A 57,296-nucleotide genomic window follows, 5' to 3' on the forward strand; every position below is an offset into this window, starting at 1 on the left:
TCTTATCCACAGGTTGTTCCGTCGCGAACCCACAAGCCGGGGGCCTACGATGCCCGATCAGTCCCGCAGATTGATGCCACTCACCGCTTTCGTTGCGCAGGAGCACGACCACACGATGTCCGCACGCCCCCGGTTTGGCAACGAGTCCCGCAGCGACAGCCGGATCGAACAACTGCGCGTGCCGCCGCAGTCGGTGGAAGCCGAACAGGCCGTGCTCGGCGGCCTGATGCTGGCGCCGGATGCCTACGACCGCATCGCCGACCACCTGGTCGACGCCGACTTCTACCGCCGCGACCACCAGCTGATCTACCGCGCGATCCGCGAACTGGCGGAGAAGAACCGGCCCTACGACGCGGTGACGCTGGGCGAATGGTTCGAGTCGCAGGGCCTGGCCGAACAGGTTGCCGGCGGCGCCTACCTGGTTGAGCTGGCCAGCACCACGCCGTCGGCGGCCAACATCGCCGCCTACGCCGAGATCGTGCGCGACAAGGCGGTGCTGCGGCAGCTGATCGAGGTCGGCACCGGCATCGTCAACGACGGCTTCCAGCCCGACGGCCGCGAGAGCAGCGAGATCCTCGCCAGCGCCGAGCAGCAGGTGTTCGCGATCGCCGAGGCCGGCGCACGCGGGCGCAGCGACTTCGTGGCGATCAACAAGGCAATGGGCGAGGCCTTCGACGTCCTCCAGACCCGCTATGCCAACGGCGGCGGCATCACCGGCATGCCGACCGGCTACACCGAGTTCGACGAGATGACCGCGGGCCTGCAGCCCACCGACCTGCTGATCCTCGCCGCGCGCCCGGCGATGGGCAAGACCACCTTCGCGCTCAACATCGCCGAGTACGCCGCGATCAAGACAAAGAAGGCAGTGGCGGTGTTCTCGATGGAAATGTCGGCCAGCCAGCTTGCGCTGCGCCTGATCTCGTCCAACGGCCGCGTCAACGCCACCCGCCTGCGCACCGGCCAGCTCGAGGACGAGGACTGGAGCCGGGTGAGCAGCGCGATCCGGATGCTGAAGGAATCGAAGATCTTCATCGACGACACCCCCGCGCTGTCGCCGGAAGTGCTGCGCGCCAAGGCGCGGCGCCTCAAGCGCGAACACGACCTGGGCCTGATCGTCATCGACTACCTGCAGCTGATGGCCGTGCCGGGCAACAGCGAGAACCGCGCCACGGAAATCTCGGAGATCTCGCGTTCGCTCAAGGCGCTGGCCAAGGAACTCAACGTGCCGGTGATCGCGCTGTCGCAGCTCAACCGCTCGCTGGAAACGCGTACCGACAAGCGCCCGGTGATGGCCGACCTGCGCGAGTCCGGCGCCATCGAGCAGGATGCGGACGTGATCATCTTCATTTACCGCGACGAGTACTACAACAAGGAAAGTTCGCCGGACAAGGGACTGGCCGAGATCATCATCGGCAAGCAGCGAAACGGCCCGACCGGTTCGATCAAGCTCAAGTTCTTCGGCGAGTACACGCGCTTCGACAACCTCTCGCACGATTCGGTGGGGAGTTTTGAATGAGGCAGGCGCGAGGCGCCAGTGCGACCGTTCCCGGCGCCTGATCCCTGGAACCTGATCCGGCCATGTCCCGTCCCGTCACCGCCACCATTCACGCCGATGCCCTGCGACACAACCTGGCATCGGTGCGCACGCACGCGCCGTCGAGCCGGGTCATGGCGATGGTCAAGGCCGACGGCTACGGCCACGGGCTGGAAACCGTGGCGTCCGCCCTGCGCACGGCCGACGCATTCGGCGTGGCCGCGATCGCGGACGTGCGGCGTATCCGCGCGATCGGACTGGAACAGCCGGTTCTGGTCTTGTCGGGTTTCGATTCGCCCGAAGACCTCGAACAGCTGCGCGCGCTGCGCGCGGACAGCATCGTCCATCACCCGGCGCAGCTGGACATGCTGGAGCAGGCGGACGGCGAGCCGATCGGCTGCTGGCTGAAGGTCGATACCGGCATGCATCGCCTCGGATTCGCGCCCGCGCAGGTGCGCCAGGCGCATGCGCGGCTGTCGGCGGCGCGCGGCGCGGCCGGCGACATCGTGCTGATGAGCCACTTCGCGAGTTCCGACGAGTTCGAGGGCGCGTCGGCCAACAGCCGGCAGACGCGCGACCAGCTGCAGGTGTTCGCCGAAGCCACCGCCGGCCTGCCGGGGCCGCGGTCGCTGGCCAATTCGGCCGCGGTGCTGGGCTGGCCCGGTTCGCATGGGGACTGGGTCCGGCCGGGCGGGGCGCTGTACGGCATGTCGGTCGTGGCCGGGAAAACCGGCGCCGACTTCGGCCTGCGGCCGGCGATGACCTTCGCCACCCGACTGCTCGCGGTCAATCGCATCCGCCGCGGCGAGCGCGTCGGCTATTCGGCGACCTGGGAAACGCCGGAGGACATGGCCATCGGCGTCGCCGCGGTCGGCTACGGCGACGGCTATCCGCGCCTGGCGCCGGCAGGCACGCCGGTGCTGGTGAACGGCGCGCCGGCGCAGGTGGTCGGGCGCGTATCGATGGACCTTGTGACCATCGACCTGCGCGGCCACCCCGATGCGCGTGCGGGCGATCCGGTGCTGCTGTGGGGCGAAGGACTGCCGGTCGAACGGGTGGCCGCCGCCGCCGGCACCATCGGCTACGACCTGACCTGTTCGATCACCCGGCGCGTGGATTTCCTCCAGGGCTGAGCCGCGCGGCCGAAGCGGCGCGCAGCGCAAATTGACGCTGCCGATGGCCGCGTGATTCACTCGACCGATTCTTCGGGAGGTCCGGATGGCCAACAGCAAGCCGCGCGCACGCTTGCGCCGCGAACCGATGTCGCGCGTGGATACCGCGTGGTTGCGCATGGAGCGGCCGACCAACCCGATGATGATCACCGGCGTGCTGATGTTCGCCGAACCGATGTCGCTCGACCGGCTCAAGCGCGTGGTCGCGAAACGCTTCCTGGCCTATTCGCGCTTCCGGCAGAAGGCCGTCGATAGTCCCACCGGCGCGGTCTGGCAGGACGACGCCCACTTCGACATCGACTGGCACGTGCAGCTCGCCGCGCTGCCGGGCCGCGGCGACGGGCGCCGCCCGGCGCGGGAGGGCGCGGAGAAGCGCGCGCTCGAGCGATTCGTCAGCCAGCTCTCGTCCAGCCCGCTCGACAAGCACCGCCCGCTCTGGCAGTTCCACCTTGTCGAGCGTTACCAGGGCGGCTCGGCGCTGGTCGCGCGCCTGCATCACAGCTATGCCGATGGCATCGCGCTGGTGCAGGTGCTGCTGTCACTCACCGATACCGAGCGCAACGCCGGCAGGGGCAAGGATCTCGCCAAGGCCTGGCTCAAGCAGGACGGAGCGGACGTGGCACGCCGCGTCGGCGCGGTCGAGCGCTACGCGCGGCTGGGCGGCAGGGTCTTCGGCAAGGGCATGGAGATGATGCAGGACCCGACCCTGGCCGGCGTGCTGGCGAAGGAGGGCGGGGAAATCGCGCGCGAACTGGTGCATGCGCTCGCGCTGCCGGACGATCCGCCGTCGATGCTGCGCGGGCGCCTCGGCGTGAGCAAGCGCGTGGCCTGGGCCGACCCGATCGACCTGGAGGAAGTGAAGGCTGTCGGCCGTGCCTGCGACTGCACCGTCAACGACGTGCTGATGGCGGCCGCCGCCGGTGCGCTGCGCAGCTACATGATCGAGCGCGGCGACGACGTCGACGGCATGACCCTGCGCGCGACCGTGCCGGTGAACCTGCGGCCACTGGAGCACGCGCGCAAGCTCGGCAACCACTTCGGGCTGGTGTTCCTTGACCTGCCGGTGGGCGAGGGCAACCCGGTACGCCGGCTGGAGCGCGTCGCCGAGTGCATGAATAACTTGAAGAGTTCTCGGCAAGCCATTGTTGCATATGGACTTCTTGCCGCGCTCGGAATAGCGCCGCAGCCGCTGCAGGAGCTGGCCCTGGAGCTGTTCAGCCGCAAGGCGAGCGCGGTGGCGACCAACGTGCCGGGGCCGCAGCAGCCGCTGTACCTGGCCGGCTGCCGGCTGCGCGAGATGATGTTCTGGGTGCCGCAGACCGGCTCGATCGGCGTCGGCATCTCGATCATGAGCTACAACGGGCGCGTCCACTTCGGCCTGATCGCCGATGCGAGGCTGGTGCCCGATCCCGACGCGGTGATCCGCCGCTTCGGCACCGAGTTCGAAAAGCTCCTGTACCTCGCACTGATGGGCAACTGGGACCACGCGCTGGATCCGGCATCGGCCGAACTCCTGTCCGGTGGGGCCGGCAGCGTTAACGGCGCCTGATCGCCTGAACCCGAAAGCCCCATTCATCACCCCCCGGCCACGGCCGCCTGTTTAGCGTTTGCGTCCCGGGAACGACGCGAACCGCCGTGCCCGCCCCCACGCCAGAATCCCGAAAGAAAGTCTGAGGAGACGTCCCATGCGAACCGCCACCAACGCCACCATCGCCGCCGCGCTTGCCGGCAGCCTGCTGCTGGCAAGCTGCGCCACGTACACCGGCCAGACCAATGCCCCGGACGATCCCAACCGCACCGGCCGCGGCGCCCTGATCGGCGCTGCCATCGGCGCGGCCGCAGGCCTGCTCAGCGGCGACAGCGCGGTCGAGCGCCGCCAGCGCGCGCTGGTGGGTGCGGGCGTCGGTGGCCTGGCCGGTGGCGCCGTGGGCGCCTACCAGGACCGCCAGGAAGCCCAGCTGCGCCAGCAGATGGAAGGCACCGGCGTCGACGTCGTCCGCGAAGGCGACAACATCACCCTCAACATGCCGGGCAACGTGACTTTCGCCTTCGACAAGGCCGAGGTGCAGCCGCAGTTCTACCCGGTGCTCGACAACGTCGCCAACACGCTGCAGCAGTACAACCAGACCATCATCGAGGTCGCCGGCCACACCGACAGCGTCGGCACGGATGCCTACAACCAGCAGCTGTCGCAGCAGCGCGCCGAAGCGGTCGCCAACTACCTGGGTTCGCGCGGGGTCGTGCGTGACCGCATGATCACCGTCGGCGCCGGCGAGACCCATCCGGTCGCCAGCAACGACACCGAGGAAGGCCGCGCCGCCAACCGCCGCGTCGAGATCACCCTGGTGCCGGTGCGTTCGTAAGCGGACCGCCTGTTGCACATTGCAGGCAAAAAAAGGGCCACCCGGGAGGGTGGCCCTTTGCATTGGTGGAGGTGGCGGGAATCGAACCCGCGTCCGAAGGCACTCCATCCCCGGCACTACATGCTTAGCCCGCCGTTGGATCTCGTTCCCCGGCAGCACGGCGTGCAAAGCGCACCGGGGAACCAGCCTGTGAGTTCAACCACGGCAGACAGGCGGCCGCCGCGGCTGGTTCCCGTGATGATGACCCTACATCCACGAGCACGGGCACAAGTGGGTTCAGGGCTTACGCCTTAAGCGGCGAGAGCGTAGTTGTCGTCGTTGGCAACTATGAGTTTGCCGCTGGATTTACGAGGAAAGCTGCCCCCTCGGCATGCGCCAGGCGATTTCGCGACCCCCGTCGAAGCCAGTGCACCCCCGGGATGTCGTTCACGCTGACCACCGCAGTATAGGGGCGGCCATACCCCATGCAAGCGCCGGGTCGCGGGATGGACGGCAGGCGTTCACGCCCGCTGTGGCGCGTGTCCGGGCTATGCTCGGGGCGATGGGATTCCTGTACGGGGCGAAGAAGCTGGATCTGCCGGGCGCGCCGCCTCGGGTGCCGCTGCGCGGCTACGTGCTCGCGCTGCTGGCGCTGGTGGCCTCGCTGCTGCTGGTGCTGGCGTACTGGCACAACGCCGAGCAGCGCGAGATGAAGACGGTCCAGGCCGAGTTCACGGCCGAAACCGACGCCATCGCCGAGCTGCTGCGGCAGCGCCTGGCGTACTTCGAACTGGTGGCGCGGGGCGGCGTGTCGCTGTTCGCCACGGTCGACCGGCCCAGTGCCGGGCAGTGGCAGGGCTACGTGGACGGGCTCAACATCGCCGCGCGCTACCCGGACATGCTTGGACTCGGGTTCGCGCCGTACATGGACCGGACCGAGCTGCAGGACCTGCAGCTGGACATGCGCGACGCCGGCCAGGGCTTCTACGTCGTGCGGCCCGGGGGCGTGCGCGGCCGCTACGGCCCGATCCTCTACCTGGAGCCGCGCACCGCGGCGAACCGCGAAGCGATCGGCTACGACATGCTCACCGATCCGGCGCGGCAGGCCGCGATGATCGCCGCGCGCGATACCGGCACCATGCGCATCAGCGGCCCCGTCCGGCTGCTGCAGGACGGGAGCGGGCAGGGCACGGGCGTGGTCCTGTATGCACCGATCTACCGCTTCGGCACGCCGGGCACGATGCAGGCGCGGCGCGCGGCGCTGCAGGGCTGGATCCATGCACCGCTGGACGTGCACAAGTTCGTCGACATCGCGCTGCGTACCACCCAGCGGCACACGGCGCTGACCATCCGCGACCGCGGCGCCGACGGCAATGCGGCGCCGCTGTACGCCGACCACGAGGAGCTCGCCGGCGCCGATGGCGACAGCCGCCTGGACCGGACCATGGCGCTGGATCTGTACGGGCGCACCTGGGAGCTGGAGTTCCGCTCGGATGCGCGTGCATCGCTGGCGGCTCGCGCGCCGGAGCTGCGCACCACGCTCGGCACCGGCGTGCTGGCATCGCTGCTGCTGTTCGGCATCGCGCTGGTGCTGGCGCGGACCGAGGCGCTGACCGAGCGCAAGGCCGAGCTGCTCGCCGATTCCTACCAGCGCAGCGAGCTGCGCTTCCGCAACGCGATGCGGTTCTCGGCCATCGGCCAGGCGCTGCTCGACCGCAGCGGCGTGATCGTCGACGCCAACCCGGCGCTGGCGGCGATCTTCGATACAACGACCGACGAGCTGGCCGGTTCGAGGTTCGGTTCCCACTTCATCGATGCGCACGACCAGGCCCGGAATACCCGCGAGTTCGCGGCGGTGGCCGAGGGCGTGTTCCGCACCACGCGGCAGTGGCGCTCGGCCGCCGGCGAGCTGCGCCATGCCCAGCTCACCTATGCGCCGGTGCCCGGCGAGATCGGCCAGGACGTGGCGAGCCTGGTGCAGGTCGAGGACATCACCGAGCGCGTGCTCGCGCACGCCAGGGAGCAGGCGCTGAACCGCACGCTCGAAGCCCGCGTCGCCCTGCGCACGCGCGAGCTCACCCACGCCAACCAGGAGCTGGAGTCGTTCGCGTACAGCGTCTCGCACGACCTGCGGGCGCCGCTGCGCACGATCGAGGGCTTCAGCCGGCTGCTGGGCGAACGCTACGCGGACCGGGTGGACGAGACCGGGCGCGACTACCTGGCGCGCGTGCGCGCCGCGGCGGGCCGCATGGACGACCTGATCGACGCGCTGCTGAAGATGTCGCGTGTCAGCCGGGGCCCGCTGAAGCTGGAGCCGCTGGACCTGGTGCCGATCGCCCGCGACGTGGTGGCCGAGCTGCGCGCCGGCCAGCCGGAGCGCACGGTGGAGGTCGACATCGAACCGGGCCTGCACGCGGTCGGCGACGCGGCGCTGGTGCGCAACCTGCTGCAGAACCTGATAGGCAACGCATGGAAGTTCACCGCCGACACCGACGGCGCGCGCATCGTCGTCGGCAGGGAGGCGGACGCGGACGGACTGGCCGCGTTCTTCGTCCGCGACAACGGTGCGGGCTTCTCGCAGGAATACGTCGGCAAGCTGTTCCGGCCGTTCCAGCGGCTGCACAACCCGGAGGAGTTCGAAGGCAACGGCATCGGCCTGGCATCGGTCAAGCGCATCGTCGAACGGCACGGCGGCACGGTCAGCGCCGAGGGCCAGCCGGGCGGTGGCGCTACGTTCCGGTTCACGCTGCCGCGCGAGGCGCCGGCGGCGTAGGGACGCGAAAACCGGGGGGCTCCCGTGGGAAATTCCTGTAGGAGCGGCTTCAGCCGCGAGCTTTCGATCTGCGGGCCATGAAACAAAAAGCTCGCGGCTGAAGCCGCTCCTACCGGCATCGTGGGGACCAGGTGCTTCCTCAGGCGTCCTTGTTGTGCTGGCGCATCACGCGCTGCTTCTCGCGGGCCCAGTCGCGATCCTTGCTGGCCGCGCGCTTGTCGTGCGCCTGCTTGCCCTTGGCCAGCGCCAGTTCGGCCTTGACCTTGTTGCCCTTCCAGTACAGCGCGGTGGGAATGAGGGTGTAGCCGTCGCGCTCGACGCGGCCGACGAGGGTGTCGATCTCGCGGCGATGCAGCAGCAGCTTGCGGGTGCGGCGATCGTCGGCGACGACATGGGTGGAGGCCGAGATCAGGGGCGTGATCTGGGCGCCGAACAGGAACAGTTCGCCGCCGCGGATCACCGCGTAGCTTTCGGTGATGTTGGCGCGGCCGGCGCGGATCGACTTCAGCTCCCAGCCCTGGAGGGCCAGGCCGGCCTCGAAGCGCTCTTCCAGGTGGTATTCATGGCGCGCGCGCTTGTTCAGCGCGACGGTGCCGCCGCCCTTTGCCTTATCCTTGTCGCCATTCTTCTTGCCCATGGCGGCATTGTCGCAGTTTGCCGCGTGCCGTGGCGCTGCCCGAGGCCGCGAACCAACGCCCGAACCGGACCCGAATGCCGACCATTCAGCGCAGCGCCCTCGTCGAACATTCCGCCGCGCGGATGTTCGCCCTGGTCAACGACATCGCCGCCTATCCGCGCCGCTTCGACTGGTGCGAGGCGGCACAGGTGCTCGAATCCGACGAGGGCCGCGTGGTCGCGCGCCTGGACCTGGGCTTCGGCGCGCTGCGCACCTGGTTCACGACGGAGAACACGCTGACGCCGCCGCACCACATCGCGATGGCGCTGCGCGCAGGGCCGTTCAAGCGGCTGGACGGGCGCTGGGAATTCCACGCGCTGGACGAGTCGGCCTGCAAGGTGACGCTGACGCTGGATTTCGAGCCGCAGAGCCGGCTGCTGGCGCCGGCCATGACGCTCGGCTTCCAGGGGCTGGCCGACCGCATGGTCGACGACTTCGTGCGCGTGGCCGACCGCGGGGGCGAGTGATGCCGTCCTCGCTGCGCGTGCAGGTCGTGCAGGGCTGGCCGCGGCGCTTCGAGGAGGTCGTGCTGGAACTGCCGGCCGGCGCGACGCTGGGCGATGCCGTGGCGGCCAGCGGGCTGGAAACGGGTGGAATCAGCGGCTACGCGATCCACGGCGAGCGCGCGATTGCCGCGACGCCGCTGCGCGACGGCGACCGCGTCGAACTGCTGCGGCCGCTGCAGGTGGATCCGAAGGATGCGCGGCGACGGCGGGCCGCTGCACAAAAGGACTGAGGAAAACGCGCGCCCGGCGCGAAACACGCCGACGCGAAACACCTTGGCCGCAACCGGCGCCGGAGACGTGGCTCAGCGGCCGCCCTTCTTCTTGTCCTTGGCCAGGTTGGGACCGAACGACTTGCGCAGGTCCTTGGCCAGCTGCTCGTCCTGCTCGGGGAAATAATCGCCATCCCAGCGCACGAGGTTGTCGTTTTCGAAATGCAGGACCAGGTTCTTGCGCTCGACCGGGCCGGTGCGGCCGGTGCGCTGCGTGCTGGTGTAGTCCCAGCGCTGGTTGTGGAACGGATCGGCGATCGAGGGCGACCCGAGCAATCCGATGACCTGCTGCTTGCTCATGCCGGCCTGCAGCTGGTCGACCGCGGACTTGTCGAGCAGGTTGCCCTGGTAGATCGGCTGCCGATAGATGATGCCGCAACCGGAAACCATGAGGGCGACGACGGCGAGGACAAGGAATTTGCGCATGGGGAACCGCGGGTTGGAGACCGCGCCGATGATACACTCCAGACTCCCGCCGCGGTGGCCTGCGGGCCCGGTATCGCGGTGGCTTCACGGCAATGCGGCGGCGGGGATCCAGGGCGTTCCGGCACGCGGCGATGCACGCCGGGCGACCGCTTCGTACCGCGTCACCGGCATCCGGGCGATGGCGCGGGCGACCAGGCCATAAACCGCCAGTAAACGGAGGCGCCATGGAATCGCAGGATTTGCGCAAGGCCGGGCTGAAGGTGACGCATCCGCGGATGCGCATCCTGCAGTTGCTGGAGCAGAAGAGCGCGCAGCATCACATGACGGCCGAGGACATCTACCGCCAGCTGCTCGAGGGCGGCGACGAGATCGGGCTGGCCACCGTCTACCGCGTGCTGACCCAGTTCGAGGCAGCCGGGCTGGTGCTCAAGCACAACTTCGAGGGCGGCACGGCGGTGTACGAGATCGACCGCGGCGGCCACCACGACCACATGGTCGACGTCGACACCGGCCGGATCATCGAGTTCGAAAGCGCCGAAATCGAAAGGCTGCAGCAGCAGATCGCCGAGCAGCACGGATACCACCTCGAGGAGCACTCGCTGGTGCTGTACGTGCGGAAGAAGAGGAGCTAGGCGCGGGGCGCCGGGGAAAGGCCGGGAGCAGGCGGCGTTGACGCCATTCCTGCTGGCGCCATTCCCGATGCCTGGCCCCTAGCTTCCGGCTTCCGCGCCTTCCAGCAGCCGCTTCGCGGCGGCGCGAGCTTCGGTGCTGACTTCCACGCCGCCGAGCATGCGTGCCAGTTCCTCCTGGCGCTCGCCGGCATCCAGCAACTGGACCGCGCTGCGCGTCACCCCCGCGTCCTGCGCCTTGCTGACCCGGTAGTGGCGATGGCCCTGCGCCGCGACCTGCGGCAGGTGGGTCACGCACAGGACCTGGCGGGTGGCGCCCAGCGCGCGCAGTTTCTGGCCGACGATCTCGGCGGTGGCGCCGCCGATGCCGGAGTCGACCTCGTCGAACACCATCGTCGGCACCGCGTCGTGGCCGAGCGCGGCGACCTCGATCGCCAACGAGATGCGCGACAGCTCGCCGCCCGAGGCCACCTTGCGCAGCGGTCGCGGCGGCTGGCCGGCGTTGGCGGACACGAGGAACTCGACGCGCTCGCCGCCCTGCGGGTCGGGGCGGTCGCCTTCGACCGGCTCGATGGCCACCTCGAACCGCCCGCCGCCCATGCCCAGTTCGGCGATCAGCGCGGTGGTGGCCTTCGACAGCGCCTTGCCGGCCTTCGCGCGGGCCTTGCCCAGCGCGTCCGCGGCCGTGCGCCATGCGGCGGCGGCGGCGGTGATTTCGCCGTCCAGCGCCTCCAGGCGCACGGCGGCGTTGCGTAGCGCGTCGAGTTCGGCCGCCAGTGCGTCGCGCTGCGCGGCCAGTCCGTCCGGGCTGACGCGGTGCTTGCGCGAAAGCTCGTGCAGGCGGGCGATGCGGCGTTCGAGTTCGTCGAACTGCGCCGGGTCGACGTCGAGGTCGGCGCGGATGCGTTCGAGCAGCACGCCGGCCTCGTCGATCTGGATGGCGGCGGCATCGAGCATCGCGTCCACCTCGGCCAGCCGCGGCTCGTGTTCCTGCACGCCGGCCAGCGTGCCCTGCAACTGCCGGAGCTGGCGCGGCACGGCGGCGTGGACATCGCCGTCGAGCTGGGCCAGGGCGGCGTCGCAGGCGGCGATCAGGGCGGACGAATGGGCCTGGCGGCGGTGGGCGGCGTCGAGGTCGGCGATCGCGGCCGGGTCGATCGGTTCGCGGTCCAGCTCGGCCAGCTGGTGCTCCAGCCATTCGCCGCGCTCGGCCACGTCGCCCGGACGGCCCTCGCGGGCCCGTGCGAGGGCATCGCGCTCGCGCAGCAGGGCGTTCCAGTGCGCGGCGGCGGCGGCGACCGCCTCCAGCCGCGCGCCGTGGCCGCCGAAGGCGTCGAGCAGGGCAAGCTGGCTGGCGCGCGAGAGCAGCGCCTGGTGTTCGTGCTGGCCGTGGATTTCCACCAGCAGCCCGGCCAGCGTGGCCAGCTGCGACAGCGGGGCGGGACGGCCGTTGATCCATGCGCGCGAACCGCCGTCGGCGCGCAGCGTGCGGCGCAGCTGGCAGGCGTCGCCGTCGTCGAGTTCCTGCTCGAGCAGCCACTGGCGGGCCGCGTCGGAGGCGGCCAGGTCGAATTCGGCGTGCAGCTCCGCGCGCTCGGCGCCGTGGCGGACCATGCCGCTGTCGGCGCGCTGCCCGGACAGGAAGCCCAGCGCATCGACCAGCAGCGACTTGCCGGCACCGGTTTCGCCGGAAATGACGGTCAGGCCGGCGTCGAACTCGAGTTCGGCCGCGGTGACGACGGCGAAATCACGGATGGCGAGGTGGGTGAGCATGCGCGCGGATTGTGCAGGCGGGTGGGGTGGATGGCCAAGGGGCAAACGGCCGCCGGCGCATGGAAAACCGCCGTCGTCTCGCCGGATGCGACCGCCGGCGGGCGTGGCGGCGTTCATTGGCGTGGCTTGCGCCGGCCCTCGGCCGGGCTTATATCCAAGGCCATGGCAAACAGGATCGACCAGCACGAAGCCCTCGACCCGCGCACGCGGCAGCTGCTGCGCACGCTGATCGCGCGCTACATCCGCGACGGCCAGCCGGTGGGTTCGCAGACCCTGGCGCGCCACGCCGGGCTGGACGTGAGCTCGGCGACCATCCGCAACATCCTCGCCGACCTCGAGGAAAGCGGCCTGCTGGCCGCGCCGCACACCTCGGCCGGGCGCGTGCCCACCGCGCGCGGGCTGCGGGTATTCGTCGACAGCCTGATCGAGTGGCGCTCGCCCGGCGAGCGCCAGATCCAGCTGATCCAGGACGGCCTGGCGGCCCACGCCTCGACCCAGGAGGTCCTGCGCGAGGCCTCCTCGCGGCTGTCGGACATCTCGCATTTCGTCGGCCTGGTGACGGTGCCGCGGCGTGACCGCTTCGCCTTCCGCCATATCGACTTCGTGCGCCTGGACGAGCGCCGGGTGCTGGCGATCCTGGTGTTCACCGACGGCGAGGTCCAGAACCGCGCGGTGGAGGTGTCGCGGCCGCTGTCGGCCAGCGAACTGGAGTGGATTGCCAACTACCTCAACCAGAACTACGCCGGCCTCGGCCTGGAGGAGATCCGCGAGCGGCTGGTGGCCGAGCTCGACGATGAGCGCCGCGAGGTGGACAAGCGCATGGCGGCCACCGTGGCGCTGGCGCAGGCCACGCTGCAGATCGACGATGGCGAGGACGTGCTGGTCAGCGGCCAGACCAAGCTGATGGGGGGCGCCCAGGGGCTGGCCGACATCGAACGCCTGCGCGAACTGTTCGAGGCCTTCCAGCGCAAGAGCGAGCTGCTGCAGGTGCTGGAGGGCTGCCTGCGCGCCGACGGCGTGCGCCTGTTCATCGGCGAGGAGTCGGGGGTGACCTCGATGGAGCAGTGCAGCCTGATCGCAGCGCCGTACGCCAGCGGCGGACGGGTGCTGGGCGTGCTGGGCGTGATCGGGCCGACCCGCATGGATTACGACCGCGTCATCACCACGGTGCAGGCCACGGCCCAGGCGCTGTCGAGGACGATGGCCGACAGGGTGGGGTGAGCAGCCGGCCAATGCCCGGTCGGCGTTGGCTGCGGCGGCGAACATCCGGCCATGGACCCGCGTCACCGGGGGTTGGGTTTCCCGCCCCGGCCCCTACATCATCGCCAGTGCCGGCACCCGCAGGGGCCGCCGGGCGTCATTGACCCGAGAATCCATTCCGACCGGACGACCATGCACCCAGACCAAGACGAAGCCCCCCAGCAGGACGCAGGCATTGCCGAAGGCAGCGACGCGGCTTTCGAATCCGCCCACGAATCCGCCCAGCTGGTCGAACAGCTCCGGGGCGAGCTTGAACAGCTCCGTGCCCAGTCACTGATCGAGCGCGCCGAGCTGGAGAACCAGCGCAAGCGCCTCGAGCGCGATGTGCGCAACGCCTGCCGGTTCGCCAACAAGCAGCTGCTCGGCGACCTGCTGCCCGTGTTCGACAGCCTCGAGGCCGCCCTGGCCAACGCCCCCGACGCCGATCCCATGCGCGACGGCGTGGTGCTGATCCTGCGCGAACTGTCGCGGGTGGCCGAAAACAACGGTCTGGTCGAGATCGCCCCCGCGGCGGGCGAGACCTTCGACCCCGAGCACCACCAGGCCATGAGCGTGATCGAAGCCGAAGGGATCGCCCCGCACGCGGTCGCCCAGGTCTTCCAGAAGGGCTTCATGCTCCACGAGCACCTGCTGCGCCCGGCGCTGGTGGCCGTGGCCAAGGGCGACGACTGACCGGCGCCCCGTGGACGCCGGGCCCGGCGCTTGAACCGCCGCCCCGCGTCCCCAGATAGCGTTCATCGGTGGCCTGCGGGCCACCACGCAGACAACGATCCAGACAAGCAATTCCGAGAGGGAACCACACAATGGCAAAGATCATCGGCATCGACCTGGGCACGACCAACTCGTGCGTGGCGATCATGGATGGCGGCAAGACCAAGGTCATCGAGAACAGCGAGGGCGACCGCACCACGCCGTCGATCGTCGCCTACACCAAGGACGGCGAAGTGCTGGTCGGCGCGTCCGCCAAGCGCCAGGCCGTCACCAATTCCAAGAACACCTTCTACGCGGTCAAGCGCCTGATCGGCCGCAAGTTCACCGATGCCGAGGTCCAGAAGGACCTTGACCTGGTGCCGTACTCGATCATCGAGCACGACAACGGCGACGCCTGGGTCGCGACCAGCGACGGGAAGAAGCTCTCCGCGCAGGAGGTCTCCGCGCGCATTCTGGAGAAGATGAAGAAGACCGCCGAGGATTACCTGGGCGAGAAGGTCACCGAAGCGGTGATCACCGTCCCGGCCTACTTCAACGACTCCCAGCGCCAGGCGACCAAGGACGCCGGCAAGATCGCCGGCCTGGACGTCAAGCGCATCATCAACGAGCCGACCGCGGCCGCGCTGGCCTACGGCCTGGACAAGGCCGGCGGTGACCGCAAGATCGCCGTGTACGACCTGGGCGGCGGCACCTTCGACGTGTCGATCATCGAGATCGCCGAGGTCGACGGCGAGAAGCAGTTCGAGGTGCTGGCCACCAACGGCGACACCTTCCTGGGCGGCGAGGACTTCGACAAGCGCGTCATCGACTACCTGGTCGAGGAGTTCCAGAAGGACTCCGGCCTGGACCTGCGCAAGGACCCGCTGGCCCTGCAGCGCCTGAAGGACGCGGCCGAACGCGCGAAGATCGAGCTGTCCAGCGCGCAGCAGACCGAGGTCAACCTGCCGTACGTCACGGCCGACGCCTCCGGTCCCAAGCACCTGAACATCAAGCTGACCCGGGCCAAGCTCGAGGCGCTGGTCGAGGACCTGGTCAAGAAGACCATCGAGCCCTGCCGCACCGCGCTCAACGACGCCGGCCTGCGCGCCAGCGACGTCAACGAGGTGATCCTGGTCGGCGGCCAGACCCGCATGCCGAAGGTGCAGCAGGCGGTGGCCGAGTTCTTCGGCAAGGAGCCGCGCAAGGACGTCAACCCCGACGAAGCCGTTGCCATCGGCGCTGCGGTGCAGGGCGGCGTGCTGGCCGGTGACGTCAAGGACGTGCTGCTGCTCGACGTGACCCCGCTGAGCCTGGGCATCGAGACCCTGGGCGGCGTGTTCACCAAGATCATCGAGAAGAACACCACCATCCCGACCAAGGCCTCGCAGACCTTCAGTACCGCCGAGGACAACCAGTCCGCGGTGACGGTGCACGTGCTGCAGGGCGAGCGCGAGCAGGCCCGCTACAACAAGTCGCTGGCCAAGTTCGACCTCACCGGCATCGAGGCCGCGCCGCGCGGCATGCCGCAGGTGGAGGTGTCGTTCGACATCGACGCCAACGGCATCGTCCACGTGACCGCCAAGGACAAGAAGACCGGCAAGGAGCAGAAGGTCGAGATCAAGGCCGGCTCGGGGCTGTCGGACGAGGAGATCCAGCGCATGGTCAGCGATGCCGAAACGCATCGCGAGGAAGACCAGAAGTTCCAGGAGCTGGTCACCGCCCGCAACCAGGCCGACGCCCTGATCCACGGCGCCCGCAGCGCGATCAAGGACAACGGCGACAAGGTGCCCGGTGACGTGATCGGCAAGGTCGAATCGGCCATCGCCGAGCTCGAGACCGCGATGAAGGGCGACGACAAGGCCCAGATCGAGGCCAAGTCCAAGCCGCTGGAGGAAGCCGCGCAGGCGCTGTTCGCCGCGGCGGCCGCCGCCCAGCAGCCTTCGGGCGATGCGAGCCAGCCCGAAGGCAACGCAGGTGACGCGCCGAAGGGCGACGACGTGGTCGACGCCGAGTTCACCGAAGTCAAGGACGACGAGCAGAAGTAGTCGTCATCCGCCGGCGTGCTGCGCCGGCGGAGCAGCTGCCCGCGCTTGGCCGGCCACTCCCGGTTGACGCGGGCGGTTTCATGAAGGGAACGTGCGATCCATGAGCAAACGCGACTACTACGAAGTCCTGGGCGTGGCCCGCGACGCCAGCGGCGACGAGCTGAAGAAGGCCTATCGCCGCTGCGCGATGAAGTACCACCCGGACCGCAACCCGGGCGACAGCTCCGCGCTGGAATCGTTCAAGGAGTGCAAGGAGGCGTACGAGGTGCTGTCGGATGCCGGCAAGCGCCGCATGTACGACCAGCACGGGCACGCCGCGTTCGAGCACGGCATGGGCGGCGGTGGCGCCGGCCCCGGCCCCGGCGGCTACGCCGACATGGGCGACATCTTCGGCGACATCTTCGGCAACATCTTCGGCGGTGGCGGCGCACGCGGTCCGCGCCGCGGTGCCGACGTCGGCTACGTGATGGAGCTGGATCTCGAGGAAGCCGTTGCCGGCATCGAGCGCCGTATCGAGATCCCCACCCTGGCCGGGTGCGAGCCGTGCAAGGGCACCGGCTCGGAGGACGGCAAGCTGGACACCTGCGAGACCTGCGGCGGCCGCGGCCAGGTACGCTTCCAGCGCGGCATCTTCTCGATGCAGCAGCCGTGCCCGCAGTGCCACGGCCGCGGCCAGACCTTCGCCAACCCGTGCCCGGCCTGCCGCGGCGCCGGGCGCGTGGAGGAAGAAAAGGTCCTGTCGGTGAAGATCCCCGCGGGCGTCGACAACGGCGACCGCATCCGCCTGTCGGGCGAGGGCGAGGCCGGCCCGCCGGGTTCGCCGCCGGGCGACCTGTACGTGGAAGTCCGCGTGCGCCCGCACCCGATCTTCGAGCGCGACGGCGACGACCTGCACTGCGAGGTGCCGATCCGCATTTCCCAGGCCGCGCTGGGCGACACCGTCCGCGTGCCGACGCTCAACGGCGAGGCCGAGATCCGCATCCCCGCCGAAACCCAGACCGGCAAGGTCTTCCGCCTGCGCGACAAGGGCGTCAAGTCCGTGCGCAGTCGCAGCACTGGCGACCTCTACTGCAAGGCGGTCGTCGAAACCCCGGTCAACCTGACCGCCGAGCAGCGCGAGCTGCTGGAAAAATTCGAAACCACCTTCGTGGGCGACGGCGCCCGCCGCCACTCGCCCAAGTCCAGCACCTTCTTCGACGGTGTGAAGGGCTTCTGGGACCGGATGGTGTCCTAACCGGCGGCAGCCCGGGATCATCCGGTGATCCCTCGCGGGTCGCCGGCGGATACCCGGCGCGGCCGGCTTGAGCCCGGGTGGTGGGCGCGGGCAGGCTCGACGGGTGCCACGCAGGCACGCCCGAACCGGAGAAGACCCCCATGTCCGTCCAGACCCGCCTCCACGCCCTGATCCTCGTCCTCGCCGCTGCCCTCGGCGGCGTTGCCCACGCAGCCCATCCGGCCGATACCGGCCGCGAGTTCAGCGCCGCCGAATACGCAGCGTTCAACGCCGCGCTCGCAAACGACGCCGAAGCCGGCACGCCGCCGCTGATGTTGCGCGGCTACGTTCCGCTTTACCCGGTGTCGCGGGTGCTGGCAGGCATGACCGGCGTGTGCGTCCTGGAGTTCACCATCGACGCCACCGGCAAGGCGGTGGACGTCGCCCGGGTGCGGCAGGACGACGAAAAGATGTGCGACCACGCCGTGCTGTCGCTGCGGCACTGGGAATTCCAGCCGGCCATGCGCGACGGCAACCCGCAGCGGACGCGCCACCGGGTGCCGATCACGTACTCGTTCGAATAACCACGCGCGACCCGCGGCTGACCGCGCCTGCGTCCGCCGCGGGTTCCGGGCCCGGCGATGGCTTGTGGCCGGACCGGTCCCCGATTAGCCTCCCTGCATGGGCGAACCCACCCGACTGCTGATCCACGGTGCCACCGGCCGCATGGGCCGTGCACTGCTGCGCCTGTGCGCGGAACGCGACGACTGCCGCGTCGTCGGCGCGGTCTCGTCGCGTTCGCCGGCGCAGCGGGTGGTGGACGGCATTCCGCACTTCTCGGCAGCCGAGCTTGGCGGTGCGCCCGGGTTCGACGTGGCGATCGATTTCAGCCTGCCGGGCGGCTTCGACGCGATCCTCGCCGCCTGCCTGGCGCGCGACAGCGCGCTCGTGTCCGGCACTACCGGGCTGTCCGAGGCCCAGCAGGCCGCCCTGCGACAGGCCGGTGAGCGCATCGGTGTGCTGTGGGCGGCCAATTTCAGCCTCGGCGTGGCCCTGCTCGAAGAACTGGTGGAGCGCGCGGCCGCGGCCCTGCACGGCTGGGATTGCGACATCGTCGAGATGCACCACACGCGCAAGCTCGACGCTCCCTCGGGCACCGCGCTGGCGCTCGGCGCTGCGGCGCAGCGGGAGGGCGCCGAACCGCGCTACAGCAGCGTGCGCGCCGGCGACATCGTCGGCGAGCACCTGGTCCAGTTCGCCACCGCCGGCGAGCGCATCGAGCTGGTGCATCGCGCCGGCAACCGTGACATCTTCGCCCGCGGCGCGCTGCATGCCGCGCTGGCGCTGGCCCGGCGCGGAGCCGGCGCCTATCGGCTTCGCGACATGCTCGCCTGAGGCACGCCGCTCAGCGGAACGGGCCGATTCCCCCCGCGATGAGCCCGAAGCAGGCCGCCACCAGCAGCAGGGCCAGTGCGCCCAGCAGGCCGAACCCCACAAACATCCCGAGCGCCGTGCGCGTGCGCCCGCGCGACGCCAGCCACAGCCCCAGCACCAGCGCGACCACCCATGGCAGCAGCAGGGGAATGAGGAACATCGACGTGGCATATGCCAGCTTCGGTACAGCGATCTCTATCGCCGCCTGCAGGATCGACGCGAGGATCCAGCCACCCGCCAGGGAGGCGAAGAACAGGCCGATACCCGTGCCCAGCGAGCCACGGGGATCGCGCCCGGAGCGGTCGGGCAGGGGCGGGGGCTGCGTCGACCTCGGCGGTGAATAGGGCGTCTGTTCGTCGCTCATGCGCTTGCCTCCACGGCATTGCCGGCATCGACGCGGGCGCGCAGTTGTTCCAGCTTCCCGCGCAGGTCGTCCCGGTAGAACAGGTTGAAGGTGTCGAAGGGCACGATGGTGCCGTCCGGCTGCGCGATGTGCACGCAGCTCTTCTTCACCGAACGCAGGTCGAAGCCCTCCGCATCGATGAAGGCCATGATCAGCACCCGGAACACGTTGCGATAGCCAAGGCCCTCCGGCGCCTGTACCTGCGGCAGGCAGCACAGCAGGTCGGACAGCGAGCAGGCCTGCGACTGCGGCGAATGGTTTGTCGCGAACAGCTTGAACACCGCGTCGCGCAGGCCGTCGTCCTTCTCCAGCACGATCGAGTTGCGGCCGCCCTCGATCAGCACCTCCGGCGGCACCAGTCCGGTCAGCGGCACGAAGCGCTCGCCGAGCTTGAGCGCATATGCCATCGCCAGGCTGTCGGGATGGCAGGGCACCGGGATCAGGTCCTCGGGCCGGAACAGGTCGCTCTGGTCGAGGATGCGGCGGCGCACCTCGGTGAGGGTAAGGCGGTCGCGCGACGGATCGTAGTTCTCGGTGCGCCCGGCGTTCTGGATCGGCTGGAAGGTTACGCCGCGCACGCAGGGCTGGGCGCGCGCGAAGTCGATGATCTCGCCCAGTTCGCCGTCGTTGAGACCCTTCTTGACCGTGACCACGAGCGTCGTCGAGACGTCGTGGCGGTTGAGCGCCTCCAGCGCGCGCAGCCGGATGTCGCGCAGTTTCGCCCCGCGCAGCACCTGGTGGACCTCGTCGCGCAGCGAGTCGAACTGCAGGTACAGCTCGAAACCGGGCATGTAGTCGGCCAGGCGGGCGGCGAAATCGGGCTCTTTCGCGATCCGCAGTCCGTTGGTGTTGACCATCAGGTGCCTGATCGGGCGCGCCTTGGCGGCGTCGAGGATGGCGAAGAAGTCCGGATGCAGGGTCGGCTCGCCGCCGGAGATCTGCACGACGTCCGGCTCGCCCTCGTTGGCCACCACCGCGTCGAGCATGCGCTCGATCGTGGCCATGTCGCGGAAGCCGGGCCGGTGCGGCCCGGAGTCGGCGTAGCAGATCGGGCAGCGCAGGTTGCAGTGGTCGGTGACCTCGATCAGGGTCAGGCAGCTGTGCTGCATGTGCTCCGGGCACAGGCCGCAATCGTAGGGGCATCCCCACCGGCGCTCGGTGTTGAAGCGCCGGGGCAGCTCCGGCGGCTTGATGAAGCGCTCGCGGCACAGGCGGTAGTAGTCGACATCATCGGCGAGCAGCACGCGCTGGCGGCCGTGCTGCGGGCACCACTTGTCCATGTACACGCAGCCGTCCTTGAACAGGATGCTGCCTTCGACCCGGCGCAGGCAGGTCGAACACACCGAGACGGCGCTGTCGTAGAACAGGTACGGCCTTACTTTCGCGTCCATGCCAATGTCCGTGCGATCCGCGGGAGGTCGCGTCGATAGTAGAGCAGGCCGGCGATGCACAGCAGTTGCAGGCCGGAGAACAACCCGAGGTAATGCAGCGGCATGGGCCGGATCCACTCGACCAGCAGCCGGTAAGCCAGGTAGCCGGCGAGGAACACGCGGAAGCGGTCGCCTTCGCGCTCGAATCGCGCCCACCGTGCCGCGATCCAGCCGCCCCACGCGAGCAGGAAGATGATCTCGTACAGCTGGGTCGGGTGTCGCGGCACGCCGTCGCCGAAATCCACGCCCCAGGGCAGGGACGTCGGGTTGCCATAGGTGTGGTCGTCGAGCCCCGAGAGGAAACAGCCGATGCGGCCGATGCACATCCCGGCCACCAGCGGCAGCACGAAGGCGTCGCCGGTGGATCCGCGCACGCCGTCCAGGCGCTTGGCCAGTTCGACGCCGCACAGGCCGCCCAGCAGCGCGCCGATGATGGACTTGCCCTCGAGCAGGTGGCGCCAGTCCGGGAACCCGGCGAAGGCCCAGGCCGGGTCGTAGAGCCAGTACGACAGCTTGCTGCCCAGGGCGGCGCCGATGATCGCCCCGGCCCCGACCGCGATCGCGTGCTCGCGCGAAGCGAGCGCGGGCACGGCCCGCCGCCGTCGCTCGCGCAGGTACAGGCGGAACCCCACGGAGTAGGCCGCGACCTCGAGCACGGTGTGGATCCAGTACGGCGCCAGCATCATCCCGGCAGTGTAGAGGGGCCTGCGGCGCTGGCGCAGCGGGGCCGGCGCCGGTATCATTCCCGCTCGCCTGATTCCTCTCGCCTCCGGCCGGCCGAGCGCCGCGTCGGCGGTTTTTTGCAACCCGACGTAGGCGATCCCCCCGTGACAGACTCCGCAATCCTCGTCCTCGAAGACGGCACCGTGTTCGAGGGCATTTCCGTGGGCGCGCCCGGCCTTTCCGTCGGCGAGGTGGTGTTCAACACCGCCATGACCGGCTACCAGGAAATCCTCACCGACCCGTCCTACGCGCGCCAGATCGTGACCCTGACCTATCCGCACGTGGGCAACACCGGCTGCACCGCGCAGGACGACGAGGCAGGGCAGGCCTGGGCCGCCGGCCTTGTCGTGCGCGACGTGCCGCGCCGGCCCGCGAGCTGGCGCAGCGAAGGTTCCTTGCCCGACTGGCTGCGCGCGCGCGGCATCGTCGCCATCGCCGGCATCGACACCCGCAAGCTGACCCGGCTGCTGCGCGACCGCGGCGCGCAGAACGGCGCGCTGATGGCCGGCGACATCGACGCCGACAAGGCGATCGAGGCCGCGCGCAAGTTCCCGGGCCTTGGCGGCATGGACCTGGCGAAGGAAGTCAGCACCCGCGAGCACTACGCCTGGCGCGACGGCCAGCTCGACCTCGACAGCGGCGAGTTCACGCGAGTCGACTCCAGGTACCGCGTCGTCGCCTACGATTTCGGCGTCAAGCGCAACATCCTGCGCATGCTCGCCGAGCGCGGCTGCGACGTCACCGTCGTCCCGGCGCAGACCCCGGCGGCGGACGTGCTGGCGATGCAGCCGGACGGCATCTTCCTGTCCAACGGCCCCGGCGATCCGCAGCCCTGCGACTACGCCATCGCCGCGATCCGCGAGTTCCTGGCCAGGAAGATCCCGCTGTACGGCATCTGCCTCGGCCACCAGTTGCTCGGGCTGGCCATCGGCGCGACCACGCTGAAGATGAAGTTCGGCCACCACGGCGCCAACCACCCCGTGATCGACCTCGACAGCGGCCGCGTGATGATCACCTCGCAGAACCACGGCTTCGCGATCGACGAGGCGACGTTGCCCGCGAACGCGCGCGTCACCCACCGTTCCCTGTTCGACGGCTCCAACCAGGGCATCGAACTGGACAACGCGCCGGCCTTCAGTTTCCAGGGTCACCCCGAAGCCAGTCCCGGGCCACACGACGTCGCGCCGCTGTTCGACCGTTTCATTGCGGCGATGCGGGACCCGGGGCCCGGGACCCGGGACTCGGGGATGGGCGGGTGAGCATTTCCCATTTCCGCGAACTGGATGTCTGGCAACTGGCCATGACGCTCGCCAGGCAGGTCTATGCGATTACTGCCGGCTTTCCCCGCGAAGAGCGCTATGGGCTGAGCTCGCAACTGCAGCGGTCAGCGGTTTCGATTCCGTCCAATATTGCCGAGGGCAACGCGCGCGGGAGCACGCGGGATTACGCGCGCTTTGTTTCGATCGCACAGGGTTCCTGCGCCGAGCTGCAGACACAGTTGTTGCTCGCCTCGGACCTGTATGCGGAACAGGCTCCGGCCATCGCGAAAGCCTTGGATTCCTGTGACCGCGCCAGCCAGATGCTACTCAGGCTTTCCCAAGCGTTATCGCGAAAGCTCGAATCCGGGTCCCGAGTCCCGAACCCCGGGTCCCGCGTGTCAGAAACCAGCCAGGATTACCTCTAGTGCCCCGTCGCAGCGACCTCAAGACCATCCTCATCATCGGCGCCGGCCCGATCGTCATCGGCCAGGCCTGCGAGTTCGACTATTCCGGCGCGCAGGCCTGCAAGGCGCTGCGCGACGAGGGCTACCGGGTGGTGCTGGTCAACAGCAACCCGGCCACGATCATGACCGACCCGGACATGGCCGATGCGGTCTACATCGAGCCGATCAACTGGCAGACGGTCGAGAAGATCATCGCCAAGGAAAAGCCGGACGCGCTGCTGCCGACGATGGGCGGGCAGACCGCGCTCAACTGCGCGCTCGACCTGGCCGACAACGGCGTGCTGGAAAAGCACGGCGTCGAGCTGATCGGCGCCAGGCGCGAGGCCATCCGCATGGCTGAGGACCGCGAGCTGTTCAAGCAGGCGATGGCGGACATCGGGCTGGAATGCCCGCGGGCCGAAGTCGCGCGCAGCTACGAGCAGGCCGTGGACATCCAGTCGCGGGTGGGCTTCCCGACCATCATCCGCCCGAGCTTCACGCTCGGCGGCAGCGGCGGCGGCATCGCGTACAACGTCGAGGAGTTCGAGGAAATCGTCAAGCGCGGCCTTGAACTCTCGCCGACGCACGAAGTGCTGGTCGAGGAGTCGGTGCTGGGCTGGAAGGAGTTCGAGATGGAGGTTGTCCGCGACACCGCGGACAACTGCATCATCGTGTGCTCGATCGAGAACTTCGACCCGATGGGCGTGCACACCGGCGACTCGATCACCGTTGCGCCGGCGCAGACGCTCACCGACAAGGAATACCAGCGCCTGCGCGACGCTTCCATCGCCGTGCTGCGCAAGATCGGCGTCGACACCGGCGGCAGCAACGTGCAGTTCGGCATCAACGCGCAGGACGGGCGCGTGGTGGTGATCGAGATGAACCCGCGCGTGTCGCGCTCGTCCGCGCTGGCGTCGAAGGCCACCGGCTTCCCGATCGCCAAGGTCGCGGCCAAGCTGGCGGTGGGTTACACGCTCGACGAATTGAAGAACGAGATCACCGGCGGCCTGACCCCGGCCTCGTTCGAGCCGACCATCGACTACGTGGTCACCAAGATCCCGCGCTTCGCATTCGAGAAGTTCCCGCAGGCCGACTCGCGCCTGACCACGCAGATGAAGTCGGTGGGCGAGGTGATGGCCATCGGCCGCAGCTTCCAGGAATCGCTGCACAAGGCGCTGCGCGGGCTGGAGACCGGCAAGGTCGGGCTCGACCCCACCGGCCTGGACCTCGGCAACGAGGACGATCTGGCGACGCTGCGCCGGGAGCTGAAGGAAGCCGGCCCGGAGCGCGTGTTCCACCTGGCCGATGCCTTCCGCGCCGGGATGTCGGTCGAAGAGGTGCATGCGCTGTCGTTCGTCGATCCCTGGTTCCTTGACCAGGTCCAGGAGCTGGTCGAGGTCGAGCAGGATGTCGCGGCGGCCGGCGTTGCTGCACTCGACGCCGCGCGCCTGCGCCGGCTCAAGCGCATGGGCTTCTCCGACGCGCGCCTGGCACAGCTGGTGCAGACCGACGAGAAGGCGATCCGCGCCCTGCGCCGCGCCTTCGACATCCGTCCGGTGTACAAGCGCGTGGACTCCTGCGCGGCCGAATTCGCCACCACCACCGCCTACCTCTACTCGACCTACGAGGACGAGTGCGAAGCCGAGCCCAGCGACCGCGACAAGATCATCGTGCTCGGCGGCGGGCCGAACCGGATCGGGCAGGGCATCGAGTTCGACTACTGCTGCGTGCACGCCGCGCTCGCCCTGCGCGAGGACGGCTTCGAAACCATCATGGTCAACTGCAACCCGGAGACGGTCTCGACCGACTACGACACCTCCGACCGCCTGTACTTCGAGCCGCTGACGCTCGAGGACGTGCTGGAGATCGTCGAGCTGGAGAAGCCGAAGGGCGTGATCGTGCAGTACGGCGGGCAAACACCGCTCAAGCTTGCGCGTGCGCTGGAGGCCAACGGCGTGCCGATCATCGGCACCTCGCCGGACAGCATCGACCTTGCCGAGGACCGCGAGCGCTTCCAGAAACTCGTCGACGACCTCGGCCTGAAGCAGCCGCCCAACCGCACCGCGCGCAGCGCCGAACAGGCGCTGGTGCTGGCGAAGGAGATCGGCTATCCGCTGGTCGTGCGCCCCAGCTACGTGCTCGGCGGGCGCGCCATGGAAGTGGTGCACGCCGACGCCGACCTGAGCAAGTACATGCGCGACGCGGTGCAGGTCTCGAACGACTCGCCGGTGCTGCTCGACCGTTTCCTCGACAACGCCGTGGAAGTCGACATCGACGTCATCGCCGACCGCGAGGGCAACGTCCTGATCGGCGGCGTGATGGAGCACATCGAGGAAGCTGGCGTGCACTCGGGCGACTCGTCCTGTTCGCTGCCGCCGTACTCGCTGTCCGCCGACACCCAGGCGCGGCTGCGCGAGCAGGTCGTCGCACTGGCGCGCGCGCTCAACGTCGTCGGCCTGATGAACACCCAGTTCGCGGTGCAGGCGGGCGAAGGCGGCGAGGACGTGATCTACCTGCTGGAGGTCAACCCGCGCGCCTCGCGCACGGTGCCGTTCGTGTCCAAGGCCACCGGCCGGCCGCTGGCCAAGATCGCCGCGCGCTGCATGGCCGGCATGACGCTGGCCCAGCAGGGCACCACCGAGGAAGTCGTGCCCGACTACCACTGCGTGAAGGAGGCGATCTTCCCGTTCGCCAAGTTCCAGGGCGTCGATCCCATCCTCGGCCCGGAAATGCGCTCCACCGGCGAGGTGATGGGCGTGGGCCGCAGCTTCGGCGCCGCGTTCGCGCGCGCGCAGGAGGCGGCCAACATCCGCACGCCGCCGGTCGGCAAGGCGTTCATCTCCGTGCGCGACCCGGACAAGCCGCGCGTGCTGCCCGTCGCGCGCGAACTGATCGAGCGCGGCTGGTCGCTGGTCGCCACCGGCGGCACGGCGGCGTGGCTGCGCGACAACGGCCTGGAATGCGCGCACATCAACAAGGTGGCCGAGGGCCGGCCGCACATCGTCGACCTGATCAAGAACGGCGAGATCGCCTACATCGTCAACACCACCGAAGGCCGCCAGGCGATCGCGGACTCGTTCTCGATCCGGCGCGAGGCCCTGCAGCAGGGCGTGACCTATTCGACCACCATTGCCGGCGCACGGGCCTTGTTGCATTCTCTGGAATATCGCGGCAGCGGGCCGGTCTGGGCGCTGCAGGAATTGCACGAAGAACTGAGGAAACCATGAGAGCACCCATCACCACCCAGGGCGCGCAGCGCCTGCGCGCCGAACTCGAACAGCTCAAGTCTGTCCAGCGCCCGGCGGTGATCAATGCCATTGCCGAGGCGCGCGCGCACGGCGACCTGAAGGAAAACGCCGAGTACCACGCCGCGCGCGAGCAGCAGGGATTCATCGAGGGCCGCATCAAGCAGCTCGAGGGCGAGCTGTCGCACGCGCAGGTCATCGACGTGTCCACGCTCGACGCGGGCGACCGGATCGTGTTCGGCGCCACCGTGCTGCTGGCCGACGCCGACAGTGGCGAGGAGAAACGCTACCAGATCGTGGGTGACCTGGAGGCCGACATCAAGCAGGGCCTGATCGCCATTTCCTCGCCGGTCGCGCGTGCGCTGATCGGCAAGCACGAGGGCGACGAGGTCACCATCGAAGCGCCCGGCGGCATCCGCGAGTTCGAAATCGTCGAAGTCCGCTACGTCGGCTGACATGCCCCGGACGACCTTCCTGCTGCCCGCCGGCGAACGCCTGGGCGGCCAGCGGGTGGGTGGCGATCTTTCCCGCGCGCTCGGCCGCGCGGATCGTGCACGAGCAGGCGATCCCGGCCGGCGTGCGCAGCTGCGGCGGCACGTGCGCCTGCTGCCGGACCACTGGCCGCTGGCGGCGCTGGCGCGCCAGATGGACGTCGGCGACGCAGCCGGTTCCGCATGGCTGCGCGCCGATCCGTCATACGTGCGCCCGGACATCAACGGTGCACGGCTGCTCGCCATCGGCGCGTCGCTGGGGCTGGACGACGAGGACCGTGCGGCCTTCCTGCCGGCGCTGCGGCCGCTGTTCGGCGACGCCGGCTTTCCCATCGATGCCCCGCATCCCGCGCGCTGGTACCTGCGATTGCCGCAGGGGGCGAAGGTGCCGGCGTTCGCCGAGCCGGCGGACGCCCTGGGCGCGGACCTGTTCGACCACCTGGCCGAGGGCAGCGAAGGCCGACGCTGGCGCGTGCTGCTGGGCGAGGCGCAGGTCGTCCTGCACAACCACCCGCACAACGCCCGGCGCGCGGAACAGGGCAGGGCGCCGGTGAACTCGCTGTGGTTCTGGGGCGCCGGTGCGCTGCCGGACTCGGTGCAGTCGAAGCACGCAGCCATCCACTCCGGCGACGAGATCGCGCTGGCGCTTGCCGATGCAGCGGGCATCGCACGGCCGCTTCCGTCAGTTTTTGCGGCCGGTTCCGATGACGCCGTGTTCGACCTGCACGAGGCGCGCGACCTCGCGGCGCTGGAGCGCGACTGGCTGCTGCCGGCCTGCGCGGCGCTGGCCCGCGGCGAACTGCGGGAACTGTCCCTGGATTTCGCCGACGGTCGCACCTGGACGCTGGCGCCCGGCCAGCGCTGGCGCTTCTGGCGCCGGCCGCTGGCGCGGCTCGACGCATGAGCATGGCGCGTACGATCCGGCGCCGCGAATGCGTCGTCGGCGAGGACTGGCCCGATTCGGTGCCGCCGCTGCTGCGCCGCGTCTACAGCGCCCGCGGCGCACGCGACCACGCCAGCGCGCGCCCGCGGCTGGCGGACCTGCTGCCGCCCGACGGCCTGCTCGGCCTCGATGTCGCCACCGCGCTGCTTGCCGACGCCATTGCCGGGGGTCGCCACATCCTCGTCGTCGGCGACTTCGACTGCGACGGCGCCACCGCCTGCGCGGTCGCCGTGCGCGGCCTGCGCATGCTCGGTGCAACACGTGTTTCGCACGCGGTGCCCAACCGCATGGTGCACGGCTACGGGCTGTCGCCCGCGCTGGTCGACGAACTGGCCGCGCTGCAGCCGGACCTGCTCGTCACCGTTGACCACGGCATCGCCTGCCACGCCGGCATCACCGCCGCCAAGGCGTACGGCTGGCAGGTACTGGTCACCGACCACCACCTGCCGGGCGAATCGCTGCCGCCGGCCGATGCCATCGTCAATCCGAACCAGCGCGGCGACGGCTTCGGCAGCCGGATGCTGGCCGGTGTCGGCGTGATCTTCTACGTCCTGCTGGCACTGCGCAGGAAGCTGCGCGAGGCAGGCCGGCTTGAAGACGGCGCCGCCGACCTGTCGATGCTGCTCGACCTGGTGGCCGTCGGTACCGTCGCCGACCTCGTGCCGCTGGACGCCAACAACCGTGCCCTGGTCTCGGCGGGACTGCGGCGCCTGCGCGCGGGACACGGATGTGCCGGCCTGCAGGCGCTGATCGAAGTGTCGCGCCGCCGTGCCGAAGTCCTCGCCGCGGCCGACATCGGCTTCGCGATCGCGCCGCGCCTGAACGCCGCCGGGCGCCTGGAGGACATGGCGCTGGGTATCGAATGCCTGCTCTGCGACGACCCGACGCGCGCGCACGAACTGGCCGCCATCCTCGACGGCATCAACGCCGAACGGCGCGCCGTGCAACAGCAGATGCTCGGCGACGCGGAAGCGGCGCTTTCGGCGCTGCCCGACGTCACCGCGTCGCCGCGCGCCGCGCACTGCCTGTTCCACGACGACTGGCATCCCGGCGTCGTCGGACTGGTGGCGTCGAAGCTCAAGGAGCGCCTGCACCGCCCGGTCATCGCGTTCGCACCGGGCGACCCCGGTGGCGACACGCTGCGCGGTTCGGCGCGATCGATCCCGGGCTTCCACGTCCGCGACGCGCTGGCGGCCGTCGATGCCGCGCACCCGGGCCTGGTCGAACGCTTCGGCGGACACGCCATGGCGGCCGGACTGACGCTCGCGCGCGGGCATCTGGAGGCGTTCGAGCGGGCGTTCGTCGACACGGCCGAAGCGATGCTCACGCCCGACCTGCTGCAGGACATCATCGCCAGCGACGGCGAGCTGGCGGCGGGTGCCTTCAACATCCACAGCGCCTGCGCGCTGCGCGACGGCGGGCCGTGGGGGCAGGGCTTCCCCGAGCCGCTGTTCGACGGCGAATTCGACGTGCTGTCGTGGCGTCCGGTCGGCACGCAGCACCTGAAGCTCGAACTCGGGCTTGCCGGGAAGCGCCTGCAGGCGATCGAGTTCGGCGGCTGGACCGGCACGCCACCCGGCGCGCGCGTGCGGATCGCCTACCGGCTCACGCCCGATGACTACCGTGGCGGCGATGCGATCCAGCTGGTCGTGGTGCATCGCGAACCGGCGGATTGAGCGCACGACGCCGGCGCAAGTTACATGCGTCGGCATCACGCGTTGGTGATGCCCGCCTTGAATAGCTTCAGTCGCGTCGCGATGCGCAAAAGGACATCGCGACAGCCGTGGCCCGTCGTAGTGGTCACCAACATCCGGCAATATAAAAAAATGCGAGGCGAAGGTTGCGATTAGAACGCGCGATCCATTGCGCGCGAGTCCGCTCTGTGAGGCGCGGCACGCTCAAATTGACGTGACGGACCAAGGTTTATGGAGGATTAATTATGAACTCGATGGGGACCGATACGGTGGGGTCTGCCAATGATGGCGCGTTGACAGGATGGATTCATCATGAACTTTGGACATATCGCACTACTTACTTCACTTACCGTCGCGCTCACAGGTCATGCGGTGGCGCAGACACGAGATTTACCCAAACCGCCGACGGCCGCAGAGTTCCAGAAGACGATTCCGGACAGAGGCGAGTTCACAACCAGTAGTACCGTCAAAGGTCGTGAAGCTGTCCAGCAACTGCGGTCAAGCATGGGCTTGGATGCAGTGGATCTCGCAAGGTTCAATATGGCGGACCCGCTGTTGACGGACAGCACTTCCCTTCAGGCCACGATTCGGCACACCGAGTCGACTTCGCGTAGTAATGCTTTGGCAGTTCCTGCGCCTGACTGGGCGACAGCGCAAGTCGCAGTGGGCGATACCATCACGCAGACATGGAGCGAGGGTGGTTGGACTTATACCAGTACCGTCACTTGGAATGGCAGTGAATGGGAACTGACGGCATTTTCTGCGGAGAAGGAAAAAGAGACGAGTCCCAAGGACTAGTCTTGGTGATTTCTCAGTAAGTCGTTCATCCGGGTGATAGGGGCACTGGCTGTCGGCTGCGTCCTCACCTTGGCTATTCGCTCCATCAACCGCTTCCCGGTTCCGCTGCGCAACGTCATGGACCTACACAGTTTGTGATGTGATAGCGGCCCCGCGGGGCGGTTCACGATGTCAACAGTTCGATGACGCCGTTGCGCCCGTCGATCCGCACGCGCTGGCCGCTGGCGATCCGCTCCATCGCGTCACGCACGCTCATCACTGCCGGGATGCCCAGCTCGCGCGCCGTGACCGCGCCATGCGACAGCGGGCCGCCGCTTTCGGTGATCACGCCGGTGGCTTGGTAGAACAGCGCCGTCCACGCCGGGCTGGTGGTACGCGCGACGAGGATCGCTCCGGACGGAAATTTCGGGAAATCCTCCGGGCTGCGCACGATGAAGGCCTCGCCTTCGACCGTGCCGGGGCTGCCGGCCAGCCCGCGCAGGACGCCGTCTGCTTCGACCGGCGCGACGGTGTCTTCGCCCAGGTTCCACTGCGGTGCTTGCGCAAGGGCGGCCTCGTAGCCCGCCTTGTGCCGGCGCGCGGTTTCGAGGATGTGTCCTGCCGGGACTTCCACACCGCTCAGCGCGGCATCCAGTTCCTCGAACGGCACGAAGAACACGTCCATCGGCGCGTCCAGCGCGCCCAGCGCCACGAGCCGCTCGCCGACCGCGCGCAGGCCGCGGCGCAGCGGTGGCGTCAGGCGCGTGGTCTGGTAGTGCTCCAGGTCGTCCAGCGCGGTATAGGCGCGGGCCAGGCGGATCACTTCCTGCACCAGGTAGCGCAGCTCGCCGGGTGCCTGCGAGAGCACGGCGTGCTCGACGCCTGCCTGTTCCATCCGCCGCACGTTGTCCTGCGCGGCATGGTCTTCGTCGCTGCGCTGCGCCATGAGCTTGATCTGTTCGAGCACGATGTGCGGCGCCTCGCACCAGGTCGGCTGGTAGGCGTCGAAGTCGAGCTCGCGATGGCCGTGGCGCTGCAGGAAGGTCCTGAAGGCTTGTTCGAATTCCGCGTGCGCCGGCAGCACGTCGAGCACCTGCCTTGCATCCGTCCCGCGCAGCGCGTCGTGCAGCGCCGGGTCGCGCAGCAGCAGCCGCGACAGCTGCCACAGTTCGGCGTTGATCTGCCCGGTCTTGGTATCGGTCTGCGCCAGCAGGGCATCGAACACCGCCTGCGCGCGGTCGGCCGGCAGCGCCAGGCGCAGCATCTGCTGCAGCCCGGCGTACAGGGTGCGCTGGGTCAGCGAGATGGCGATGTTGGGCAGGAAGTATTCGGCGCCCAGCGCGTTGATCCGCAGCACGTAGTCCCACAGCTCCGGCAACGACTTGTCGTCCAGCTGCTCGCTGGCGAGCGCGCCGATGCCGATCAGGTAGGTGTCCAGGTCGCGCATCCAGGTCACCGGCAGTTCCTGCACCCAGGCGAACTGGCGCGCGATCTGCGGCAGCGCGGCGCGGATGCTGTCGACATCCTTGAGCATTCCGACCGGTAAGCGCCCGCTGTAGAGTTCCACCGCGTTCTGGTTGCCGTAGATGTTGTAGTCGTGCATCGCAAACCACTTCTCGCCGAACGGCGGCAACCCCATCAGGCGGAAGCTGTAGTTGAGCGATGCGTGGAAGCCGGCCTCGCACAGGTCCCAGGTCAGCGGCGTGACCGGGTTGGGGAAGCGCTCGGCGGATTCGTCGCGGGTCCAGCGCGCGGGGATCCGCGTCACCGGACGCGACTGCAGCAGGAACAGCCGGCCGTCATGGAACGCCCACTCGATGTCCTGCGGGAAGCCGAAGTGGTGCTCGGCCGCCAGCGCGAGCCGCGCCACGTCGCGACGCTGGGCAGCGTCGAGCGCGGAACGCGCGGCATGCGCGGGATCGAGCGTGACCGCCGCAACGCCGTCGCCGTCGGCAACCAGCGCCTGCGGCTTGATGGTGACCGACTCCTCGCCGGACGCGTCGCCTTCGCGCGGCAGGCGGTACTCGTCCACCGGCGACTCGCCCGCCACCACGGTCTCGCCGAGGCCGAAGGCCGCGTTCACCAGCACCTGCGACAGGTCGCCGCGCACCGGGTCGATGGAGAAGGCCACGCCGGCGGCCTCGTCGGCCTGCACGTCGACCATCGCCTGCACCACCACGGCCATCGCCGCGCCCGTGTGGTCCAGTCCGAGACGCTGGCGGTACAGCATCACGTGTGGGTTCCACAGCGAGGCGTAGCAGCGGCGCAGTGCGTCGCACACCGCATCGATGCCGCGCAGGCCGAGGAAGGTGTCGTGCTGGCCGGCGAAGGCCGCGCCGGGCAGGTCCTCGAGCGTGCCGGACGAGCGTACCGCCACGCGCGACTGCAGCAGTCCGCGTGCCTGCATCGCGGCTTCCAGCTGCGGCGCGAGTTCGCCGGGCAGCGGCGCGGCCAGCACCAGTTCGCGCACGCGCTGCGCGGCGGCGCCGGCATCGTCGCCGCACTCTGCCAACGCGTTGGACACGGCCCCGGCCAGCGGCTGCATGAAACGGCGATACGCGTCGCTGGACACGATCACGCCGTCGGGCACCGGCAGTTCACGCGCCGCCCGCGCGAGGCTGGCGCCCTTGCCGCCGCTGGTGTCGATCGCGTCCGCGCGCGGATCGTCGAAGCCGATGACCAGGTTCATGCAATCTCCTTTCGATAGCGCCGGACGAAGGCCAGCACCAGCGCCGCCAGCGCCAGTCCGCAGGCCACGTCGATGCCGTAGTGGTAGAGCAGGTAGACGGTCGCCACGACGAGCACCGCGACCACGGGCAGCAGCACGCCGGCCCAGGCGCGGCGCCCGCTGATGTAGAGGAATCCGAGCACGTACGTGCCGATACCCGCATGCAGGCTCGGGAACACGTCCATGCCGGTGACACCGGCGTCCACGATCCGGGACAGGAACGCCGTCATCGGGCCACCGGCGGGCGGGTAGGGGAACACGTCCGGGAATGCGATGAACGGCCCGCCCGCGGGAACGGCGAGGTAGCCGACGAAGCCCGCCAGGTACATCAGCATCAGTCCCGCAAAGAACGCGCGCGCCTCCGCGCCCCGGCGCCGGAACGAATACGCCACCGCCGGCACCAGCACGATGAAATAGAACAGGAAGTAGCCCGCGCTGCAGATCTCCGACAGCAGCGGGCTCTGCCAGGCCATCGCGTGCTCGGGCAGGCTGGCGCCGCCCCACAGCGCGCGGTCCGCGGCGAGCAGCGATGCGTCGGCGGTGTGTTGGATGAATCCCTGGCGGATGCCCTTGAACAGCGGGAATACGGTCCAGCAGGTGGCGAACTGCAGCGTGCCCAGCCAGCTGTTCCAGGGACTGCCCGGACGCGCCCAGGTGGCGCGCGCCAGCAGCAGCCACGCGACCAGGCCCATCGCCGTGCACGGATAGAGGTCGGCGAGCCGCAGCTGCCAGGCGCCCACGCTGCCGAGCAGCAGGATGGCGAGCAACTGCAGCGCGAAAGCGATGCCCAGCCAGCGCACGATGCCGTGCATCCGGCTCACGGCCGCAGCCATCGCAATCCCGGCAGCCACCAGCCGGCGGCGGCCAGCACCAGCAGCGCAGCGGTGGCGCAGGGCCAGGCGACCAGCGCCGCGCACAGCAGCGGGAGCCACAGCAGTGCCATCGCCAGCCCGCCGGCCATGCGGAAGAAGGTGACGGTGTTGCGCGCATCGGCCTTGCGTCCGGCGAGCCACGCGGCCAGCAGCACCGGCCACAGGGCCAGCATGCCGGCCAGCGCGACGCCGCGTGCGATGCGACGCCAAGCGGGGGCTTGCGCGCTTGCGGAGGCGGGCAGCGCGCCGCCGCGCAGCGCTTGCTGTCGTTCGAGGAAGGCGCCGGCGAATGAATGCCCGTTCCGCATCGCGGTGCATGCGTGCCGCTGCGCGGATTCGAACGCCGCCGCGTCGTCGCAGTTGACGGACACCGCGTCCAGCGCCTCGCCGAACGCCCGCTGCAGCGCCTGCTCCCAGGCCCGGTCGTCGCGTCCGTCGCGCGTCGGCACCGCCACCGGCGCACCGATGCGCACTTCCGCCAGCGAACGGAAGCGGTCGGGCGCCGAGTAAAACAGGCCGGCGGGCACGACCTCCAGGTCGAGTCCCTCGTCGACCAGCACCCGCGCGATCCGCGCCGCGCCCGCGCGGTAGGGCTGCGGACGATGTCCCCATTCGCTGCTGCCCTCGGGGAAGACCGCGATGTCGCCGCCCGCCCGCAGGTGCGCACAAGCCGCGGCAACCGGGTCGTCGAATGCCGCGCGCTCGATCCCGTAGCGCTCGCGATCCTTGCCGCGCACCACCGGGATACCGGTGAACATCAGTTTCAGGAACCCGTTGCGCAGCAATTGCACGGAGGCGAGGAACTGGATCCCGGGAAACGCGCGCAGCACCTGGTAGCCGTCGATGGCGCCGTTGCGGTGGCTGGCCAGCACCAGCCTCCCGCCGCGCAGGGCGCTCGGTCGCTTGCGTGCGCCGCTGATCGCGACCGGTCCGAAATAGAACGTGCGCAGCAGCGCCGAGACAATGCGATGCCAGGCGGGCAGGGGACGGCCCGGCTGGAACCGGGTCTTCGCGTCGGAAGGGGGCAGCGTCCGTGCCGGCAAGTCGTTTCCTTGTGGCGGCGGGGTCTTGCGCCGATGATATCCGCACAACGCGCAGCGATGCGACGAACCTGTCGTCGCCCAGTCGCCCGTGCAGGACCCGGAGGCGGCGTCAGGCGGCGGAAGACGGGACTGCAGGTACGCCGGCGGAGCGGCCGAACAGCCGCAGTTGTCTTGCAATGCCGATGCCGCCGAGGAACATCACGGCGGTCGCGATGGCGATCGTCGGCAACCAGAGCGGATCGTCGTCCTGCCAGCCGTAGGCACTGCCGAGCCACTGCATCGCGACCTTGACGGCGAGATACATCGCGCACAGGCAGGCCACGCGCGCCACGCGCCTGGCCAGGGTGGCGCGATCGTCCGGGAAACCGCGCCAGCGCAAGGCGGCGAGCACGAGGACCAGGCCCGCCAGCTGGCCCAGCGTGGGTCTGTCGATGAGCGGCGTGAACAGGGCGGCCGAAAACAGCACGGCCGTGCCGATCCAGAGCAGCCGGAAACGCCGCCGCGCAACCGCCTCCGGCACGTCCGCGGGCAGCAGCCATGCGGCCAGCAATGCCGCGACGAGGCCGGCGCCCAGGCCGCCGAGGACATCGCCCAGGAAGTGCCGGCCCAGGTACATCCGCGACAGCCCCATCAGCAGCGGCCACGCGCACAGCGCGATCCAGGCCGCGCGCCTGCGTATCCGGAAGCACAGCAGCAGTCCGAGGCACATCGCGGTGGCGGCGGCGACGTGGCCGCTGATGAAACCGAAATCCGGATCAGCCTGCGCGCGGATCGCCTCGCGCGCCTGCGGCGATGGCAGGGCCAGGAAGCGGTCGGCGCCGCCGTGCGCCACCAGCGGGACGTGTCCCTCGCCCTCGTGCAACACCCGTGCGTCCACGTCGGTCGGGCGTGGCAGTTCGAAGCCGGTCTTGGCCGCATGCGTGGCCACGCCCGCGAGCAGCAGTGCCAGCATCACGCCGAGCGTCGGCCGCAGGCGCAGGCCGAAGCCCAGCACCACAATCAACGCGATGTAGAACCACTCGTAGCCCAGCGTGGTGATCGCCAGCATCAGCCAGTGCAGCGCTGGCGAGGCGAAGGATTGCAACCAGAGGTTGGGGTCGACTTCGAACATGATGCTTCCCGGTCAGGCGGTCGATTGTGCGGTGCGCGCGCCCACGCCGTCGACCGAGTCGACGCGCTTGCGCTTGAGGCCGAACAGCGGGCGGAGAAGCGGCGTGCGGCGGATCACGAACTCGTGCAACAGGAGGCAGCCGCACACGGTGCCGCCCAGCACCAGCGCCGGTTCCAGCAGCGGCCCCAGCTGCAGGGGCGCCAGCCAGAACGCCAGCGGCACGATCAGGCTCTGATGCAGGATGTACCAGGGAAACACCGCCTCGGTGCAGTACGGCAACCAGCGGAAACGGCGGTCCAGCAGGACCTGGGCCCAACCGAAGATCGCCAGCAGCGCCGTCCACGTATAGGCCGCGCGGGCGATGCGCTCGATCTCGGCCCACGGGACCCACGCCGGGATCGCCGCGTCCGGCGGCAGGTAGCGACCGCCGGCGCGGATCGACAGTTCGATGGCGAGGCAGCCCAGCGCAATCACCAGCATCGACCAGCGCAAGGTCCGGATCCGCTGCCAGAAACCGGCGTTGCCGGCCACCGCATAACCGGCGAGGAACAGCGGCAGCGACTGTGCATGCACCGTCCAGTCGCCGAACAGGGCGTGGGTTTCCGGGAACCGCGGCGCCAGGACCAGCCGGCAGGCGGCCAGCCACGCCACCGGCAACGACAGCAGCAACCAGGTCGGCCACCTGTTACCGGCCCATCGCTGCATGGCCGGGAGCCTGCGCAGCGGCAGCAGGACCAGCAACAGCAGGGTGTAGAGCCACAGGTAGGCCAGGTACCACAGGTGGTTCCAGGTGATACCGAACTCCGCGCCGGTGAAGGTACCCGGAGGCCACGGACGAGCCTGCCAGTAGCGCAGCAGGAAGGCCCCGAAGCCCGGCGCCAGCCGACCGTTGGCCAGGCCTTCGCAGTAGGCCTGCACCGCGACGACCACGAACATGCCGAACACCAGCGGCAGCAGCAGGCGCCAGCAGCGCCGGGCGGCGAAACGCCACGGCGCGCGATCGACCCCGGCCAGGCCGAGCGCAATGCCGGAGATCATGAACAGCAGCGGCATCCGCCAGCGGTTGAGCGCGATCATCGGCCACTGCAGCCATTCGGCCTGGTAGGTGCTTTTGACGTGGAATCCCCAGTCGGCGACGTAGGCCATGCCGACGTGGTAGACGATGAGCAGCGCGAAGGCGATGACGCGCAGGGCGTCGATGTCGTGGCGGCGGGGCATGGCAGGTGCATCAGTTGGCGGGCGGACAGACTGCGCCGCCGCACGGCCAACGGAAGCGCCAAAGTGCCGGAATTGGGGGCTGCGGGGACGAACCGCGGGGCCACGGGGACCAATCGCGGTCGCCGCAGGTGCCCGTCGCCCTAGAATGCGCGGATGAATGAAGCGTCCGGGCATGCACGTGCCCAAGAACCCTGGCGGCGTTACCTGCCCTGGCAGGGCCGGATCGAACTTGCGTTCTGGATCCTCGCCTTCGCCATCCCCGCGGCCGCCAATACGATGGTCGCGCTCATGGATGCGCAGCGCGACGGCTACGCCCTGCCAGCCTGGCAACCGGCGCTCTGGGAGGGCAGCAGCGCGCTGGTGTCGCTGCTGCTGTTGCCCGGGCTGCTGGCGCTGTGCAGCCGCTGGCCGATGCACGCCGACACCTGGCGCCGCCGGCTGCCGGCGTACGTCGCCGCGAGCCTGGCGTGGTCGATCCTGCACGTGGTCGGCATGGTGCTGGTGCGCAAGGCGGGGTACGCGCTGCTGGGCGACCATTACGCCATCGACGACTGGCCGCGCCGGTTCGCCTATGAGTACCTCAAGGACGTGCGGACATTCGCCCTGATCGTCATCGTCGACCATGGCTACCGCTGGTTCTGGCGCCGGCTGCAGGGAGAAGTGCGGCTGCTCGATCCACCCGACGACGGCTCGGCGCCGGAACAGGCCGGCTTGCCGGAGCGCTTCCTGGTCCGCAAGCTCGGGCGCGAATTCCTCGTTGCCGCCGGCGACATCGAGTGGCTGCAGGCGGCCGGCAACTACGTCAACCTGCGCGTGCGTGGACGCGACTACCCGCTGCGCAGCACCATCGCCGGCATCGCCGCGCAGCTCGACCCGGACCGCTTCGTGCGGATCCACCGCAGCTACATCGTCAACCTGGACCAGGTGGCTTCGATCGAGCCGCTGGACAGCGGTGATGCGCGCGTGCACCTCAGGGACGGTACGGCACTGCCGTGCAGCCGGCGCCAGCGTGACGCGCTGCGCTCACGGATAGGCGCGCCCGCCGCGACCGCGTAGGCCGCGCACGGCCGGCCTGCTAGAATTCACGACCTTTTTCACGTTGCCGGCCACCCATGATCGAACTCAATCCCGTGCGCCAGCGCATCGCCGACCTGACCGGTCGGCTGGATGCGCTGAGGGGGTTTCTTTGACTACGACACCAAGCGCGAGCGCCTGGAGGAAGTAGAGCGGGAACTGGAAAATCCCGACGTCTGGAACGACCCCGAACGCGCACAGGCGCTGGGGCGCGAGCGCTCGCTGCTCGACAAGACCGTCAACGGCATCCGCGAGCTGACCGAAGGGCTGGGCGGCGCCAACGAACTGCTCGACCTGGCCGAGGCCGAGGACGACGAGGACACGGCCAACGCCGTGGTCGAGGACGTCGAGCGCTTCGCCGGACGCGTCGACAAGCTGGAATTCCAGCGCATGTTCTCCGGCGAGATGGATTCGGCCAATGCCTTCGTCGACATCCAGGCCGGTGCCGGCGGCACCGAGGCCCAGGACTGGGCCGAGATGCTGCTGCGCATGTACCTGCGCTGGTGCGAGCACCGCGGCTGGAAGGCCGAGCTGATGGAAGTCAGCGGCGGCGACGTTGCCGGTATCAAGTCGGCCACCTTCCGGGTCGAGGGCGAGTACGCCTACGGCTGGCTCAAGACCGAGATCGGCGTGCACCGGCTGGTGCGCAAGTCGCCGTTCGATTCCGACAACCGCCGCCACACCAGCTTCACCTCGGTGTTCGTGTCGCCGGAAGTGGACGACAGCATCGAGATCGACATCAATCCGGCGGACCTCAAGACCGACGTGTACCGCTCGTCGGGCGCCGGCGGCCAGCACGTCAACAAGACCGAGTCGGCGGTGCGCATCACCCACGTGCCGACCAACACGGTCGTCGCCTGCCAGACCGAGCGCAGCCAGCACGCCAACCGCGACCGCGCGATGAAGATGCTGGCGGCCAAGCTGTACGAGCTGGAAGTGCAGAAGCGCAACGTCGAGCGCGACGCGCTGGAAGCCACCAAGTCCGACATCGGCTGGGGCAGCCAAATCCGCAACTACGTACTCGACCAGAGCCGGATCAAGGACCTGCGCACCGGCATCGAGCGCTCGGATACGCAGAAGGTGCTCGACGGCGACCTGGACGAATTCGTCGAGGCGAGCCTGAAATCAGGTCTCGAGGCCGGTTCGAAGCGCAGCGATGCCGTGTAACGCCGACAGCCCTGTTGCGATTCGTGCTGCCGTGTCGCTGATGCTGGGCGGGCTGTTGATGCTGTCGGCTCCTGCGCTGCACGCCGAAACCTGGCTGCTACGGGGTACGATCGGCCCGTATCCCGTCGTGCTGGAACTCAATACGTACGACGACCGCATGGACGGTACCTATTTTTACGAGAGATATCGGCAGGATATCCCGCTGCGTGGAGAGTCGACCGAAGAGGGATATCGACTAAGTTCGCCCCGCTACGACGACGACAAGGACAAGGCCGACTACTTCGTCCTCTCGCGCAATGGCGACAGTTTCAGCGGCAGTTTTCGTCACGGAAAGGGCCGGATGCTGCCTGTGGAGCTGACCCTTGTCGCGCCCGGCAACGTCCCGGAGCTGCGTCCGGACATCCCATTCGAACGGCCGTTGTCCGACTACGAGCGATTGCGGCTGGCAAACATTCGCCTGGTCCCGGGGAAGGAAGAAACAACCGGTAACGGCTATCGCATCCGCTGGGTTTCGGAGCCCCTGTCCGGAGTTTCCATGTTCCACGTCGTCGACGGCTATCCGAAGGCGGCCATGGTCCGTATCAACCGGATCATCGATCGGGACTTCTACACGAATGTCTCGCAGCACTTTTCGTGTCCGGACGGAAACGGCGGGTCCGGCGACGAGGGAACCGGGGTGACCAGCCTTTACCTCAACGAACGCCTCGTGAGCTATGCCGTTTCCAGCAGTTGGGGCTGCTACGGCAGTGCGCATCCCGACTTCGGCACCCGGGGCACTACGATCGACGCCACCACCGGGCGGGAACTTGCGCTCGAAGACGTCTACCGGCCGGGCAGCGACGGACGGCCGGTGCCGGATCCCGGTGAATCGTCCCGGTACCGCAATGACGTATTCGCACCCGCAGTGGCCGAACTGTTCCAGGGTTTGTACCCCGCGCGGATGAAGGACGGAGACTGCGACTATTCGGACCCGTCGGTTTGGGCCTTCCCCGCCTGGTACATGACCGACAATGGCCTGTACCTCGGTGCCTACTTTGCACGCGCGGCCCGTGCCTGCGACAGTCCGGACTGGTCCGTGGTCCCGTACAAGGTGCTGGAACGGAACAATCCCGCGCTGTTTGGACCCTAGTACCGCAAAGCAACGCCCGCCGACACGAACCCAAAGCACACGAGCCCCATGAGCGACCCAACCAACACCGCGCCCACCGACGAGAACCACCTGATCGCCGAGCGCCGCGCCAAACTCGCCGCGCTGCGCGCGCAGGGCATCGCGTTCCCCAACGACTTCCGTCGTGCGGACTACGCGCAGGACCTGCAGGATGCCTATGCGGATGCGGAGCGCTGGACCGGCGAGGCGCTGGAGGGCGAGGGCAGGCGCGTCGCGCTTGCCGGGCGCCTGCTGGCCAAGCGGGTGATGGGCAAGGCCGCGTTCGCGCAGGTGCAGGACGTGTCGGGACGGATCCAGCTGTTCCTGCAGAAGGGCGTGCTGGACGATGCCTACGACGCCTTCAAGGGCTGGGACGTGGGCGACATCGTCGCCGTCACCGGCACCCTGATGCGCACCAGGACCGGCGAGCTGTCGGTCAAGGCCGACACGCTGCGGCTGCTGGTCAAGTCGCTGCGGCCGCTGCCGGACAAGTGGCACGGGCTGGCGGACGTGGAGCAGCGCTATCGCCAGCGCTACGTCGACCTGATCGTGAGCCCCGAGGCGCGCGAGGTCTTCGTCAAGCGTTCGCAGATCATCGCCGCGATCCGTCGCTGGCTCGATGCGAGGCGCTTCCTCGAGGTCGAGACGCCGATGATGCATTACCTCGCAGGGGGCGCGACCGCGCGGCCGTTCACCACCCACCACAACGCGCTGGATCTGGACCTGTTCCTGCGCGTGGCGCCGGAGCTGTACCTCAAGCGGCTGGTCGTCGGCGGCTTCGAGCGGGTGTACGAGATCAACCGCAACTTCCGCAACGAGGGCGTGAGCACTCGGCACAATCCCGAGTTCACGATGCTCGAACTGTACGAGGCCTACGCCAGCTACGACGAGGTCATGGACCTGACCGAGTCGATGATCCGCGACGTCGCGCAGGAGGCCATGGGCACGACCGCGCTGGAATGGGACGGCAACGCGATCGACGTCGGCCCGCGCTTCCGCCGCTGGAAGCTGGAAGAGGCGGTGCGCGAGCTCAACCCGGAGATCAGCGTCGCCGACTGCCGCGACCGCGATGCGCTGGCCGCGCACTGCGCGCGGCTGAAGGTGCCGGTCAAGCCCGGCTACGGCTGGGGCAAGCTGCTGCTGGAGATCTTCGAGAAGACGGTCGAGGCCGGCTTGATCCAGCCAACCTTCATCACCCACTATCCGGTCGAGGTCTCGCCGCTGGCGCGCGAGTCCGACAGCGAGCCGGGCATCACCGACCGCTTTGAGCTGTTTATCGGCGGCAAGGAGATGGCGAACGGCTTCTCCGAGCTCAACGATCCCGAGGACCAGGCCGCGCGCTTCCGTGCCCAGGTCGAGGCCAAGGCCGGCGGCGACGACGAGGCCATGCATTTCGACGCCGACTACATCCGTGCGCTCGAGGTTGGCCTGCCGCCGACCGGCGGGCTGGGCGTGGGCATCGACCGGCTGGTGATGCTGCTGACCGGTTCGGCATCGATCCGCGACGTCCTGCTGTTCCCCTACATGCGGCCGGAAACCGCCGATTGAGGCGGCCGCGCGGCTGCCGGGTTGCCATCTGCCGCGGGATGACGCGCCGGGTCAATTCCTGACCCAACCCACTCGCCACGGGCGTCGCGCCACGCCGCGCGCCGCCCTGGATCGCCCCGCAAAGGGCGTGCCGACAGGGCACGGGACTTGCTTGCCCCATACCCACGGGCGAGTATTGCGCCCACAGGGGAACAGGCTCACAGAGAGGGCGCACGCCACGTGAACATCGTCATCGTCGACGACCAGACTTCAGCGCGCACCATGCTGCGCCACATCCTCGAGGACATCAGTCCCGAGCTGGACGTGCTCGACTTCGGCGATCCGCAGGATGCGCTGCGCTGGTGCGAGGACAACCGGCCAGACCTGTTGCTGCTCGACTACCGCATGCCGGTGATCGACGGACTGGAGTTCGCGCGCCGTTTCCGCCGCCCGCTGCTGCACCGCGATGTTCCGATCGTGCTGGTGACCGTGGTCGGCGACGAGCCGATCCGGCAGGCGGCGCTGGACGCCGGCGTGATCGACTTCCTGGTCAAGCCGGTGCGCCCGCGCGAACTGCGCGCCCGCTGCCGCAACCTGCTGCAGCTGCGCCAGCAGGCCGAGTCGGTGAAGCAGCGCGCCCTGTCGCTGGAACAGCGCCTGCTGTCGAGCATGCACGAGGTCGAGGAGCGCGAGCGCGAGACGCTCACCCGCCTGGCGCGGGCGATCGCCTACCGCGACGCCGGCACCAGCGCCAACCTCGAACGCTTGGCGCGCATTGCCGGCATGATTGCCGAGGAGATGGGGCTGTTCGAGGACGAGGTGCGGACGATCGAGCTGGCCGCGCCGCTGCATGACCTGGGCAAGATTGCGATCCCCGACGCGCTGCTGATGAAGCCGGGTCCGCTGACCGAGGAAGAGACCCGGCTGATGCGGCGGCACCCCGAGATCGGCCACGAACTGCTCAGCGGCAGCCAGAACCGCTTCATCCAGCTCAGCGCCATCATCGCGCTGCGCCACCAGGAGCGCTTCGACGGCAGCGGCTATCCCGATGGCCTGGTGGGTGAGGCGATCCCGCTCGAGGCGCGGATCGTGGCCGTTGCGGACGTGTTCGACGCGCTGATCTCGGTGCGTCCCTACAAGCGTGCGTGGAGTTTCGACGAGACGCTGGAGTACATGTCGCAGCAGGCCGGAAAGCTGTTCGACCCGCGCTGCGTCGACGCACTGCTGCAGAACCGCGAGCGCCTGATCGAGATCTGCGCGCGTTCCGGCCCCGCGCTGGCGCCGGCGGGACTTCAATAGGACGCCCGCCGCCATGATCGCACCGCTGCAGGCGCTGGCAACGCGCTTCGCCCATCGCCCCGACAGCGAGCACGGGCAGGCGATCACGCGGCTGGCCATGCTGGTGGTGGTGCTGGCCTACCTGCAGTTCGTCGTCAAGGGGCATCCGGGCGTCGAGCGCGGGCTTGCGCTGTCGCAGCTGTTCCTCGGGCTGGAGTTCGTGGTCGCCTTCGGCATCCTGGCGTGGATCGCGGTCCGCCCCGGCGTGTCGTACCCGCGGCGCGTTGTCGGCATGCTCGCCGACTACAGCCTGATGGGCGTGGGCATGTTCCTCATCGGCGACCTGCTGTCGCCGCTGTACGTCATCGTGCTCTGGGTCACCATCGGCAACGGCCTGCGCTACGGGCCGAGCTTCCTGTACACCGCGATCTGCTTCGCGGTGATCACGCACCTGGCCGTCATCCTCAACACCCCGTACTGGCAGGCCAACAGCTGGCTGGGCTGGGGGCTGCTGGCCGGACTGGTGGCCGTGCCGCTGTACCTGAGTTCGCTGCTCAGGGCGCTGGTACGCGCGACCGAAGCGGCCAAGGCTGCCAACGAGGCCAAGAGCCGCTTCCTGGCGAACATGAGCCACGAGCTGCGCACGCCGCTCAACGGCATCGTCGGCATGTCGCAGCTGCTCGCCACCACCTCGCTCACCGCCGAGCAGCGCGACAGCGCGCAGGTCATCCAGACCTCGGCGCGCGCACTGCAGCTGCTGGTCGACGACGTCCTCGACATTTCCGCGATCGAGGCCGGCAAGCTCAAGCGCACCGACGCCGATTTCTCGCTGTCCGACCTGGTGAAGAGCATCCACGTCATGCTGCTGCCCGGCGCGCAGGCCAGGGGCATCGCGTTCGACGTCGAGATCGCGCCCGACGTGCCCAACCTGCTGCACGGCGACAGCAACCACCTGCGCCAGATCCTGGTGAACCTGCTGTCGAACGCGATCAAGTTCACCGAGCGCGGCCGCGTCCACCTCGAGGTCACCCGGACAGGTCTCGTGGACGATGTCGCCGAACTGCGCTTCGTCGTGCAGGACACCGGCATCGGCATCCCGGAACCGGACCAGGCGCGGATCTTCAACGCGTTCGAACAGGTCGAGTCCGGGCGCGGCAGGCGTTTCGGCGGCACCGGCCTGGGCACCACCATCGCCAAGGCGCTGACCGAACTTCTGGATGGCCGCATCGGCATGGAAAGCCGTGCCGGGGCCGGCTCGCGCTTCTGGATCGACGTGCCGTTCCGGCTGTCCGAGCAGCAGGCCCAGGATTCGTCGGCGATGGCGAGCAACATCATCGCCTTCGCCGATCCATTCGTCCGCCACCGCGCCCGGGTACGCCCGCTGCGGATCCTGGTCGCCGACGACCAGTCCGCCAACCTGATGGTCATGCGCCGCCTGCTGGAGAAGGCCGGGCACCGCCCGCAGATCGTCGACGACGGCGAGGAAGTGCTGGTCGTGATCGAACACCAGACTTTCGATGCCGCGATCATCGACCTGCACATGCCCGGGATCAGCGGCGTGGAGATCATGAAACAGGCGCGCTTCATCGAGGCCGGGCGCCGGCGCACGCCGTTCATCGTGCTGACCGCCGACGCCACCGCCGACGCGCGGCTCGAATGCGAACGCGCCGGCGCGCACGCCTTCATGACCAAGCCGGTGATCGTCGAAAAGCTGCTGGAAAAGCTGGCCGAGATCGCCGAAGGCGCGGCACCGATGAAGGATGCCGCCCCGGCCGCGGCGCCCGCCATGGCCGACAAGAGCCTGATTTCGCAGCTCATCCTCGACGAGCTGCGCGAAATGGGACTGGGCGAGGAGTTCGTCCAGCGCTTCCTCGCCGAATGCGTGCGCGACGCGCGCAAGTGCCTGGCCGACCTGGAGCAGTCCGGCGGCAAGGCGGCATGGGAGGAGTTCCGCGACGCCTGCCATGCGCTCAAGGGCGCGGCCGGCAACATGGGCGCGGTCAGGCTCGCCGACAGCGCCTCGGAAGGCATGCGCATGTCGTCCGACCGGCTGGTCGCGGAGTGGAACGGTTTGCTCAACCTGCTGCGCCAGCAGCTGGAACAGGCCGCCGCCGCGCTGCGCGAGCGCGGCGACCTTGCATCGCCGGACGCCGGCTCCGAAGGCAGCTGAGCCGGCGGCAGGCGAGGGCGGTCAGCGCATCAGCGCGCTGCTTTCCGCCACGTCCGCGCTTTCTTCGGCGCCGGGACGCCGCAGCTGCGCGCGGACCAGCCGTTCCATGGTGCGCAACTGGCGTTCGCCCAGCTGCAGCGCGGTGTCCACCCAGATCCGGGTGATGCGCATCAGCTCGTCGTGGCTGACCGGATTGACGTCTTCGCGGACGCGATGCAGCGCCAGGCGCGCGGTGGCGATGCGGCGGTTCTGGCGCACCACCTCGTGCACGGCGCGCACGCCTTCGCCCTTGGGGACCAGCACGTCGACGATGCCCATGCGATGCAGTTCGTCGCTGCTGTACATCACGCCGTCGAGCATCATCCGCTCGGCCAGCTTCGGGCTGACGCGCCGCGACAGCAGCGAGTACGCGCCCATGCCGGGGAAGAGTCCGAACAGCACTTCCGGGAAGCCCATCTGCACGCCGCTCTCGGCAACGATGGTCTGACACGCGAGCGCCAGCTCGAAGCCGCCGCCGAGCGCGTCGCCGTCGACCAGCGCCACGGTGTGCGCGTTCGAATGCAGGCGCGAATGCAGCAGGTGGATGCTGTCGACGCATTCGGTGGCGTAGTGCAGCAGGCCCTCGCGATCGCGCGCGCGGATCAGCTGCAGGAACAGCGCGAGGTCGCCTCCCAGGTTGAACACGTGCGCATCGGAGGCCAGCACGATGTGGGCGATGTGGGTCTTGTCCACCTTCGACGCTTCCGCGTCGATGGCGTCGATGGCCTGCCGCGCGAACAGGCGCAGCTCGCGCAGCAGCTTCGGCGAGAAGCAGGCGCGGTAGTTGGGATTGGCGAACGCCTGCTGTCCATGCATGAAACACCAGTGCGAATCATTCGACTGGTCGTGTTCGATACGGATGGTGGAAAACGTGCTGTCGCGGTGCAGCGGTTCGACGTTGCGCATGGTGCAGGTCCCCTGAAACTGGCCACGAGCCGGCCGGGCTTACCGGCTGGCGGCCAAGCAAGGTTCTGAATCGCCCGAGTTGGGACCTCTATGCACCCAAAATGAACGAATCGCAAGCTAAAACGGCCGCAGGAGGTCATTTCCGGCGTTTTTCCGGCAACTTCGGTCGATATCCGGCCCGGCCGCGGCGAGACGCCGCCGCGTGCGACCGACGGCAATGCAGGACGTACAGCCCGTCCGGAGGGCTGGCCGGGCGACCCGGAATTACGCCGGCGGGGCCGCTTCCTCGCGCAGCTCGCGGCGCAGGATCTTGCCGACGTTGCTCTTGGGCAGTTCCTCGCGGAACTCCACGTAGCGCGGCTGCTTGTAGCCGGTAAGGTTGGCGCGCGCATGCGCCTTGACCTGGTCGGCGGTGAGCGACGGGTCCTTCTTCACGATCACCAGCTTGACCGCCTCGCCCGACTTCTCGTCCGGCACGCCGACCGCGGCGACCTCGAGCACGCCGGGCATCATCGCGACGACGTCCTCGACCTCGTTGGGGTACACGTTGAAACCGGACACCAGAATCATGTCCTTCTTGCGGTCGACGATGTAGAAGAAGCCGTCCTCGTCCATCTTCGCCATGTCGCCGGTGTGCAGCCAGCCGTCGGCGTCGATGACCTGCGCGGTTTCCGCCGGCCGGTTCCAGTAGCCCTTCATCACCTGCGGACCCTTGATGCACAGCTCGCCGACTTCGCCGGCTGGCAGCTGTGCGCCGTCCTCGCCCTTGACGCAGGCATCGGTGGACGGCACGGGCAGGCCGATCGAGCCGTTGTACTCGGCCAGGTCCATGGGGTTGATGCAGGCGGCGGGCGACGTCTCGGTCAGGCCGTAGGCCTCGACCAGGGTCACGCCGGTGACCTTCTTCCAGCGCTCGGCCACGGCGCGCTGCACGGCCATGCCGCCGCCGAGCGTGAGCCGAAGCCGGGAGAAATCGAGCTGGTCGAAGCCGGGCGTGTTGAGCAGGCCGTTGAACAGCGTGTTGACGCCGGTGATCGCGGTGAACGGGACCTTCGACAGCTCCTTGACGAAGCCGGGCATGTCGCGCGGATTGGTGATCAGGTAATTGAGCGCACCGACTTTCATGAAGACCAGACCGTTCGCCGTCAGCGAGAAGATGTGGTACAGCGGCAGCGCGGTGATGATGGTCTCGGCGCCTTCGTGCACCAGCTTGCTGACCCAGGCCGAGGCCTGCTGCATGTTCGCGACCAGGTTGCGGTGGGTGAGCATCGCGCCCTTGGCCACGCCGGTGGTGCCGCCGGTGTACTGCAGGAAGGCGATGTCGTCCTGGGAGATCGAGACCTCGGGCAGCTCGTGGCGCTGGCCGAGGGCGAGCACGTCCTTGAAGCGGACGGCGTCCGCGATGTCGTAGTCCGGCACCATCTTCTTCACGTACTTGAGCACGAAGTTGACGATCGCGCCCTTGGGGAAGCCGAGCAGGTCGCCCAGCCCGGTGGTGATGACCTGCGTGACCGCCGTGCCGTCGAGGGCCTGCTGCACCGTGGTACCGAAGTTGTCGAGCACGAGGATGACGGTCGCACCCGAGTCGACGAGCTGGTGCTTGAGCTCGCGCGGCGTGTACATGGGATTGACGTTCACCACCGTCAGGCCGGCGCGCAGGATGCCGAAGGTGGCGATCGGGTACTGCAGGCAGTTGGGCATCATGATCGCGACGCGATCGCCCTTCTTGAGCTTCAGTTCGCCCAGCAGGTACGCGGCGAACTGGCGGCTGAGCGCGTCGATCTGCGCGTAGGTGAGCGTCTTGCCCATGTTGGCGAAGGCCGGGCGGTCCCTGTACTTGCGGATCGATCCTTCCAGCACGGCGGGGATCGAGGAGAACTCGTCGACGTCGATTTCGGCCGGGATGCCGGCGGGGTAATGGGCCAGCCAGGGACGTTCGATCGTCATGTCGCTCTCTCTCCGATGTTCCATTGCCGACCGCGACCATGCGGGCGTGCCTTGATCGATTGGAGCATAGGCTCTAGGCCCCCGCAAGGCGGCGTGCGGGTCCGTATGGACAGCTGTCGCAGTGGCCCGCAAACGGGTAGGCTGGATCGCTTGGGGCAGGAACGTCAGTGATGATGCCGATGCAGGGGATCCGGCCATGCAACGCCGCTCGCGGGCTCCGATGGCTGCCCGCCCTGGGCGTCCTGCTCGCTGTGCTGGTGCTCGCCGCGGGCTGCCGCCGCGAGTCCGCCGAGCAGGCGTTGCGACGGGACGTTGCCTCGCTGCAGGCGGCAATCGAAGCGCGCGACGCGGGGGCGGTGGCGAAGTTCCTGGCCGACGACTTCATTGGCGACGACGGACTCGACCGCGATGGCGCGCGCCGCCTGGCAGCGATCCATTTCATGCGCAACGCCAGCGTCGGCGTCACTACGGGCCCGCTCGACATCCGCCTGCAGGGCGATGATCACGCCACCGTCCGCACGACGGTGGTGCTGACGGGCGGGAGCGGAAGGCTGCTCCCGGACAGCGGACGCGTGCACGCGGTCACCCTGGGCTGGCGTCGCGAGGGCGGTGATTGGCGCGTGACCAGCCTGTCGCGGGAATCCCCGTAGCGAACCCGCGGCGGGGCAGGGCGTCCGCTGCGGAGCGGGATCGCCTGCGTCGGTGATCCGCCCAACAGGAAAAGGCGACCCGAAGGCCGCCCTTTCCGCTGTTGCCGCGGGCCGGGCTTGCGCCCGTCCCGGAGCCGGTGTCAGGCCTTCTTCGCCGCCAGCTGGCGCAGCACGTACTGCAGCAGGCCGCCGTGGCGGAAGTACTCGACTTCCTTCGGCGTCAGCAGCATCACGTGGACCTCGAACGACTTGCTGCTGCCGTCCGCGCCGGTGGCCACGACCGTGGCCGTCTTCGACGCACCGTCCTGCAGGCCGGTGATGTCGAACGTCTCCGAGCCGTCCAGGCCCAGCGACTGCGCGTTCTCGCCGTCCTTGAACTGCAGCGGCAGCACGCCCATGCCGACCAGGTTGGAGCGGTGGATGCGCTCGAAGCTCTCGGCGATCACCGCCTTGACGCCCAGCAGGATCGTGCCCTTGGCCGCCCAGTCGCGCGACGAGCCGGTGCCGTATTCCTTGCCGGCGATGACCACCAGCGGCGTACCGTCGGCCTTGTACTTCATGGCCGCGTCGTAGATCGCCATCTTCTCCGGCGGCTGCGCGCCGAAGTACAGGGTGTTGCCGCCTTCCTCGCCACCGAAGAACTGGTTCTTGATGCGGATGTTGGCAAACGTGCCGCGCACCATCACGTCGTCGTTGCCGCGGCGCGAGCCGTAGCTGTTGAAGTCGGCCGGCTGCACGCCGCGCTCCTGCAGGAAGCGGCCCGCGGGCGAATCCTGCTTGATGTTGCCGGCCGGAGAGATGTGGTCGGTGGTGATCGAGTCGCCGAACAGGCCGAGCACGCGCGCACCGTGGATGTCGTCGATGTCGCCGACGTCCATCGTCATGCCGTCGAAGTAGGGCGGGTTCTTGATGTAGGTCGAGGCCTCGTCCCACTGGTAGGCCAGGGTGTCGGGCGACTGGATGTCGTTCCAGCGGCTGTCGCCCTTGAACACGTCGGCGTAGTTCTGCGCGAACAGCTCCGGGCCGACGGTCGCGGCGATCATGTCGCCGATTTCCTTGTTGGTCGGCCAGATGTCGCGCAGGTAGACCGGATTGCCGTCCGGATCGTGCCCGATCGGATCGTTGGTGAGGTCGATGTCGATGGTGCCGGCGATCGCGTAGGCGACCACCAGCGGCGGCGAGGCGAGGTAGTTCATCTTCACCTCGGCGTGGATGCGGCCCTCGAAGTTGCGGTTGCCCGAGAGCACCGCAGCCACCGCGAGATCGTTCTCGGCAATGCCCTTGGAGACCGCTTCGGGCAGCGGGCCGGAGTTGCCGATGCAGGTGGTGCAGCCGTAGCCGACCACGTAGAAGCCGAGCTTCTCCAGGTCGTCCATCAGCCCGGCCTTCTTCAGGTAGTCGGTGACCACCAGCGAGCCCGGCCCGAGCGAGGTCTTGACCCACGGCGCGGCCTTCAGGCCCTTGGCCGCGGCGTTGCGCGCCAGCAGGCCGGCGCCCAGCATCACCGCCGGGTTGGACGTGTTCGTGCAGGAGGTGATCGCGGCGATCACGACTGAACCATCGGTCAGCTCGTGATCCTCTTCCTGCAGGCGGATCTTCGAGATCGGCTTGGCGGCGAGGCGCTGCGCCTGCGGCTGGTCGCCGCCCTCGGCGTCGAGTTCGTGCACCGCGCAGCCGACGCCGTTCTTGCGGCCCCGGGTCATGCCGCCGACGTTTTCCTCGAAATTCTTCTTCATGTCGCTCAGCAACACGCGGTCCTGCGGGCGCTTCGGACCGGCGAGCGAGGGCTGCACGGTGGACAGGTCGAGCTCCAGCGTGGCCGAGTACTCGGCGTGCGGGGAGTCCGGCTCGTGCCACAGGCCCTGCGCCTTGGCATAGGCTTCGACCAGCGCGATCTGCTCGTCGCTGCGGCCGGACAGGTGCAGGTAGCGGATCGATTCGGCGTCGACCGGGAAGATGCCGCAGGTCGCGCCGTACTCGGGCGCCATGTTGGCGATCGTGGCGCGGTCGGCCAGCGGCAGGTGCTGCAGGCCGTCGCCGTGGAATTCGACGAACTTGCCGACCACGCCGTGCTTGCGCAGCATCTGGGTGACGGTGAGCACCAGGTCGGTGGCGGTGGCGCCTTCGGGCAGCTTGCCGGTGAGGCGGAAGCCGACGACCTGCGGGATCAGCATCGACGAGGGCTGGCCCAGCATCGCGGCCTCGGCCTCGATGCCGCCCACGCCCCAGCCGAGCACGCCGATGCCGTTGATCATGGTGGTGTGCGAGTCGGTGCCGAACACGGTGTCCGGGAACGCCCAGCTTTCGCCGTCGAGCTCGCGCTCCATGACCACGCGGGCCAGGTTCTCCAGGTTCACCTGGTGGACGATGCCGGTGTTGGGCGGCACCACCTTGAAGTTCTCGAACGCCTTCTGGCCCCAGCGCAGGAAGCCGTAGCGCTCCTTGTTGCGTTCGAACTCGATCTTGCCGTTGAGGTCCAGCGCGTCCGGGCGGCCGAACACGTCGACCTGCACCGAGTGGTCGATCACCAGCTCGGAGGGGATCAGCGGGTTGATCTGGTCCGGCTGGCCGCCGAGCCTGGTCACCGCGTCGCGCATCGCGGCCAGGTCGACCACGCAGGGCACGCCGGTGAAGTCCTGCAGCACCACGCGCGCGGGCATGAAGGCGATTTCGGTGGCCGGCTCGGCCTTCGGGTCCCACTTGGCGACGGCCTCGATGTGCTCCTTGCCGACGGTCATGCCGCCGTCCTCGTTGCGCAGCAGGTTCTCCAGCAGGATCTTCATCGAGAAGGGCAGGCGGGCGATGTCGAACTTTTCGCCCAGCTTCGGCAGGCTGGCGTAGGTGTAGGACTTGCCGTTGACGTCCAGGCGGGCGCGGGTGGCGAAGGAATCGCTCATGGGGCGAATACTCCTGTGGCTGGGGGCGGAGGACCCTGGCGGTTGGGCCGGCGGGGGCTGGGAATCAGCACAGTATGACGGATTGAGTATGATTTTTGAAGTATGTATGCTCCGTCCATACTTCAGATCCGGAAGGAGGTGCCCATGGAAGCGACGGTAGCCGAGCGCGGCCAGATCACCCTGCCCAAGGCGGTGCGCGACGCGCTGGGCCTGAGCAAGGGCACCATTCTCAAGGTCGAACTCGATGGTGGCCGCATCATCCTGCGCAAGAGCGTCGACGATGCGATCTCGCGCGCGCGCGGGCGCTTCAAGCTCGACGGTTTCGCCGACACCCGCGAGGCCATGACCACAATCCGCGGGCGCGGCCCCGGGGATGCGCCCGAAGGGCGGGGCGGCGAATGATCGCGATCGACACCCCCGCGCTGGTCGACCTGCTGGCCGACGGTCCGGATGCCGACGCGGTGGAACTGTGCCTGCGCCAGTGCCTGGGCAGTGGTCCGGTGGTGGTCTGCGATGTGGTGCTGGCCGAGCTGTGCAGCGCGCTCAAGGACGGCTCCGAGGCGCTGGCCGCGCTCGAGGAGATGAGCATCCGCTATCTGCCTACCGAGGCCAAGTCGGCGCTGCGTGCCGGCGAGATGCAGCGCCGGCACCGCCAGCGCGAAGGTGGCGGCCTGCGCGCGGTCCCGGATTTCCTGACCGGCGCGCACGCGCTGATGCAGTGCAACGGCCTGATCACGCGCGACGCGCGCTTTTACCGTGACTACTTCAAGGGGCTGAAGCTGGTGGTCCCGGCGGCATAGGGAGGGGTTTCTTCCGGGCGTGGGAGGCGGGGCCTATCCCAGCCGGCTCTGGCTCTCGACCGCCGCGGCCATCTGCCTGCGCGCAATGAGGAAGTCGAGCAGGCTGCCGCCCATCTGCCGCCAAAGCACCGCCGAGCGCAGCGCGGCCAGCAACAGGGCGCGGATTTCCGAGACGATGTCGCTCTGGCCGAGGTAGTGCGGGTTGCCCTGCACCATCACCTTGGGCCGCAGGTTGCTGATCGTGTCCGAGTACAGCTTGCCCAGCGCGGTGAGCACGTCCGGGTGGCTGCTGCCCAGGCGTTCGGCCAGCGGCTGCGTCGCGACGATGCCGTCATGGACCTGCCGGGCCATCGCGTCGTCGCGCACGAAGCGGCGTTCGATCTGCAGCACCGCCAGGGCGAGCCGGGGCAGGGCTTCGTCCTTGTTCCGGCTGCCCAGGTAGTCGCGCAGCAGCAGCAGGCCCGGGCGCAGGTCGCCCGCGCCGCCGTAGACGGCTTCCGGCGACTCGGCATCGATGCGGAACACGCTGTCGAGCGCGGTCGCCAGCACCGAGGCATCGGCCTGGCCGGTGTCGGCGATGCGCCGCACCTGCTTCAGCGCCTGCATCAGGCCGGCGAGGGCGAGGACCCGTTCTTGCATCATTCCGCAGTGCTCCCGGCAATCGTGCCGTTGTGGTGGCGCCGCGGTTCCAGCGGCGCATCGGTGGCGGCGATCACGGCGCCGCCCAGGCAATGGTCGCCATCGTAAAGCACCAGCGATTGCCCGGGCGTCACCGCGCGCTGCGGCTGTGCGAAGCGCACGTGCAGGCTGCCGTCGTCGCGCACCCGCACGTCGCAGGCCTGCGCCTGCTGGCGGTAGCGCGTCTGCGCGCTGCACGCGAACGCAGCCGCGGGTGGCGCACCGTCGATCCAGTGCGCGGCTTCGGTCCAGGTGTTGTCCGAAAGCAGGTAACGGCTGTCGCTGCCCTGGTCGACGACCAGCACGTTGCGTCCGACGTCCTTGTCGACCACGTACCACGGCGCCGCCGCGAACCCGCGCAGGCCGCCGATCTGCAGCCCCTCGCGCTGGCCGAGGGTGAAATAGAACACGCCCGGATGGGTGCCGACCACGCGCCCGTCCGGCGTCTGCATTTCGCCGGGGCGGGCGGGCAGGTAGCGCGACAGGAACTCGCGGAAGTCGCGCTCGCCGATGAAGCAGATGCCGGTGGAGTCCTTCTTCGCCGCGGTCGGCAGCCCGGCCTCGGCCGCCATGCGGCGCACGTCGGCCTTGGGCAGCTCGCCGAGCGGAAACAGGGTGGCCGCCAGCTGTTCCTGCCCGAGCTGGTGCAGGAAGTAGCTCTGGTCCTTGCCGCCGTCGCGTGCACGCAGCAGGCGCCAGCGGCCGTTCGCCCGGTCGATGCGGGCGTAGTGGCCGGTGGCGATGCGTTCGGCGCCGAGCTCGCGGGCGGCGTCAAGGAAGTGCTTGAACTTGATCTCGCGGTTGCACAGCACGTCCGGGTTGGGCGTGCGCCCGGCGGCGTATTCGGCGAGGAAGTGCTCGAACACCCCGGCCCAGTATTCGCCGGAAAAATCGCGGAAGTGAATCGGGATGCCGAGCCGGCCGCAGACCGCCACGGCGTCGCGGCGGTCGTCCTCGGCGCGGCAGTCGCCGCTGCCGTCGTCGGCCCAGTTCTGCATGAACAGGCCGGCGATCGGTTCGCCGGCGTCGCGCAGCAGCAGGGCGGCGACCGAGGAGTCGACGCCGCCGGACATGCCCACCATCACCCGTGCGATCACGGCGCGTCGTCCCGCGGGATTGCCGGGAAGCCATCGAAAGCGCTCCCGCCCGGCGCGGACCGCAGCAGCGACAGCGGATACCGCTGCCCGGCGAGGAAGTCTTCCACCACCTGCCACACCAGCGGGCTGCGGTGGCGGTCGCGTCCGGCCCGCAGTTCGGCGGGCGTCAGCCACAGCGCGCGCACGATGCCATCATCGAGCGGGCGGGCAGGGTCGTGGCGCTCGGGTTCGGCCGCGAAGGCCAGGCGCAGGTAGTGGCGGCCGGCACCGCCGTCGGCCTGGACCGGTGCCTGCCACTGGTAGAAGCCGATGAAGCCGGTCAGGCGGACGTCCCAGCCCGTTTCCTCGCGGGTTTCGCGCAGCGCGGCGTGTTCGAGGCTTTCGTCCGGCTCCAGGTGCCCGGCCGGCTGGTTGATCACCAGGCGGCCGTTGCTGCGTTCCTCGACGCACAGCAGGCGGCCGCCGTCGACCACGACGGTGGCGACGGTGACGTCTGGCTGCCAGAAGCGGTTTTCGCGGGGCGACATGCGGCCATTGTCGACTGCGTGCGCCGCACGCGTCCACGCCGGCGGCATCGGCGGTCGTATAAAATCGCGGGATGGGCAACGAGCACGAACAGGATCGAGACCACGGCGTCGCCGTGGAGACCAGCCGTCCGGAAGTGGCGCGGCCGCCGCTGTATTCCGTCCTGCTGCTGAACGACGACTACACGCCGATGGATTTCGTGGTCGACGTGCTGACCCGCTTCTTCGGCATGGGCATCGACAAGGCCACCCAGGTCATGTTGCACGTCCACACCCGCGGCCGCGGCGTTTGCGGGGTGTTCACGCGCGAGGTGGCCGAATCGAAGGTGGCCCAGGTCAACGAGTACTCCCGGCTCAACCAGCATCCACTGCTTTGCACGATGGAGAAGGCGTGACCGGACCGGGAGCACCGGCGGAACACTGAATCCCGGCCTCGCACGGTTCCAAGGCAACTTGCGGGGCGGGCCGGATCAACCTACAAAGACCGGCAAGGACGCCATGGCGGGTAGATGGAAAAACCCGCGGCCATCCCCATCTCGGTCGTAGTGATTTCCGGAGGCTCCCGCCCCATGTTCAGCAAGGATCTCGAATACACCATCGGCCAGTGCTACAAGCACGCCCGCGAGGCGCGCGACGAGTACATGACGGTCGAACACCTGTTGCTCGCACTGCTCGACAATCCGTCCGCCGAAGCGGTACTCAAGTCCACCGGCGCCGACTTCGAACGCCTGCGCAGCGACCTCGAGCAGGCCATCGCCAGTTCCGTCACGCGCCTGCCCGAGGACGATGTCCGCGACACCCAGCCCACGCTCGGCTTCCAGCGCGTGCTGCAGCGTGCCGTCTACCACGTCCAGTCGTCCGGCAAGAAGGAGGTCACCGGCGCCAACGTGCTGGTGGCGATCTTCGGCGAGAAGGACTCGCACGCGGTCTACTACCTCAACCAGCAGGACGTCTCCCGCCTGGACGTGGTGAACTACCTCTCGCACGGCATCTCCAAGTCGCAGCTTGACGAGCTGCACGACAGCCAGGACGCCGCCCAGGGCGAGATGGAAGGCGAGCCCGGCAAGGGCGGCGGCGACCCGCTCGTGGAGTTCGCCACCAACCTCAACGCGTTGGCCGAGGAGGGCAGGATCGACCCGCTGGTCGGCCGCAGCGAGGAGGTCGAGCGCACCATCCAGGTCCTGTGCCGCCGGCGCAAGAACAACCCGCTCTACGTCGGCGAGGCGGGCGTGGGCAAGACCGCGCTGGCCGAGGGGCTGGCGCGACGCATCGTCGAGGGCGAGGTGCCCGAGGTGCTGAGGACGGCAGTGATCTATTCGCTGGACCTGGGCGCGCTGGTTGCCGGGACCAAGTACCGCGGCGACTTCGAGAAGCGCCTGAAGTCCGTGCTGGCGGCGCTGAAGAAGGTGCCCGACGCGGTGCTGTTCATCGACGAGATCCACACCATCATCGGCGCCGGCTCGGCCAGCGGCGGCACGATGGACGCCAGCAACATGATCAAGCCCGCGCTGGCCTCGGGCGAGCTGCGCTGCATCGGCTCGACCACGTTCCAGGAATACCGCGGCATCTTCGAGAAGGACCACGCGCTGGCGCGGCGCTTCCAGAAAGTCGACATCGTCGAACCCACGGTGGGCGAGGCGGTCGAGATCCTGCGCGGCCTGCGCAACCGCTACCAGGAGCACCACGACGTGCGCTACAGCGACGAGGCCCTGCAGGCGGCCGTGGACCTGTCGGTCAAGCACATCGGCGACCGCCTGCTGCCGGACAAGGCCATCGACGTGATCGACGAGGCCGGCGCCCGGCAGCGGCTGCTGCCCGACGACGAGCGCCACGAGCTGATCGACGTCGAGCAGATCGAGCTGATCGTGGCCAAGATGGCGCGCATCCCGGCCAAGCAGGTCAGCGCCTCCGACAAGGACGTGCTCGAGCACCTGGAGCGCAACCTGAAGATGGTGATCTTCGGCCAGGATCCGGCGATCGAGTCGCTGACCTCGGCGATCAAGCTGGCCCGCTCGGGCCTGGCCAACCCGGACAAGCCGATCGGCAACTTCCTGTTCGCCGGTCCCACCGGCGTGGGCAAGACCGAGGTGACCAAGCAGCTCGCGCTGCAGCTGGGCATCGAGCTGGTGCGCTTCGACATGAGTGAATACATGGAGTCGCATTCGGTCAGCCGCCTGATCGGCGCGCCGCCGGGCTACGTCGGTTTCGACCAGGGCGGTCTGCTGACCGAGAAGATCGTCAAGACCCCGCACTGCGTGCTGCTGCTCGACGAG

At 69.0% G+C, this 57,296-nt stretch carries 49 protein-coding genes and 1 other RNA gene (1 of these 50 only partly in view); 32 read left to right on the plus strand and 18 right to left on the minus strand.

Translation table 11 applies throughout. From position 1 onward, the window contains the following. Positions 1–115 precede the first annotated feature (115 nt). The 4 genes from ABD679_RS04660 to ABD679_RS04675 all read left to right on the plus strand — a co-directional run bounded on the left by ABD679_RS04660 (position 116) and on the right by ABD679_RS04675 (position 5,069). Positions 116–1,516 (plus strand): replicative DNA helicase, encoded by a 1,401-nt coding sequence (locus ABD679_RS04660; RefSeq protein ID WP_344758803.1) that lies wholly within the window; start codon positions 116–118, stop codon positions 1,514–1,516. A 62-nt stretch (positions 1,517–1,578) separates the two neighbouring features. Beyond that, entirely contained in the window at positions 1,579–2,667 is a 1,089-nt protein-coding gene (alr, locus tag ABD679_RS04665; protein ID WP_344758804.1) for an alanine racemase, read from the plus strand. Between the two features lie 85 nt (positions 2,668–2,752). After that, the gene (locus tag ABD679_RS04670) at positions 2,753–4,255 is read left to right on the plus strand and encodes a WS/DGAT/MGAT family O-acyltransferase (RefSeq protein WP_344758805.1); all 1,503 of its coding nucleotides are present in this window, start codon (positions 2,753–2,755) and stop codon (positions 4,253–4,255) included. A gap of 136 nt (positions 4,256–4,391) precedes the next feature. Beyond that, positions 4,392–5,069, plus strand: a complete 678-nt coding sequence (locus ABD679_RS04675; RefSeq protein WP_344758806.1) for a YiaD family glycine zipper/OmpA-like lipoprotein — start codon at positions 4,392–4,394, stop codon at positions 5,067–5,069. A 63-nt stretch (positions 5,070–5,132) separates the two neighbouring features. Here the strand turns inward: ABD679_RS04675 and ssrA are convergent. Beyond that, positions 5,133–5,485: a transfer-messenger RNA gene (gene ssrA, locus ABD679_RS04680) on the minus strand. A gap of 125 nt (positions 5,486–5,610) precedes the next feature. On the opposite strand from ssrA, the gene ABD679_RS04685 reads away from it, so the two are divergent. Next, positions 5,611–7,821 (plus strand): CHASE domain-containing protein, encoded by a 2,211-nt coding sequence (locus ABD679_RS04685; protein WP_344758807.1) that lies wholly within the window; start codon positions 5,611–5,613, stop codon positions 7,819–7,821. A 139-nt stretch (positions 7,822–7,960) separates the two neighbouring features. Here ABD679_RS04685 and smpB read toward each other — a convergent pair whose 3' ends face one another. Continuing rightward, a complete protein-coding gene (smpB, locus tag ABD679_RS04690; RefSeq protein WP_344758808.1) occupies positions 7,961–8,458 on the minus strand; it encodes an SsrA-binding protein SmpB in 498 nt (165 codons plus the stop codon). 74 nt (positions 8,459–8,532) lie between these two features. On the opposite strand from smpB, the gene ABD679_RS04695 reads away from it, so the two are divergent. After that, positions 8,533–8,964 carry a type II toxin-antitoxin system RatA family toxin gene (locus tag ABD679_RS04695; protein WP_344758809.1) on the plus strand — a complete coding sequence of 144 codons (432 nt, stop codon included), beginning with the start codon at positions 8,533–8,535 and terminating at the stop codon, positions 8,962–8,964. Further along, on the plus strand, positions 8,964–9,233 hold the full coding sequence (locus ABD679_RS04700; protein ID WP_344758810.1) for an RnfH family protein: 270 nt from the start codon (positions 8,964–8,966) through the stop codon (positions 9,231–9,233). The genes ABD679_RS04695 and ABD679_RS04700 overlap by 1 nt, the downstream gene beginning before the upstream one ends. A gap of 72 nt (positions 9,234–9,305) precedes the next feature. On the opposite strand, the gene ABD679_RS04705 is transcribed toward ABD679_RS04700, so the two are convergent. Next, positions 9,306–9,698: an outer membrane protein assembly factor BamE gene (locus ABD679_RS04705; RefSeq protein WP_344758811.1), complete on the minus strand. Its 393-nt coding sequence runs from the start codon at positions 9,696–9,698 to the stop codon at positions 9,306–9,308. A gap of 224 nt (positions 9,699–9,922) precedes the next feature. Between ABD679_RS04705 and fur the strand changes: the two genes are divergently transcribed. Further along, the gene (gene fur, locus ABD679_RS04710; protein ID WP_344758812.1) at positions 9,923–10,330 is read left to right on the plus strand and encodes a ferric iron uptake transcriptional regulator; all 408 of its coding nucleotides are present in this window, start codon (positions 9,923–9,925) and stop codon (positions 10,328–10,330) included. A 78-nt stretch (positions 10,331–10,408) separates the two neighbouring features. Here fur and recN read toward each other — a convergent pair whose 3' ends face one another. Then, complete coding sequence (gene recN, locus ABD679_RS04715; protein ID WP_344758813.1) at positions 10,409–12,100, minus strand: DNA repair protein RecN; 1,692 nt, start codon at positions 12,098–12,100, stop codon at positions 10,409–10,411. Positions 12,101–12,262: 162 nt separating this feature from the next. Here recN and hrcA point away from each other — a divergent pair, with 162 nt between their 5' ends. From hrcA to dapB, 6 genes are all read left to right on the plus strand, one after another. Beyond that, positions 12,263–13,321 (plus strand): heat-inducible transcriptional repressor HrcA, encoded by a 1,059-nt coding sequence (gene hrcA / locus ABD679_RS04720; protein ID WP_344758814.1) that lies wholly within the window; start codon positions 12,263–12,265, stop codon positions 13,319–13,321. Positions 13,322–13,492: 171 nt separating this feature from the next. After that, positions 13,493–14,032 (plus strand): nucleotide exchange factor GrpE, encoded by a 540-nt coding sequence (gene grpE, locus ABD679_RS04725; RefSeq protein WP_344758815.1) that lies wholly within the window; start codon positions 13,493–13,495, stop codon positions 14,030–14,032. Positions 14,033–14,163: 131 nt separating this feature from the next. Further along, positions 14,164–16,095 (plus strand): molecular chaperone DnaK, encoded by a 1,932-nt coding sequence (dnaK, locus tag ABD679_RS04730; RefSeq protein ID WP_344758816.1) that lies wholly within the window; start codon positions 14,164–14,166, stop codon positions 16,093–16,095. Between the two features lie 100 nt (positions 16,096–16,195). Continuing rightward, complete coding sequence (dnaJ, locus tag ABD679_RS04735) at positions 16,196–17,329, plus strand: molecular chaperone DnaJ (RefSeq protein ID WP_344758817.1); 1,134 nt, start codon at positions 16,196–16,198, stop codon at positions 17,327–17,329. Positions 17,330–17,469: 140 nt separating this feature from the next. Continuing rightward, entirely contained in the window at positions 17,470–17,892 is a 423-nt protein-coding gene (locus ABD679_RS04740) for an energy transducer TonB (RefSeq protein ID WP_344758818.1), read from the plus strand. A 97-nt stretch (positions 17,893–17,989) separates the two neighbouring features. Next, a complete protein-coding gene (gene dapB, locus ABD679_RS04745) occupies positions 17,990–18,703 on the plus strand; it encodes a 4-hydroxy-tetrahydrodipicolinate reductase (protein ID WP_344758819.1) in 714 nt (237 codons plus the stop codon). A gap of 10 nt (positions 18,704–18,713) precedes the next feature. On the opposite strand, the gene ABD679_RS04750 is transcribed toward dapB, so the two are convergent. Genes ABD679_RS04750 through ABD679_RS04760 form a run of 3 tightly spaced genes read right to left on the minus strand, consistent with a single transcriptional unit; the run spans position 18,714 to position 21,318 of the window. Next, the gene (locus ABD679_RS04750; RefSeq protein WP_344758820.1) at positions 18,714–19,106 is read right to left on the minus strand and encodes a hypothetical protein; all 393 of its coding nucleotides are present in this window, start codon (positions 19,104–19,106) and stop codon (positions 18,714–18,716) included. Further along, the gene (locus ABD679_RS04755; RefSeq protein ID WP_344758821.1) at positions 19,103–20,536 is read right to left on the minus strand and encodes a radical SAM protein; all 1,434 of its coding nucleotides are present in this window, start codon (positions 20,534–20,536) and stop codon (positions 19,103–19,105) included. The genes ABD679_RS04750 and ABD679_RS04755 overlap by 4 nt, the downstream gene beginning before the upstream one ends. Continuing rightward, positions 20,521–21,318, minus strand: a complete 798-nt coding sequence (locus tag ABD679_RS04760; protein ID WP_344758822.1) for a prolipoprotein diacylglyceryl transferase — start codon at positions 21,316–21,318, stop codon at positions 20,521–20,523. The genes ABD679_RS04755 and ABD679_RS04760 overlap by 16 nt, the downstream gene beginning before the upstream one ends. Before the next feature lie 84 nt (positions 21,319–21,402). Between ABD679_RS04760 and carA the strand changes: the two genes are divergently transcribed. From carA to ABD679_RS04795, 7 genes are all read left to right on the plus strand, one after another. After that, on the plus strand, positions 21,403–22,557 hold the full coding sequence (carA, locus tag ABD679_RS04765; protein WP_344758823.1) for a glutamine-hydrolyzing carbamoyl-phosphate synthase small subunit: 1,155 nt from the start codon (positions 21,403–21,405) through the stop codon (positions 22,555–22,557). After that, the gene (locus ABD679_RS04770) at positions 22,554–22,982 is read left to right on the plus strand and encodes a four helix bundle protein (protein WP_344758824.1); all 429 of its coding nucleotides are present in this window, start codon (positions 22,554–22,556) and stop codon (positions 22,980–22,982) included. The genes carA and ABD679_RS04770 overlap by 4 nt, the downstream gene beginning before the upstream one ends. After that, a complete protein-coding gene (gene carB, locus ABD679_RS04775) occupies positions 22,982–26,227 on the plus strand; it encodes a carbamoyl-phosphate synthase large subunit (RefSeq protein ID WP_344758825.1) in 3,246 nt (1,081 codons plus the stop codon). Before ABD679_RS04770 ends, carB begins: the two co-directional genes overlap by 1 nt. Beyond that, entirely contained in the window at positions 26,224–26,700 is a 477-nt protein-coding gene (gene greA, locus ABD679_RS04780) for a transcription elongation factor GreA (RefSeq protein WP_344758826.1), read from the plus strand. The genes carB and greA overlap by 4 nt, the downstream gene beginning before the upstream one ends. A 1-nt stretch (position 26,701) precedes the next feature. After that, complete coding sequence (locus tag ABD679_RS04785; RefSeq protein ID WP_344758827.1) at positions 26,702–27,640, plus strand: phosphoglycerate mutase; 939 nt, start codon at positions 26,702–26,704, stop codon at positions 27,638–27,640. Further along, entirely contained in the window at positions 27,637–29,355 is a 1,719-nt protein-coding gene (gene recJ / locus ABD679_RS04790; protein WP_344758828.1) for a single-stranded-DNA-specific exonuclease RecJ, read from the plus strand. The genes ABD679_RS04785 and recJ overlap by 4 nt, the downstream gene beginning before the upstream one ends. A 330-nt stretch (positions 29,356–29,685) precedes the next feature. Next, complete coding sequence (locus tag ABD679_RS04795; protein WP_344758829.1) at positions 29,686–30,171, plus strand: hypothetical protein; 486 nt, start codon at positions 29,686–29,688, stop codon at positions 30,169–30,171. A 163-nt stretch (positions 30,172–30,334) separates the two neighbouring features. Here ABD679_RS04795 and ABD679_RS04800 read toward each other — a convergent pair whose 3' ends face one another. From ABD679_RS04800 to ABD679_RS04820, 5 genes are all read right to left on the minus strand, one after another. Next, positions 30,335–32,839 (minus strand): PEP/pyruvate-binding domain-containing protein, encoded by a 2,505-nt coding sequence (locus ABD679_RS04800; RefSeq protein WP_344758830.1) that lies wholly within the window; start codon positions 32,837–32,839, stop codon positions 30,335–30,337. After that, positions 32,836–33,711 carry a phosphatase PAP2 family protein gene (locus ABD679_RS04805; RefSeq protein WP_344758831.1) on the minus strand — a complete coding sequence of 292 codons (876 nt, stop codon included), beginning with the start codon at positions 33,709–33,711 and terminating at the stop codon, positions 32,836–32,838. Before ABD679_RS04805 ends, ABD679_RS04800 begins: the two co-directional genes overlap by 4 nt. Then, positions 33,696–34,793: a lysophospholipid acyltransferase family protein gene (locus tag ABD679_RS04810; RefSeq protein WP_344758832.1), complete on the minus strand. Its 1,098-nt coding sequence runs from the start codon at positions 34,791–34,793 to the stop codon at positions 33,696–33,698. Before ABD679_RS04810 ends, ABD679_RS04805 begins: the two co-directional genes overlap by 16 nt. Before the next feature lie 109 nt (positions 34,794–34,902). After that, positions 34,903–35,904 (minus strand): phosphatase PAP2 family protein, encoded by a 1,002-nt coding sequence (locus tag ABD679_RS04815; protein WP_344758833.1) that lies wholly within the window; start codon positions 35,902–35,904, stop codon positions 34,903–34,905. A gap of 12 nt (positions 35,905–35,916) precedes the next feature. Then, positions 35,917–37,122 carry an acyltransferase family protein gene (locus ABD679_RS04820; RefSeq protein WP_344758834.1) on the minus strand — a complete coding sequence of 402 codons (1,206 nt, stop codon included), beginning with the start codon at positions 37,120–37,122 and terminating at the stop codon, positions 35,917–35,919. 153 nt (positions 37,123–37,275) lie between these two features. On the opposite strand from ABD679_RS04820, the gene ABD679_RS04825 reads away from it, so the two are divergent. From ABD679_RS04825 to ABD679_RS04850, 6 genes are all read left to right on the plus strand, one after another. Beyond that, a complete protein-coding gene (locus tag ABD679_RS04825) occupies positions 37,276–38,178 on the plus strand; it encodes a LytTR family DNA-binding domain-containing protein (RefSeq protein WP_344758835.1) in 903 nt (300 codons plus the stop codon). 56 nt (positions 38,179–38,234) lie between these two features. Beyond that, positions 38,235–39,363 (plus strand): peptide chain release factor 2 gene (gene prfB, locus ABD679_RS04830; RefSeq protein ID WP_344758836.1). Its coding sequence is split into 2 segments (ribosomal slippage): positions 38,235–38,309 and positions 38,311–39,363, totalling 1,128 coding nucleotides; the frame shifts between segments, so codons are not numbered across the junction. Between the two features lie 31 nt (positions 39,364–39,394). Continuing rightward, positions 39,395–40,492 carry a hypothetical protein gene (locus ABD679_RS04835; protein WP_344758837.1) on the plus strand — a complete coding sequence of 366 codons (1,098 nt, stop codon included), beginning with the start codon at positions 39,395–39,397 and terminating at the stop codon, positions 40,490–40,492. Between the two features lie 48 nt (positions 40,493–40,540). Then, a complete protein-coding gene (gene lysS, locus ABD679_RS04840; RefSeq protein ID WP_344758838.1) occupies positions 40,541–42,058 on the plus strand; it encodes a lysine--tRNA ligase in 1,518 nt (505 codons plus the stop codon). 219 nt (positions 42,059–42,277) lie between these two features. Further along, positions 42,278–43,336: an HD domain-containing phosphohydrolase gene (locus ABD679_RS04845; protein ID WP_344758839.1), complete on the plus strand. Its 1,059-nt coding sequence runs from the start codon at positions 42,278–42,280 to the stop codon at positions 43,334–43,336. 13 nt (positions 43,337–43,349) lie between these two features. Then, on the plus strand, positions 43,350–45,485 hold the full coding sequence (locus ABD679_RS04850) for an ATP-binding protein (protein ID WP_344758840.1): 2,136 nt from the start codon (positions 43,350–43,352) through the stop codon (positions 45,483–45,485). Between the two features lie 21 nt (positions 45,486–45,506). Here ABD679_RS04850 and ABD679_RS04855 read toward each other — a convergent pair whose 3' ends face one another. Continuing rightward, the gene (locus ABD679_RS04855) at positions 45,507–46,430 is read right to left on the minus strand and encodes a crotonase/enoyl-CoA hydratase family protein (protein WP_344758841.1); all 924 of its coding nucleotides are present in this window, start codon (positions 46,428–46,430) and stop codon (positions 45,507–45,509) included. Positions 46,431–46,694: 264 nt separating this feature from the next. Beyond that, positions 46,695–48,377: a long-chain fatty acid--CoA ligase gene (locus ABD679_RS04860; RefSeq protein ID WP_344758842.1), complete on the minus strand. Its 1,683-nt coding sequence runs from the start codon at positions 48,375–48,377 to the stop codon at positions 46,695–46,697. A 170-nt stretch (positions 48,378–48,547) separates the two neighbouring features. On the opposite strand from ABD679_RS04860, the gene ABD679_RS04865 reads away from it, so the two are divergent. Beyond that, a complete protein-coding gene (locus ABD679_RS04865) occupies positions 48,548–49,027 on the plus strand; it encodes a nuclear transport factor 2 family protein (protein ID WP_344758843.1) in 480 nt (159 codons plus the stop codon). A gap of 140 nt (positions 49,028–49,167) precedes the next feature. Here ABD679_RS04865 and acnA read toward each other — a convergent pair whose 3' ends face one another. Continuing rightward, entirely contained in the window at positions 49,168–51,924 is a 2,757-nt protein-coding gene (acnA, locus tag ABD679_RS04870) for an aconitate hydratase AcnA (protein WP_344758844.1), read from the minus strand. A gap of 144 nt (positions 51,925–52,068) precedes the next feature. Between acnA and ABD679_RS04875 the strand changes: the two genes are divergently transcribed. Together ABD679_RS04875 and ABD679_RS04880 are read left to right on the plus strand one after the other, a co-directional pair. Beyond that, complete coding sequence (locus ABD679_RS04875) at positions 52,069–52,326, plus strand: AbrB/MazE/SpoVT family DNA-binding domain-containing protein (protein ID WP_344758845.1); 258 nt, start codon at positions 52,069–52,071, stop codon at positions 52,324–52,326. After that, positions 52,323–52,724, plus strand: coding sequence for a type II toxin-antitoxin system VapC family toxin (locus ABD679_RS04880; protein WP_344758846.1), 402 nt, complete (start codon positions 52,323–52,325; stop codon positions 52,722–52,724). Before ABD679_RS04875 ends, ABD679_RS04880 begins: the two co-directional genes overlap by 4 nt. Positions 52,725–52,757: 33 nt before the next feature. On the opposite strand, the gene hflD is transcribed toward ABD679_RS04880, so the two are convergent. The 3 genes from hflD to ABD679_RS04895 are packed head-to-tail and all read right to left on the minus strand — an operon-like array spanning position 52,758 to position 55,026. Then, on the minus strand, positions 52,758–53,363 hold the full coding sequence (hflD, locus tag ABD679_RS04885; protein ID WP_344759129.1) for a high frequency lysogenization protein HflD: 606 nt from the start codon (positions 53,361–53,363) through the stop codon (positions 52,758–52,760). Next, complete coding sequence (mnmA, locus tag ABD679_RS04890; RefSeq protein WP_344759130.1) at positions 53,363–54,484, minus strand: tRNA 2-thiouridine(34) synthase MnmA; 1,122 nt, start codon at positions 54,482–54,484, stop codon at positions 53,363–53,365. Before mnmA ends, hflD begins: the two co-directional genes overlap by 1 nt. Positions 54,485–54,495: 11 nt before the next feature. Further along, complete coding sequence (locus ABD679_RS04895) at positions 54,496–55,026, minus strand: NUDIX hydrolase (RefSeq protein ID WP_344758847.1); 531 nt, start codon at positions 55,024–55,026, stop codon at positions 54,496–54,498. A gap of 71 nt (positions 55,027–55,097) precedes the next feature. Between ABD679_RS04895 and clpS the strand changes: the two genes are divergently transcribed. Next, complete coding sequence (gene clpS / locus ABD679_RS04900; protein ID WP_344758848.1) at positions 55,098–55,418, plus strand: ATP-dependent Clp protease adapter ClpS; 321 nt, start codon at positions 55,098–55,100, stop codon at positions 55,416–55,418. A 174-nt stretch (positions 55,419–55,592) separates the two neighbouring features. Continuing rightward, on the plus strand, positions 55,593–57,296 hold the 5' portion of the coding sequence (gene clpA / locus ABD679_RS04905) for an ATP-dependent Clp protease ATP-binding subunit ClpA (protein WP_344758849.1). It continues 579 nt past the right edge of the window; the window shows 1,704 of its 2,283 coding nt (coding positions 1–1,704); the start codon lies at positions 55,593–55,595; the stop codon falls past the right edge of the window.

The sequence above is a fragment of the Luteimonas lutimaris genome, from assembly GCF_039537065.1.
Lineage (GTDB): Bacteria > Pseudomonadota > Gammaproteobacteria > Xanthomonadales > Xanthomonadaceae > Luteimonas > Luteimonas lutimaris.

Bases quoted from the DNA above. Each gene is read 5' to 3' on its own strand.
- acnA (WP_344758844.1), bottom strand. From the start codon at position 51,924: ATGAGCGATTCCTTCGCCACCCGCGCCCGCCTGGACGTCAACGGCAAG.
- lysS (WP_344758838.1), top strand. From the start codon at position 40,541: ATGAGCGACCCAACCAACACCGCGCCCACCGACGAGAACCACCTGATC.
- ABD679_RS04695 (WP_344758809.1), top strand. From the start codon at position 8,533: ATGCCGACCATTCAGCGCAGCGCCCTCGTCGAACATTCCGCCGCGCGG.
- dnaK (WP_344758816.1), top strand. From the start codon at position 14,164: ATGGCAAAGATCATCGGCATCGACCTGGGCACGACCAACTCGTGCGTG.
- ABD679_RS04850 (WP_344758840.1), top strand. From the start codon at position 43,350: ATGATCGCACCGCTGCAGGCGCTGGCAACGCGCTTCGCCCATCGCCCC.
- grpE (WP_344758815.1), top strand. From the start codon at position 13,493: ATGCACCCAGACCAAGACGAAGCCCCCCAGCAGGACGCAGGCATTGCC.
- ABD679_RS04825 (WP_344758835.1), top strand. From the start codon at position 37,276: ATGAATGAAGCGTCCGGGCATGCACGTGCCCAAGAACCCTGGCGGCGT.
- dnaJ (WP_344758817.1), top strand. From the start codon at position 16,196: ATGAGCAAACGCGACTACTACGAAGTCCTGGGCGTGGCCCGCGACGCC.
- ABD679_RS04795 (WP_344758829.1), top strand. From the start codon at position 29,686: ATGAACTTTGGACATATCGCACTACTTACTTCACTTACCGTCGCGCTC.
- ABD679_RS04820 (WP_344758834.1), bottom strand. From the start codon at position 37,122: ATGCCCCGCCGCCACGACATCGACGCCCTGCGCGTCATCGCCTTCGCG.
- ABD679_RS04865 (WP_344758843.1), top strand. From the start codon at position 48,548: ATGATGCCGATGCAGGGGATCCGGCCATGCAACGCCGCTCGCGGGCTC.
- hflD (WP_344759129.1), bottom strand. From the start codon at position 53,363: ATGCAAGAACGGGTCCTCGCCCTCGCCGGCCTGATGCAGGCGCTGAAG.
- ABD679_RS04785 (WP_344758827.1), top strand. From the start codon at position 26,702: ATGCCCCGGACGACCTTCCTGCTGCCCGCCGGCGAACGCCTGGGCGGC.
- ABD679_RS04670 (WP_344758805.1), top strand. From the start codon at position 2,753: ATGGCCAACAGCAAGCCGCGCGCACGCTTGCGCCGCGAACCGATGTCG.
- dapB (WP_344758819.1), top strand. From the start codon at position 17,990: ATGGGCGAACCCACCCGACTGCTGATCCACGGTGCCACCGGCCGCATG.
- fur (WP_344758812.1), top strand. From the start codon at position 9,923: ATGGAATCGCAGGATTTGCGCAAGGCCGGGCTGAAGGTGACGCATCCG.
- ABD679_RS04685 (WP_344758807.1), top strand. From the start codon at position 5,611: ATGGGATTCCTGTACGGGGCGAAGAAGCTGGATCTGCCGGGCGCGCCG.
- ABD679_RS04705 (WP_344758811.1), bottom strand. From the start codon at position 9,698: ATGCGCAAATTCCTTGTCCTCGCCGTCGTCGCCCTCATGGTTTCCGGT.
- ABD679_RS04875 (WP_344758845.1), top strand. From the start codon at position 52,069: ATGGAAGCGACGGTAGCCGAGCGCGGCCAGATCACCCTGCCCAAGGCG.
- ABD679_RS04800 (WP_344758830.1), bottom strand. From the start codon at position 32,839: ATGAACCTGGTCATCGGCTTCGACGATCCGCGCGCGGACGCGATCGAC.
- ABD679_RS04805 (WP_344758831.1), bottom strand. From the start codon at position 33,711: ATGGCTGCGGCCGTGAGCCGGATGCACGGCATCGTGCGCTGGCTGGGC.
- clpS (WP_344758848.1), top strand. From the start codon at position 55,098: ATGGGCAACGAGCACGAACAGGATCGAGACCACGGCGTCGCCGTGGAG.
- ABD679_RS04895 (WP_344758847.1), bottom strand. From the start codon at position 55,026: ATGTCGCCCCGCGAAAACCGCTTCTGGCAGCCAGACGTCACCGTCGCC.
- recN (WP_344758813.1), bottom strand. From the start codon at position 12,100: ATGCTCACCCACCTCGCCATCCGTGATTTCGCCGTCGTCACCGCGGCC.
- smpB (WP_344758808.1), bottom strand. From the start codon at position 8,458: ATGGGCAAGAAGAATGGCGACAAGGATAAGGCAAAGGGCGGCGGCACC.
- ABD679_RS04740 (WP_344758818.1), top strand. From the start codon at position 17,470: ATGTCCGTCCAGACCCGCCTCCACGCCCTGATCCTCGTCCTCGCCGCT.
- ABD679_RS04860 (WP_344758842.1), bottom strand. From the start codon at position 48,377: ATGACGATCGAACGTCCCTGGCTGGCCCATTACCCCGCCGGCATCCCG.
- hrcA (WP_344758814.1), top strand. From the start codon at position 12,263: ATGGCAAACAGGATCGACCAGCACGAAGCCCTCGACCCGCGCACGCGG.
- ABD679_RS04855 (WP_344758841.1), bottom strand. From the start codon at position 46,430: ATGCGCAACGTCGAACCGCTGCACCGCGACAGCACGTTTTCCACCATC.
- ABD679_RS04660 (WP_344758803.1), top strand. From the start codon at position 116: ATGTCCGCACGCCCCCGGTTTGGCAACGAGTCCCGCAGCGACAGCCGG.
- recJ (WP_344758828.1), top strand. From the start codon at position 27,637: ATGAGCATGGCGCGTACGATCCGGCGCCGCGAATGCGTCGTCGGCGAG.
- alr (WP_344758804.1), top strand. From the start codon at position 1,579: ATGTCCCGTCCCGTCACCGCCACCATTCACGCCGATGCCCTGCGACAC.
- greA (WP_344758826.1), top strand. From the start codon at position 26,224: ATGAGAGCACCCATCACCACCCAGGGCGCGCAGCGCCTGCGCGCCGAA.
- ABD679_RS04815 (WP_344758833.1), bottom strand. From the start codon at position 35,904: ATGTTCGAAGTCGACCCCAACCTCTGGTTGCAATCCTTCGCCTCGCCA.
- ABD679_RS04700 (WP_344758810.1), top strand. From the start codon at position 8,964: ATGCCGTCCTCGCTGCGCGTGCAGGTCGTGCAGGGCTGGCCGCGGCGC.
- mnmA (WP_344759130.1), bottom strand. From the start codon at position 54,484: ATGGTGGGCATGTCCGGCGGCGTCGACTCCTCGGTCGCCGCCCTGCTG.
- ABD679_RS04880 (WP_344758846.1), top strand. From the start codon at position 52,323: ATGATCGCGATCGACACCCCCGCGCTGGTCGACCTGCTGGCCGACGGT.
- ABD679_RS04755 (WP_344758821.1), bottom strand. From the start codon at position 20,536: ATGGACGCGAAAGTAAGGCCGTACCTGTTCTACGACAGCGCCGTCTCG.
- ABD679_RS04750 (WP_344758820.1), bottom strand. From the start codon at position 19,106: ATGAGCGACGAACAGACGCCCTATTCACCGCCGAGGTCGACGCAGCCC.
- ABD679_RS04675 (WP_344758806.1), top strand. From the start codon at position 4,392: ATGCGAACCGCCACCAACGCCACCATCGCCGCCGCGCTTGCCGGCAGC.
- ABD679_RS04760 (WP_344758822.1), bottom strand. From the start codon at position 21,318: ATGATACCGGCGCCGGCCCCGCTGCGCCAGCGCCGCAGGCCCCTCTAC.